This is a genomic window from Planococcus sp. TJ-201 (assembly GCF_058268495.1).
Window position 1 is genome coordinate 1 of the sequence record NZ_JBZDOG010000011.1, and the last position, 56,075, is coordinate 56,075.

A 56,075-nucleotide genomic window follows, 5' to 3' on the forward strand; every position below is an offset into this window, starting at 1 on the left:
TGCGTTTTGTTGACGTTTTGCTGTTCAGTTTTCAAGGTTCAATTGGTGTGCCGCCGTTTCGTTTATGTTGTTCGTTGTTGCTTGGCGACTTTTATTATATTAAAGCATGTTTATATCTCTGTCAACACTTTCATGAAAGTTTTTAATGAAAGTGAGTTTTTCCTTCTGTACTCACTGCGCATGCTGCCTGATTAACTCTTTTCTCCCTTACTCCCACCAGCATTCTCTTACTATTCAACTGTTTTTCCCAAGACATAAAAACCATTCCTCCGCCGGCCTGAAGCCTGCAGAGGAATGGTTTTATTTTTTGGAAACTGTCTGTGTTTGTGCTTTTCTTGCTGCGCGCCGCTCTTCCAGTTTCTGTCGGTCGACATCTGATTGGGCATTGTATTTCGGCAATACCAATAGCTGATACGCATTTACTGCCAAGAATGGAAACAGCAATAAAGTAACCCAGCTGTCGATATTCCCTTCTTCCACCATTAATGCTGGCAGCCATTCTACCGTCGTGATCACAATCATGAAAAATAATGCAGAAATAAATGTTTCTTTGTTGGTCCACTTCGCTTTCAAGTAAGCTGTCACCACTCCAGTAACGATAAGAATCGTCAACAAAGTCCCATACAGCCAAACCTGCTCAGTTGTTTCCGCATTTGGCGCGAAACGGAATAAAATCAAATCGGTAATAACCACGCCAATAATCAAAAGCTGAACCCAGTTCCACAAACGCAATGTCCGGAAAATATTCATCCCTATTTGATGTACCGTCAAGTAAGCAAAGAAACACAGCTGGCTAATAATGCTCATCGTTAGTCCGATAATGACCAACCAGATGAACCCTGCCAGAAACTCGCCCCACTCGCCCGCATGAAACGGTTGAGCAAATACATCATCCCAGCGAACAAATAACCCGAGCACTCCGGTGACGACTCCGCCTATTAAAAGAGCTTTTAAAAAAAACTTAACCCAATTTCGTATTGTCAATTGAATGCCTCCGTTATTTAAAGTCCTTCTAAGATTGTACCAACCGGCTATTGAAAAATCCATTCGCCATGCACGACAGATTGTGAACAAAACTTGAAAGTCGACATTTTGTTACGGATTCGCCATATCCTGTTGCGCTTTGCCCAAAATAAAAGCCCGAAAACCAGTTAAGGTTTCCGGACTGTTTTCGTTTTTATTTTTTATCGGCAAACTGCTTAAGCACTTGTTGCGCGATATCTTCGTAAATTTTGCCTGTCGGATGATCCTCAAGATAAACAGACGGTGCAAAGTCTTCTTCGTTCCAGTCTGGCTGGCCGAGTGGAATCTGTCCGAGCAGCGGCGTTTGCAATTCTTCTGCAAGTTTTGGTCCGCCGCCTTGTCCAAACAAGTATTCTCTCTTGCCGGTCTCTTTGCTTTCGAACCACGACATGTTTTCGATAACACCCAATACTTCGTGGTCGGTTTGAAGTGCCATCGCCCCTGCACGCGCTGCAACGAATGCCGCAGTCGGGTGAGGTGTCGTGATGACGATTTCTTTGGAGGCCGGAAGCATTTGGTGAATGTCGAGTGCGACGTCCCCGGTGCCAGGCGGCAGATCCAATAGAAGGTAATCCAAATCTCCCCACTCTACATCGCGGAAAAATTGGTCAAGCACTTTGCCGAGCATTGGACCACGCCAAACGACTGGCATATTGTCTTCCACGAAAAAGCCCATGGAAATGACTTTTACACCGAATCTCTCAACCGGAATGATCGTTTGTCCGCGGACAACCGGTGATTTGTCGATACCCATCATATCCGGCACGCTGAATCCGTAAATATCGGCATCAATCAAGCCAACTTTTTTACCGAGACGCGCTAAGGCAACTGCCAAGTTAACCGATACAGTCGATTTGCCGACGCCGCCTTTACCGCTGGCGATTGAAATGAACTCAACTTTGTTAAGTGGAGACAATAAATCCTGCGCTTCTGATTCGTTTGCGGTTCCGCGGAACTGTGCCAACGCCTCAGGTGGAAGCTCTTCAAAACGGATGCCAACAGATCCGGCCCCCGCTCCTTTCAAAACCTCAACAACTTTCATTTGCAGCTGCATTTGTTCAGGCGTGTTGGTTTTGGCAATCGCCAATTTAACGCTGACGTGATTCTTCTCTTCTTTGATCGTTACGGACGTGATGCCGTTTGTTTCAGTTAACGATCTATGTAAAAACGGATCTTCTAGCGTTCCGAGTAATTCGCGTACTTGTACTTCAGTTACCATATCGATACACTCCCTATCCATTTTGCTCACCATAAAGTATAGCACAGCAAATCTAATTTTTAATCTATTCGGGCTTACAGGAAAAATGAAAAACCACTCTGCTCCAGGGGTTATAAACGATTCGGCAAAGTGGCATTTTATATAGACGAGTGAGACAGCGCAAAATCCAGACTATGAATCCAGCTTCAACATATCGTTTTCATCATACGTAAAGTCAGGGCCCCATGCCACTTCCCAGTAGTAGCCGTCTGGATCTGTGAAATAACCGGAGTAGCCGCCCCAAAAAACTTCTTTTGGTTCTTTGACGATTTTTCCGCCAGCCGCTTTAGCCAGGGCCATTGTCTGATCCACCTCTTCTTTGGATTTCACGTTGTACGCCAAGGTAATGCCCGAAAATCCGGTGCCGCTCGGCGGGTTGTTGTCGTTAATATCTTTTGCCAAATGCTCCAGTGGGTACAACTCCAATTTTGTGCCCGATGAGTTAAAAAATACAATTTCAGGATTGCCCCCTTTTTCTGCTGTTTCAAATCCTAGCCCGTCTCTGTAAAACTTTACTGAGGTTCTCATGTCTTTGACTCCCAAGCAAATTAAGTTGATTCGATTCATTGCCAACTCACTCCTTTGACTTTCTTTCTATTTTACCTGTTCACACCTGCATTTGAATACAAAAAAACACTTTCCGAATTTCTTCGGAAAGTGCTTTGGAAACGAAAATCGAAATTAACGTTTTGAGAACTGAGGTGCGCGACGTGCTGATTTAAGACCTGGTTTCTTACGTTCTTTCATACGTGGGTCACGTGTTAACAACCCAGCAGATTTCAACGCAGGACGGTAAGCAGGGTCTACAGTAAGTAGAGCGCGTGCGATACCATGACGGATTGCTCCGGCTTGGCCTGTGAATCCACCGCCGTTTACGTTTACAAGGATGTCGTAGCTTCCTAGAGTATCCGTAGCAACTAGTGGCTGTTTGATGATTTGTTGTAATGTTTCGTAAGGAACGTAGTCCGCTACGTCACGTTTGTTGATTGTAATTGTGCCGTCACCCGGTACTAACCGTACGCGAGCTGTTGAGTTTTTACGACGACCTGTCCCAATATATTGAACTTGTGCCAAAGGTGTATCCTCCTCTAATTTACTAATGTATTATCCGCGAAGCTGGTAGTTTTCTGGTGTTTGTGCTTGGTGGTTATGTTCTGGGCCAGCATAGACATGCAGCTTTCTGAACATTTGGCGTCCTAGAGAGTTCTTTGGAAGCATCCCTTTGATAGCCAATTCAAGCATTTTAGTTGGGTATTTTGTGCGCATTTCAAGTGCAGTACGCTGTTTCAATCCACCGCTGTATTGTGTGTGGCGGTAGTAGATTTTGTCAGTAAGCTTTTTACCTGTAAGGTGAATCTTTTCAGCGTTGATGATGATCACGTGATCACCAGTGTCAACGTTTGGTGTGAATGTTGGTTTGTATTTCCCGCGTAAGATTGAAGCGACTTCAGAAGCTAAACGTCCAAGAGTTTGCCCTTCTGCATCGACAACTAACCATTTACGCTCTACTTCGTGACCCTTAGCCATGAATGTTGTACGCATGTATATTGTCCTCCTAATAAATCGTCTGTTTTTGAATTCTTTTACAGTGTTCCGCTGTTCCGTTTTTTCGTTATCCCTAAACACAAATAACCTTCCGGGGCATATCGTGGGGGTAATGAAAATACCATACATCATGTTATAACGCCAGCGCTAAAAAGTCAAGGGGTTTTCTAAAAACACCAGGAAAAGTTGCTTCAGCTCTTATACATCACTTTTTCCAGGTACAGTCCATGCGCTGCCGCTGTTTTTCCGGCAGCATCCCGCTCCGCTGCAGACACAATTCGTCCCAGCTCTTCGGCCTTTCTTTTGCCGATGCCAACTTCCGTCAATGTCCCTGCAATAATCCGCACCATGTTATACAAAAAGCCCGAACCTTCAATGACCATATGCAGCTCATTGCCGTGCTCCTCAAAATCCACACGCCATATCGTGCGCACTTTGTCGACTACAGCCGTATTTGCGGCACAGAAACTCGAAAAATCATGTGTGCCGATCAAAGACTGTGCAGCCGTCCTCATCGCCTCTACATCAAGCGCCTGCTTCGTGTGCACCATGTAATTGCGCGTGAATGGGCTGATAATCGCGCTGCGGTCCCATTTGTAGCGATAAGTCTTGCCGGTCGTGTGGTAGCGCGCGTGAAAAGACGAATCCACTTCTTCGATCGAATGGACCCGGATATCTTCCGGCAACAACACGTTCAAAGCTTTTAGCCAGCCGCTTGCAGGAATGGAAAACTCCGTATCAAAATGGATGACCTGTCCTGTAGCATGCACTTTGGCGTCAGTCCGCCCACTTGCTACAACCTGGGTCTCCCTGCCTTTGTGAATGGTTTTCAGCACTTTCATTAATTCAACTTGAACCGTACGCGACTCCGGCTGCACCTGGTAACCCGCAAATCCGGAACCGTCATAGGAAATGGTCGCTTTTAATCGTTTCATCACGTTCTCTCCTTATACCCGGAAATACCACATCATGCCCGCGAGTCCTGCCAGTACCAACAGACTCAGGCTATCCACAAAGCGCCAGTCCAACTGGCGATAACGCGTCCTGCCTTCGCCTCCCCGGTAGCCGCGGACTTCCATCGCTGTAGCCAAGTCTTCCGCCCGTTTAAAGGCGCTGACGAACAATGGGATCAAGAGGGGTACGACGGCCTTGATACGCTCTTTCATCGGCCCTGAGCCGATGTCTGAGCCTCTAGCCATCTGTGCTTTAAGAATCTTGCCCGTCTCGTCCATCAAAGTCGGGATAAACCGCAGGGAAATGGACATCATCAATGCCAATTCGTGCACTGGCAGCTTGACTCGTTTGAATGGACCAAGCAGCACTTCAATGCCATCAGTAATGGAAATTGGCGACGTCGTCAAGGTCAGAATGCTAGTGATGAACACCAACACCAAGAAACGGACCGAGATGAATATCCCCTGCCGCAGTCCTTCTTCGTAAATTTCAATAAACCCAATGTTCAACAATAAATCCCCTTCACGGGTGAAGAAAATATGAAGCAAAAAGGTGAAAATCAATAGAATAAAGACCGGCTTCAATCCATTTATCAAGAAATACAAACGGATTTTAGACAGAAACACAACCAATAACGTGAATCCCAGCAAAATGCCGTAAGTCACTGCACTATTGGCAATAAAGACAATGGCGATAAACAAAAAGACAAACGAAATTTTTGCTCGCGGATCCATTTGATGAATGATCGAATTGCCCGGAATAAAACGGCCAAAAATCATTTTCTCCATCATTCGGAATCACGCCCTTCCAATAAAGCCAAAGCGATGTTCTTGGCCAAAGCTTCTTCCGTCAATGAAATGGCACCAAGCTTGATGCCAGCCTTCGCCTCAAATTTCCGCTGCAGACGGATTGTCCGCGGCGGTTCCAAGCGATAATCACCCAATTGCTCTTCATTGGAAAAGATCTCCTCAGGCTCTCCAGTGACCACACAGTGGCCATTGTGCATAATGGCCACACGGTCTGCGTAACGCGCCGCATCTTCCATGCTATGGGTCACCAATACCGTTGTCAGGCCTTTTTGGATATGCAACCGGTGGAACAAGTCCATGATTTCACGGCGGCCGCGCGGATCGAGTCCAGCGGTTGGTTCATCCAGCACCAGCACATCCGGCTCCATTGCCAGAACGCCGGCAATGGCGACACGCCGCATTTGTCCGCCTGACAAATCAAACGGGGATTTCGTCAATACTTCTGGAGGCAATCCAAGCTGTTCGACCAGCTCGTGCGCACGGCGGCTTGCTTCTTCTTCCGGCACGCCGTAATTCAATGGACCGAACATAATATCCTTCAATACGGTCTCGTCAAATAGCTGCTGTTCGGGAAATTGAAAGACAATCCCGACTTGGCGGCGAACATCGCGCAAATTTTTCGCTTTTACGCCCGCTTCGATTTTGCGTTCGCCAATCATAACTGACCCTTCTGTCGGCTTTAGCAAAGCATTGAGATGTTGAAGTACCGTTGATTTGCCCGATCCCGTATGTCCGATAATTGCTGTATAGGAACCGGAAGGAATATGCAGAGACACATCTGTCAACGCTCGCTTTTCAAATGGCGTATCTTTTGCGTAACTATATCCTACTCCCTGGAGTAATATGTCCATAGGTCATCCACCAATTCGTCTTCTGTCATATGTTCTGCTTCGAGCCCGACGCCAGCTTCCCGCAGCAAATGCGTCATGCGCATCGCAAACGGCAAGTCTAAGCCTAAAGTCGTCAGTTCATTGCCGGAAAGAAACACAACTTCCGGTGTACCTTCCAACTGCTTGTATCCCGCATTCATGACCAGGATCCGATCAGCCATTGCGGCTTCTTCCAAGTCATGCGTGATCGAGATGACCGTCAGACCCGTCGCTCTTCGAAGTTCACGGATGGTTTCAATGACCTCCATGCGCCCTTGCGGATCGAGCATGGACGTCGCTTCATCCAGTATCAACAGGCGCGGCCGGAGTGCCAGAGCACCTGCTATCGCCACACGCTGCTTTTGGCCGCCAGACAAGTGATGGGGTTCGTGATCGAAATAAGCTTCCATTTTCACCTGGTGCAATGCTTCTTTGACACGCAGCACCATTTCTTCATGCGGCACACCATTGTTTTCCAACGCAAACGCCACATCATCTTGAACCGTCGCCCCAACAAACTGGTTGTCGGGGTTTTGAAACACCATGCCCATTTGCGAACGGATGTCCCACAGGCTGTCTTCAGCCATCAAGCGGCCCATCGCAGAAACTTTGCCGGCTTGTGGAAACAATAAACCGTTCATCAATTTGGCGATGGTTGATTTTCCTGACCCGTTATGACCCACTAAGGCAATCCATTCTCCGTCTTGAATGGCGAATGACAACTCCCTTACAGCCGGTTTCACCGTGTCGTCTTCTGGTGCATATGTAAATGTCACATTTTCAAATGACAATATGTTCGAATTCATCTCAGCTGACCTCCTCTAACACTTGCTCTGCTATTCTCTACTCTACTGGGTTTCAACAGCTTTTGTAAAACGGTAAATAAATAAAAAAAGCGCGCACCTCATTCAGAGAAATGCGCTTTTCTGTCTCTATGGCTTCCCCGGTTGCTTAAGCCAGGGTTGAATGAGGTGCGTAGAGCTAGACGAGACGCCGCCTTTCGGCTCGCTCATCATAACACTCAGCTTTTCATATTGTCGTATAAATCATAATGCTAAAAGAAGAGGGCTGTTGACCCCCTTCAAGTAAATCAATTATGCCTCGGCATAATTGCGTCCGGATTCTGAATTGCGCTAGCGCAATTAATTCCTTTCAAAATCCGTGACATCCGCCGGAGGCTTTAATTTGAATCTATTGATTCAAATTAAACCAATTCGATAATAACGATAGGTGCGCCATCTCCGCGACGAGGCCCCATTTTCATGATACGAGTGTAACCGCCTTGACGGTCAGCGTAACGTGGTGCAACATCATCAAACAATTTCTGCAATGCATACGTTGTTGTTTCGTTGCCTTCAGCGTCTGCAGTTGTTACCAACTCACGGCGCATCCATGCTGCTGCTTTACGGCGAGCGTGAAGATCTCCACGTTTACCAAGCGTAATCATTTTTTCTACAGTCGAACGCACTTCTTTCGCACGAGCTTCAGTCGTTTGAATGCGTTCATGTACGATTAAGTCTGTTGTAAGGTCACGTAATAGTGCTTTACGTTGAGAACTTGTACGTTGAAGCTTTCTCATTGAAGTTTCCCTCCTTTGTTGAATAGTTCGGATCCGATCTCAACACTCAGTCTTCTTTGCGAAGGCCGAGTCCTAAATCTTCCAATTTCACTTTAACTTCTTCAAGTGATTTGCGTCCGAGGTTGCGTACTTTCATCATGTCGTCTTCCGACTTGCTTGCCAGTTCGTGTACCGTATTGATACCCGCCCGTTTTAAGCAGTTGTAAGAACGAACCGAAAGATCAAGTTCTTCGATGGTCATCTCCAACACTTTTTCTTTTTGGTCTTCTTCTTTTTCAACCATGATTTCAGCCGTTTGTGCCTCATCTGTTAATCCCACGAAGATATTTAAATGCTCAGTAAAAATCTTTGCACCAAGTGCAATTGCCTCTTTAGGACCAATGCTGCCATCTGTCCAAACATCAAGAGATAATTTATCGAAATGAGCCAGTTGACCCACACGAGTGTTTTCCACTTGGAAATTAACGCGTGAAACTGGAGTGTAAATAGAGTCAATCGGGATAACGCCAATCGGAAGATCTTCACGTTTGTTCTGATCTGCACGGGCATATCCACGGCCTCTGTTTGCATACATGCGCATACGCAAGTGGCCGTTTTTAGCGATTGTTGCAATATATAGATCCGGATTCAGAATTTCCACGTCACTGTCGTGCGTGATATCTGCAGCCGTAACCGTTCCATCACCTTTTACATCAATTTCAATGACTTTTTCTTCGTCAGAGTAAATTTTCAAAGCCAGCTTCTTGATATTCAAAATAATCGTTGCTACATCTTCTTCTACACCTTCGACAGTGGAGAATTCATGCAGTACGCCATCAATTTGAATGGAAGTAACAGCTGCGCCAGGTAAAGATGAAAGTAAGATTCGACGTAAGGAGTTTCCTAAAGTGGTTCCATATCCACGCTCAAGAGGTTCAATAACAAATTTGCCGAATTTGGCATTGCTATCGATCTCAACCGTTTCAATCTTTGGTTTTTCTATTTCGAGCATTCAGTTTACCCTCCTTCAAAACGTCGGTTTTTTTTCGCTTCATCAAAGAATTCGATAGTCACAGACTTTCGCTACGATTCAGAACCCATCCAGTAAGTCGTGATGTTCAAAAATCCTATTCAGATTAACGATTATACGCGACGGCGTTTTGGCGGACGGCAACCGTTGTGAGGTACAGGAGTTACATCTTTGATAGCTGTAACTTCTAGTCCGGCAGCTTGAAGCGCACGGATTGCAGCTTCACGACCTGAACCAGGACCTTTAACTGTAACTTCTAGAGTTTTAAGACCGTGTTCGATTGATGTTTTTGCAGCAGTTTCAGCAGCCATTTGAGCAGCGAAAGGAGTAGATTTACGTGAACCTCTAAATCCTAGAGCCCCTGCACTTGACCATGAAACAGCGTTACCCTGCATATCAGTGATAGTAACGATTGTGTTATTGAATGTTGAGCGGATGTGAGCAATACCAGATTCGATATTCTTTTTCACACGACGCTTACGAGTTTGTTGTTTACGTGCCATGTTAAGAAGAAACCTCCTTTACTGATTATTTTTTCTTGTTAGCTACAGTTTTACGAGGACCTTTACGCGTACGCGCATTGTTCTTCGTATTTTGACCGCGAACAGGTAGTCCACGACGATGGCGGATCCCTCGGAAGCTAGCAATTTCCATCAAGCGTTTGATGTTCATTGAAACTTCACGGCGTAGGTCACCTTCGATTTTGTATTGATCTAATTGTTCACGGATATTGTTCAACTCATCTTCTGTAAGATCACGAACGCGTGTCTCTTCAGAGATACCAGCAGCAGAAAGAACTTTCTGTGCAGTTGTTTTACCAACACCGAAAATGTATGTTAATGAAATAACAACGCGTTTGTCGCGCGGAATGTCAACACCAGCAATACGTGCCATGTGTGCGATGCACCTCCTTCAAATTAGCCTTGTCTTTGTTTGTGTTTCGGATTTTCACAGATTACCATTACTTTACCGTTTCTGCGAATAACTTTACATTTTTCACAGATCGGTTTTACAGATGGTCTCACTTTCATCTAACCCAACCTCCTTAGTAGTCCGGAGTGCAAAAGATTATTTAAAACGGTATGTGATACGACCGCGTGTTAAATCATAAGGAGAAAGTTCCACTGTCACTTTATCTCCTGGCAGAATGCGGATGAAATGCATGCGAATCTTGCCTGATACGTGCGCAAGAATCGTATGGCCGTTTTCCAATTCCACTTTAAACATCGCGTTAGGCAAAGTCTCAACGACAGTTCCTTCGATTTCAATTACATCGTCTTTCGCCATCGACCCAGTCTCCCTTCTGTATACAAATCAGGTTCTCATCTTCAAACAGTATTTGCTGATTGAATAGTAATACTACATTCATTCACAAGAAATGCATGAGTGACATTCGAAAGACATTCTCCGAGTCCCGCAATACGCGGGCCGGGGTAAATCCGGCAAAGCCAGTCTGTCTCATGTATCCTCGACTGCCCGGACTGCTTTGGATGAGTTCCAAACCCGTTACACAGATGCTTCCACGAAACCCATTATACTAGGTTCGATGCGCAATTGCACTAAAGCGCATTTTGCATCAACTTTCATACCCTGAGTCTTGTTTGCTTTTGCAGCTCTCGAAAATTGAAAATTCATATCTCCGGTGCTCCTTAAAGCCACATGGAGGCAACTAACTGCGCCCGGCGCCGGGGATTAGCCTCGGTCGCCCTTTAGAAGAGCATCAATGTCAGCAAATACTTTTTGAATGTCCTGCTGTCCATCTATATTTTGCAGCACGTTTTTGCTTTCATAGAAATCAAGAAGCGGCTGCGTTTGTTGCATATTTACTTCTAAACGCTTAGTGACGGTTTCAGGCTTATCATCTTCACGCTGGTAGAGTTCTCCGCCATCTTTGTCGCACACGCCAGCTGTTGCCGGTGGGTTAAACACAGTATGGTAAGCAGTTCCACAAACTTTACAGATCCATCGGCCTGTTAAACGTGCAATTAATTCATCTTGTTCGACTTGGATATTTACGACATGCTCGATTCGCTTATCAAGATCGGCCAAAAGAGATTCCAACGCTTCTGCTTGAGGAACTGTTCGTGGAAAGCCATCTAATAAGAAGCCCTCTTCACAATCCTTTTCGCTTAGTCGTTCCCGGACAATGCCGATAGTCACTTCATCGGGCACTAGAGCACCTTGATCCATGAATGATTTAGCTTTCAAGCCCAGCTCCGTTCCACCTTTTATAGCAGCTCGGAACATGTCACCTGTAGAAATATGAGGGATGTCGTACTTCTTAACAATTTCGTCTGCTTGGGTACCTTTTCCGGCACCTGGCAAACCCATTAATACGATATTCATACGTTTTCCCCCTCAAACAATTGGACAAGAGACGCTTTCACGTCCCTCTAGATCCCACTGATTATTTCATAAAGCCTTTATAATGACGTTTTACAAGCTGAGATTCCAATTGTTTCATCGTTTCAAGTGCTACCCCAACAACAATCAATAAACTTGTTCCGCCGATTTGCGCCGATTGCGGTAAATTCGCAATGTTAATGAAGAAAATCGGTAGAATGGCAATGACTGCAAGGAAGATGGCACCGACGAATGTCAATCGGTATAACACACTTGTTAAATAATCCTGCGTATTTTTACCCGGACGGATTCCCGGAATATATGCGCCTTGCTTTTTCAAGTTATCCGACACGTTCTCAGGATTTACCTGAATAAATGCGTAGAAGTACGTGAATGCTACGATCAACGCGACATAAATGATCATGCCGACAGGGCGCGTATAATCAAACGTATTCGTAATCGCTTCTGTAAACGCGTTGGCACCAAAGAAAGAAGCAATGGTTTGCGGCGTAATGATAAACGCTACTGCAAAGATTACCGGGATAACTCCGGCCGCGTTCACTTTCAAAGGTAAATGCGTTTGCTGCCCACTTGTTGTCTGGCCACGGCCAGCAACGCGTTTTGCATACTGAATCGGTATTTTACGCAACGCTTGTTGAACGTAAATGACCAAAACCGTAATGGCAACAACAGCTAATGCAAGCAATGCCATGATGGCAATATTGATCGGAAGCTGATCTCCAGCTCCTTCGATCTGCTGTGCATATAATTGATTCACAGCGCCTGGTACTGCAGCGACAATCCCTGCGAAGATGATAATCGAAATACCGTTCCCCACACCTTTTGCCGTAATCTGCTCACCAAGCCACAGTAGAAACGCCGTACCAGCAGTCAATACAATGGCGATGACAACATACGTTGAAATCGAGTCGTTCTGGATTAAAGAACCGCCGTACATTTGGTTAAACCCATAAGACATACCGATTGCTTGAATAAAGGCAAGAACGATTGTGAAGTAGCGAGTGAATTGAGCAAGTTTCCGTCTTCCGACTTCACCTTGTTTCGCCCACTCTGCAAATTTCGGTACAACATCCATCTGCAATAATTGCACGATGATTGACGCTGTAATGTAAGGCATAATTCCCATCGCTAAAATCGAAAAGTTAGCAAGGGCACCTCCACCGAAAGTATTTAAGAATCCGACCAGACCCATCTGGTCAGTAGCTTGCAAAACCGAAGCGTCAACATTCGGTACTGGAACAAAAGTCCCAATACGGAAAATGATGAGCATCAGTAATGTAAAGAATATTTTATTTCGAATATCAGTCACGCGCATAAAATTAGAGATTGTCTGAAACATTAAACCACCTCGGTTTGTCCGCCAGCAGCTTCAATCGCTTCTTTAGCTGATCCAGAGAATTTGTGAGCTTTTACTGTCAATTTCTTTTCCAAGCTACCATTGCCGAGAATTTTAATTCCAGAACGTTCATTGCTCACAACACCTGTTTCAATCAACAATGCAGGTGTAACTTCTGTGCCTTCGTCGAAACGATTTAACACTTCGATGTTCACGACTGCATAGTCTTTACGGTTAATGTTGGTAAATCCACGTTTTGGCAAACGACGGAACAAAGGGTTTTGACCACCTTCAAATCCAGGGCGAACACCGCCGCCTGAACGTGCGTTTTGACCTTTATGACCTTTACCTGATGTTTTACCAGTACCTGAACCGATACCGCGTCCGATACGCTTTCTCGAGCTGCGTGAACCTTCTGCCGGTTTTAATTCATGAAGTTTCATTTGGTTGGCACCTCCTTCTATAGAAATCCGTAATTAAACTTCTTTGATAGTTACTAAGTGAGCGACTTTATCAAGCATTCCGCGAACGGCTGCATTGTCTTGGTGCTCAACAGTTTGGTGCATTTTGCGCAATCCCAATGATTGAACAGTTTTACGTTGTGGCGGTTTAGCACCGATCACAGATTTTGTGAGGGTAATTTCCAATTTAGTTGCCATGTGATTTTCCCTCCTATCCTAACAGTTCTTCTATTGATTTGCCGCGAAGTTTTGCAACTTCATCAGCACTTTTCAATTGAGTTAAACCGTTAATAGTTGCACGTACCATGTTGATTGGTGTGCTTGAACCTAGAGATTTAGATAAAATATCTTGTACCCCAGCTAATTCAAGTACCGCACGAACAGGTCCGCCAGCAATTACACCAGTACCCGGAGAAGCAGGTTTGATTAGGATTTGGCCTGCGCCAAAACGACCAATTACTAAGTGTGGAGTAGTACCTTTAACCATTGGTACTTCAATAAGGTTTTTCTTCGCATCTTCGATGGCTTTGCGGATAGCATCTGGAACTTCTTGAGCTTTACCAGTACCAAAACCAACATTGCCATTTCTGTCGCCTACAACAACTAAAGCGGAGAAACGGAAACGACGTCCACCTTTTACAACTTTAGCTACGCGATTGATTGTAACTACGCGTTCTTCAAGTTCAAGTTTGTTTGGATCAATACGACTCATGAAATGTGTCCCTCCTTCTTTTTAAAATTGTAAACCATTTTCGCGTGCAGCTTCTGCTAATGCTTTTACGCGTCCATGATATAAATAACCACCGCGGTCGAAAACAACCGATTTCAAGCCGTTTTCAGTAGCGCGTTTTGCGATTGTTTCGCCGACTTTAGCTGCCGCTTCCACGTTGCCAGTTGATTCTACTGAGAAATCTTTCTCCATAGATGATGCACTTGCAAGTGTAACGCCATTCGCGTCGTCGATCAATTGAGCATAAATATATTTATTTGAACGGAATACGTTCAAACGCGGGCGTTGTGCTGTACCCGTAATTTTAGAACGTACGCGTGCATGACGTTTTTTACGAGATGCGTTTTTATCGAGTTTCGTAATCACTGAGGTCACTCCTTTCAGCCTGCCTAAGCAGCATTATTTACCTGTCTTACCTTCTTTGCGGCGAACTGCTTCTCCTTCGTAACGAATACCTTTGCCTTTATACGGCTCTGGTGGACGCGTTGCGCGGATGTTAGAAGCAAGAGCTCCAACTCGTTCTTTATCAATGCCTTTAACAATGACTTTTGTGTTAGCTGGAACTTCAACTGTGATTCCTTCTTCCGGTGTGAATTCTACCGGGTGAGAGTAACCAACGTTAAGAACCAATTTTTGTCCTTGCAATTGAGCACGGTAACCGACACCAACTAGTTCAAGTGAACGTTGGAATCCTTCTGAAACTCCAGTGACCATGTTCGCTAGCAAAGCACGAGTTGTACCGTGGTTTGTGCGGTGATCTTTAGAATCTGAAGGACGTGTCAATGTTAGCACGTTATCTTCTTGTGCGATTGTAATATCTTGGTTAAATGTGCGAGTCAACTCGCCTTTAGGGCCTTTAACAGTTACGGTATTCTTGTCTCCAAGAGTTACGGTAACGTTAGCAGGCACCTCGATTGGTTTTTTACCTACACGTGACATTCTGTTGCACCTCCATTCGCTTGTTGCTTATTACCAAACGTATGCTATGATTTCTCCGCCGATTTGTTTCGCGCGGGCTTCTTTATCAGTTACCAAACCTTGTGATGTTGAGACTAAAGCGATTCCAAGACCGTTTAGTACACGTGGCACCTCATTAGTTTTAGCGTAAACACGTAATCCTGGTTTTGAAATGCGTTTCAATCCAGTAATAACGCGTTCGTTGTTTGCTCCGTATTTAAGGAAAATCCGGATCATGCCTTGTTTATCATCTTCAACATATTCTACGTCACGAACGAAACCTTCACGCTTAAGGATTTCAGCGATGTCTTTTTTCACATTAGAAGCCGGAAGCTCTAATTTCTCGTGACGAACCATGTTTGCGTTACGAATGCGTGTCAGCATATCTGCAATCGGATCTGTCATTGTCATTACTTTTACCTCCTTCCCAAATTAGGGGATTACCAGCTGGCTTTTTTGACGCCAGGAATTTGTCCCACATATGCAAGTTCACGGAAACAAATACGGCAAAGTTTAAATTTGCGTAATACTGAATGCGGACGTCCGCATCGTTCACAGCGTGTGTACTCTTGTACTTTAAACTTTGGCGTGCGTTTTTGTTTTGCGATCATAGATTTTTTAGCCACGTTTACGCCTCCCTCACGTTTACTTTTGGAACGGCATTCCGAATTGTGTTAATAACTCACGAGCTTCTTCATCAGAGTTCGCAGTTGTTACAATTACGATGTCCATACCGCGTACTTTGTTCACTTTATCATAATCGATTTCAGGGAAGATTAACTGTTCTTTCACGCCAAGTGTGTAGTTACCGCGTCCGTCGAACGATTTGTTCGATACGCCACGGAAGTCACGTACACGTGGAAGTGAGATAGCAATCAATTTATCCAGGAAGTCGTACATACGCTCTCCGCGTAGTGTAACTTTACATCCGATAGGCATACCTTCACGAAGACGGAAGCCAGCGATCGATTTCTTAGCTTTAGTAATAACTGGTTTTTGACCAGTGATCGTTTGTAATTCTTCAACAGCAGAGTCAAGTGACTTCGTGTTTTGAACAGCTTCGCCTACACCCATGTTGATGACGATTTTGTTTACTTGGGGTGCCTGCATTACCGATTTATATTCAAACTTGCTCACTAGAGCAGGAGTGATTTCATTCACATATTTTTCTTTTAGGCGGTTCATGTGTGTACCTCCCTTCATTCAGGAATTTTATTTATCTAATTTTTCGCCGGATTTTTTTGCAACACGAACTTTTTTACCATCTTCAACCTTATATCCTACACGAGTCGGCTCGCCGGATTTAGGGTCAAGTAACATTACGTTAGAAACGTGAATTGCTGCTTCTTGGCTGACAATTCCACCTTGTGGGCTTGCCTGGTTCGGTTTTGTATGCTTTTTGATGATGTTTACACCTTCAACAAGCACACGGTCTTTCTTAGGTAAAGCAGTCAAAACAACACCTGTTTTGCCTTTGTCTTTGCCTGAGATTACCTTAACTGTATCGCCTTTTTTAACATGCATTCTGTCGCACCTCCTTGGTATGGCACATTGATTTATTAAAGAACTTCAGGAGCAAGTGATACGATTTTCATGAAGCTGTTATCGCGAAGTTCGCGGGCAACAGGTCCGAAAATACGAGTTCCGCGTGGACCTTTGTCGTCACGGATGATGACACATGCATTTTCATCAAATTTGATATAAGTACCGTCTTTACGGCGAGCTCCGCTTTTCGTGCGAACGATGACAGCCTTAACGACTTCACCCTTCTTAACAACGCCACCTGGTGTTGCTTTTTTCACGGTACAAACGATTACGTCTCCGATGTTTGCAGTCTTGCGACCAGAACCACCAAGTACTTTAATCGTTAGTACTTCACGAGCACCCGAGTTGTCTGCAACTTTTAAACGACTTTCCTGTTGGATCACTTAGGTAACCTCCCTCCGGAATTTCTTAGGTTCCGAAATTATTTAAATTAAATGATAACCGCTTTTTCTACAATTTCCAATACGCGGAAACGTTTTGTAGCTGATAACGGACGAGTTTCCATGATGCGAACTACGTCGCCCATTTTCGCTTCGTTTAGCTCATCATGAGCTTTATATTTCTTAGAGTATTTTACACGTTTGCCATAGAATGCGTGCTTCTTTTGAGTTTCAACCATTACTGTAACGGTTTTGTCCATTTTGTCAGACACAACACGGCCTGTGTATACTTTGCGTTGGTTACGCTCAGTCATACTTGCAAACCTCCTCTCGATTTATCAGTTATTGCCACTGAGTACTCTTTCGTGAATCACAGTTTTCATACGGGCAATCGCTTTACGTACTTCGCGGATGCGAGCAGTGTTTTCTAATTGACCAGTAGCCAATTGGAAGCGAAGGTTGAAAAGCTCTTCTTTCAGTGATTTCACTTTTTGTTCAATCTCAGCAGTGGTTAGGTCACGGATTTCATTAGCTTTCATTCGATTCACCACCAATTTCTTCGCGTTTGATGAACTTCGTTTTGATCGGAAGTTTGTGAGATGCTAGGCGCAATGCTTCGCGTGCCACTTCTTCAGATACTCCACCAAGTTCGAACATGATTTTACCAGTTTTGACAACGGCTACCCAGCCTTCAGGTGAACCTTTACCAGATCCCATACGAACCTCAAGAGGCTTTTTCGTATATGGTTTATGAGGGAAAATTTTGATCCAGACTTTACCGCCACGTTTCATGTAACGAGTCATGGAAATACGTGCTGCTTCGATTTGACGGTTAGTGATCCAAGATGATTCTAAAGCTTGGAGACCAAATTCGCCGAATGCGATTTCTTTACCGCCTTTAGCTTCCCCGCGCATCTTGCCTCGGTGCTCTCTACGATATTTAACGCGTTTAGGCATTAACATATTATTTGCCTCCTTCCTCAGATTTCTTCTTAGTTGGAAGGACTTCACCGCGGTAGATCCATACTTTTACGCCAAGCTTACCATAAGTTGTGTCTGCTTCAGCATGCGCATAATCAATGTCAGCGCGAAGTGTATGGAGCGGAACAGTACCTTCACTGTAGTGTTCAGCACGCGCAATGTCAGCGCCGCCTAGACGTCCAGATACTTGAGTTTTGATTCCTTTAGCGCCAGAACGCATAGTGCGTTGGATTGCTTGTTTTTGTGCACGACGGAAAGATACTCGGTTTTCCAATTGACGTGCAACACTTTCAGCAACCAATCTTGCATCAAGGTCAGCTCTTTTGATTTCGATAATATTGATGTGTACACGCTTGCCAGTCATAGAATTCAGTTGGTTGCGAAGTACTTCTACTTCAGATCCACCTTTACCAATTACCATACCTGGTTTCGCAGTGTGAATTGTTACGTTAACACGGTTTGCAGCGCGTTCAATTTCAATTTTAGAAACTGAAGCTTCTTTCAAACGTGCTTCAACATATTCACGGATTTTAATATCTTCGTGAAGAAGTGTCGCATAATCTTTCTCAGCGTACCATTTGGATTCCCAATCACGAATGATTCCGATACGCATCCCAATTGGATGTATTTTTTGTCCCACGAATTATCCCTCCTTCTTGTCAGATACCACTAGTGTGATGTGGCTTGTGCGTTTATTAATCGCGCTTGCGCGTCCCATTGCACGTGGACGGAAACGTTTAAGTGTTGGTCCTTCGTCAACGAATACTTCACTGATGACCAAGTCATTCAGATCCATTTCGTAGTTGTGTTCAGCGTTAGCAGCTGCAGATTTCAATAACTTCTCAACAACAATAGATGCTGCTTTCGGAGTGTGGTTTAAAATCGCAACAGCTTCGCCAATTTGCTTGCCTCGGATTAAATCTACTACTAAACGGACTTTACGAGGAGCAATACGTACTGTTCTAGCGACAGCTTTTGCTTGCATAGGGAAATCCTCCTCTCAATTAACGTCTTGTTTTCTTATCGTCTGCACCATGACTAGCGTATTTGCGTGTTGGTGCGAATTCGCCTAGTTTATGGCCCACCATGTCTTCAGTCACGTATACAGGGATGTGCTTACGACCATCGTATACTGCGATTGTTTGTCCGATGAATGTCGGGAAAATTGTAGAACGGCGAGACCAAGTTTTGATCACTTGTTTTTTCTCAGAGTCCTTTTGTGCTTCAACTTTTTTCATAAGATGATCATCAACAAAAGGTCCTTTTTTCAAGCTGCGGCCCATGTGGGATCCTCCCTTCGTGATCGCACCACGGTTCTTTCAACGAACCGTAGCGGAATCAAATTATTTTTTACGACGACGCACGATAAATTTATCTGATTTGTTCGTTTTCTTGCGTGTTTTGTAACCAAGAGTTGGTTTACCCCAAGGAGACATTGGTGATTTACGTCCGATTGGCGAGCGTCCTTCACCACCACCGTGTGGGTGATCGTTCGGGTTCATTACAGATCCGCGGACTGTTGGGCGATTGCCCTTCCAGCGGTTACGTCCTGCTTTACCAATGTTGATCAATTCGTGTTGCTCATTTCCTACTGCACCGATAGTTGCGCGGCAAGTAGCAAGAATCATGCGAACTTCGCCTGATTGCAAACGAACTGTTACGTATTTTCCTTCTTTACCCAATACTTGAGCTGAAGTTCCTGCAGAACGAACTAGTTGTCCGCCGCCGCCTGGCTTCAATTCGATGTTATGGATTGTAGAACCCATTGGGATGTTAGACAACGGCAAAGAGTTACCCGCTTTGATGTCTGCTTCAATACCTGACATAAGTTGAGTTCCAACTTCGACTCCTTTAGGAGCGAGGATGTAACGTTTCTCACCATCAGCGTAATGAATCAATGCGATGTTCGCAGAACGGTTAGGATCGTACTCGATTGTAGCAACGCGTCCTGGAATGCCATCTTTGTTACGTTTGAAATCGATAACACGGTATTGACGTTTATGTCCACCACCGTGATGGCGTACAGTTATTTTACCTTGGTTATTACGGCCGCCCTTGCGCTTTACAGGTCGTAAAAGCGATTTTTCAGGTTTGTTCGTAGTGATTTCAGCGAAATCTGAACTCGTCATGTTACGACGACCGTTAGTGGTAGGTTTATATTTTCTTATCCCCACGTTGTTTCCCTCCTTCTTTAATAGTTCTTTAAGAACTTATAGAAATTAAATTTCGAATAGCTCGATGTCTTTAGATTCAGCAGTCAATTTAACAATCGCTTTACGGCGTTTGTTTGTGTATCCTGCGTGTTTGCCCATGCGCTTGAATTTCCCTTTGTAGTTCATGATGTTGACTTTCTCAACTTTCACGCCAAAGATCTCCTGCACTGCTTGTTTAACTTGTGTTTTGTTTGCGCGAGTGTCCACTTCAAAAGTGTACTTTTTCTCTGCCATTACCTCAGATGATTGCTCAGTAATGACTGGACGTTTAATTACATCACGTGCTTCCATTAACTAAGCACCTCCTCAATTTTCTCAATCGCTGCTTTTGTCATAACAATTTTGTCATGTCCAAGCAAGTCTAGTACGTTAATGCCATCTGCTGCTACAACTGTCATTCCGTGAAGGTTACGTGCAGATTTTGCAACGTTCTCATCAAGGTCAGCAGTTACGAACAAAGCTTTTTTGCCAATTGAAAGATCTTGGATCAACTGGTTGAAAGATTTTGTTTTCGGTGCATCAAATGTCAATCCTTCAAGTACCATCAGGTTTTCTCCGATTACTGCAGATGAAAGTGCAGAACGTAGAGCTAAACGACGGACTTTCTTAGGAAGCTTGTAGCTATAGCTACGTGGAGTTGGTCCGAATACGATACCGCCTCCGCGCCATTGTGGTGAACGGATCGACCCTTGACGAGCACGTCCAGTTCCTTTTTGACGCCATGGCTTTTTACCACCACCAGCTACTTCAGAACGGTTTTTTACTTTATGGTTACCTTGACGAAGTGAAGCGCGTTGAGACACTACTGCGTCAAATAACACTGATTCATTTGGTTCGATACCGAATACATAGTCGTTCAATTCGATGTCGCCCACTTGTGAACCTGTTTGATTTAATAAAGCTACTTTAGGCATTCTTGTTTCCTCCTTTCTCTAAAAAATTATTATTTCGCTTTAATTGCCGTTTTAACACGGATCAATGCTTTGCGAGAACCAGGAACATTACCTTTAATAAGAAGCAGGTTACGTTCAAGATCTACTTTCACGATCGAAAGGTTTTGAATCGTAATTGTTGTGCCACCCATTTGACCAGGTAATTTCTTCTGTTTGAATACGCGGTTAGGAGCAACCGGACCCATTGAACCAGGACGACGGTGGTAACGTGAACCGTGACTCATTGGTCCGCGAGATTGTCCGTGGCGTTTAATAACACCTTGGAAACCTTTACCTTTTGTTGTTCCTGTGACATCTACTACATCGCCTTCTGCGAATACATCTACTTTGACTTCTTGACCAATCTCGTAATCAGCTAAGTTTACATTGCGAAGTTCGCGAATGAAGCGCTTAGGAGCAGTGTTTGCTTTTGCTACGTGTCCTTTAGAAGGTTTGTTTGAAAGCTTTTCGCGCTTATCTTCAAAACCTAATTGGATTGCTTCGTAGCCGTCTACCTCAACTGTCTTCTTTTGAAGTACTACGTTTGGAGCAGCTTCAATAACAGTTACAGGGATTAAATCACCGTTCTCAGCAAAAACTTGCGTCATACCGATTTTTCTACCTAAGATTCCTTTGGTCATGTTGTCACACCTCCTGTGGTTATTTTATGTTTTTTCTATTTCGTTTACCGATTAAAGTTTAATTTCAATGTCAACGCCTGACGGTAAATCAAGTTTCATTAACGCATCAACAGTTTGTGGTGTCGGGTTAACGATATCGATTAGACGTTTGTGTGTGCGCATTTCAAATTGCTCACGAGCATCTTTGTACTTATGGACAGCACGTAAGATGGTGTAGACCGATCTTTCAGTCGGCAACGGTATCGGACCCGATACGCTTGCACCTGAACGTTTTGCGGTTTCTACAATTTTCTCGGCAGACTGATCAAGAATTCTGTGATCATATGCTTTTAAACGGATACGAATTTTTTGTTTTGCCATTATTTTCCCTCCTTTTCGCCTATTTTTGATAGACATTCTCCACGAAAATTTTCCAATCACTCGCCATGGCAAAGCGGCCGGGTGTATCGGTAACCTCTCGCTTCATCGCAGTCAAAGACCAACATTCACCATTATACAAAAGAAAAAAGAATTCCGCAAGGCTTTCCACGAAATTCTTTTCAATTCGCTTTTATTAGTATAACAGGATATTTTAGAACTTCAAGTCCGACGAGAATAGTCCGAACATTTCGAGCTTATCCCAATAACATCACAGCAACCCAACCGAAAATTACCAAGGGAATATTGTAATGGAGGAAGGTCGGAACACAAGTGTCCCAGATGTGATTGTGCTGTCCATCGACGTTCAGTCCGGCAGTCGGCCCAAGCGTTGAGTCAGAAGCAGGAGATCCCGCATCACCCAATGCGCCTGCGGTACCAATCAAGGCGATGATCGCCATGGTCGAAAATTCGAACTCCAGGCTCAACGGAACAAAGATAGCAGCAATGATTGGAATCGTCGCAAACGATGAGCCGATGCCCATCGTTACGAACAAACCGACGACAAGCATCGCCAGTGCTGCGAGACCCTTATTGCCAGCAAACAGATCCGAGACGCTTTCAACGAGCGGCTCGACGGCTCCAGTCGCTTGTATGACCGATGCAAAGCCATTGGCGGTAATCATGACAAAGCCGATAAATGCCATCATGCGCATGCCTTCTGTAAGAACGTCGTCGGCTTCACGCCATTTCATTGCACCGAAGACATACAGCACAAGAATTCCGGCCAGTGCACCGATGATCATCGAGTCTGTCTGGACCTGGGCGTACAAGGCCGCAATCAAGGCCACAATCGTGACGATCACATCTTTTAATGATGCTGTCTTTTTCAGAGTTCCTTCTATAGTAGAAGTTGTTTTATGGTAGTCTCTCGGCTTGCGGTACGAAACAAACACCGCAATGATCAAGCCGACCAACAAGCCAGCTACCGGAATGGCCATTGCTTTCGGGATATCCGCCATATCGATGGTTAACCCTGCAAGCTGCATCTGCTCGAAAACAATTCGATGGAAAATTAAGCCGAAACCATATGGCAACAGAATATATGGTGCTGTCAGACCAAATGTCAGGACAGCCGCAATCAGCCGGCGGTCAATCCGCAATTCATTTAAAATGTGCAAAATCGGGGGAACCAATAAAGGAATAAAAGCAATGTGAATTGGAATCAAGTTTTGTGAGAAGATGGCCATTGCTAAAAGCGCAATAATGATGAGAGCTTTTGCTAAATTTTCCCGCGTCGCCTCTCCATTTTTATTGACCAGCTTCAAAACGCCTGACACAAGCAGCTCCGGTATGCCCGTCCGCGAAATCGCTACGGCAAATCCACCGAGCATGGCATAACTGAGCGCAATGGTCGCACCTGCTCCTAGACCATCGGTAAATGATGTTAATGTATCGGTAAATGATAATCCACCGCTTAATCCGCCTGCAAGCGCGCCAATCAGTAAGGCAAAGACAACATTCACACGCAATAAGCTCAATACGAGCATGACTAAGACAGCGATAACAACTGCATTCATAAATAAACTCTCCTTTAGTTTGCTAAAGCGTTAAAGTACACACTTTAAATTAACAAATGCTGAAATGCTTGTCAACAACCTGCAAGTGATTGGCTTATAGACAAAAAAGTCCAAAAATAAAGACCCTTCACAACTTGCGTAAAGGGCCGTCTAGTTAAGGATTATCCTATTGTCTTGCTGCACTCTATCAAGTCCGGCTCTGTCTTTCTTCATAAGCCGCAATATAGGCGTCGTATTGGAATGTTAATGCAATCTCATCCCAGCCTTTTAACAGCATTTCTTTCCAGTAAGGATCTATCTCAAATTCATAGCGTGTGCCGTCCTGGGCCGTGACAGTCTGATCTTCCAAACTGATTTCCAACTTGAATTCCTGACGCTGCCCTTTGTCGATTAACTCATTGACTTCCTGATCTTTTAAGCGGATCGGCAAGATGCCATTTTTCACGCAGTTGTTGTAGAAGATGTCTGCATAGCTGGGAGCGATGACTACGCGGAATCCGTAATCCAAAATCGCCCACGGAGCATGTTCACGAGAAGAACCGCAGCCGAAATTTTCTTGTGCGACCAAAATTTCGGAGTCGTTAAATCGGGGATCATTCAAAACAAAGTCTTCTATCGGTGTCCCATCAGCATGAAAGCGCCAATGATAAAACAAATACTTGCCGAATCCCGTTCGTTCAATGCGCTTTAAAAATTCTTTTGAGATGATTTGGTCGGTATCTACATTTTTGCGTTCAAGCGGTGTTAGGACGCTTGAGATGTTATTGATCGGCTTCATCGTTTGGCCTCCTCATTTCTGCCTGTCATGCGGATGGTACGGGCTCTTTCATGTAATTGCGAACATCCGTCAGATGGCCTTCGATCGCAGCGGCTGCCGCCATTACAGGGCTTACCAGATGCGTCATCGATCCCGCTCCTTGGCGTCCTTCAAAATTCCGGTTAGACGTGGAGGCACAGCGTTCGCCAGCAGGCACCGAATCTTCATTCATCGCCAGGCACATGCTGCATCCCGTTTCGCGCCACTCGAATCCAGCTTCAAGAAACACTTGATCCAGCCCTTCCTGTTCTGCAGCACGTTTGACCGTTTCAGATCCAGGAACGACAATCGCCGTAACAGACGGATGCACTTTTTTGCCTTTAATGATTTCACTGGCTGCACGCAAGTCGCCAAGACGGGCATTTGTACAGGAGCCAATAAAGACATGCTGAATATCAATCGACGAAAGCGGAGTGCCTTCTTCCAAATGCATATAAGCCAAAGCTTGCTTCAACGCATCTTTATCTGACTGCTTGTTGTAATCCGCGGCGAATGGAACCCGTTCCGCGATGCCTGAACCCATTGAAGGATTCGTACCCCATGTGACGAATGGGGAAATTTCATCTGCATGAATCGTTACTGACGTGTCGTACTGCGCACCTTCGTCTGTCGCAAGAGCCAGCCAACGAGCCGCTTCTTTTTCAAACGCATCGCCTTCAGGCACATGTCTGCGCCCTCTTAAGTATTCAACTGTCGTTTTATCCGGACTGATCAGCCCTGCGCGCGCGCCAGCTTCAATCGACATATTGCAAATGGTCATCCGCTCTTCCATCGACAACCCGCGAATGGCTTCACCTGTGTATTCCATAATATGACCCGTTCCCATATCGATGCCAAATTTCGAAATAATGGCTAGGATGACGTCTTTGGAAGACACACCAAAGCCCAGCTTGCCGTCAATCCGCACTTCCATCGTTTTCGGCTTTGATTGCCAGAGAGTTTGAGTGGAAAGGACGTGCTCGACTTCACTCGTACCAATACCGAATGCCAAAGCGCCAAAGGCTCCATGCGTCGAAGTATGGCTGTCTCCACAGACAATGGTTTTGCCGGGTTGCGTCAAACCCAATTCCGGTCCGATAACGTGGACAATCCCCTGGTCTGGATGATTAATGCCTGCAAGCGGAACACCAAATTCATCGCAATTGTCCTGCAAAGTCTTAATTTGTTTCCGTGAAATCGGATCGGTGATGGTTTCCCGGTTGCGTGTTGGCACGTTGTGATCCATGGTCGCAAAACAAAGGTCCGGCCGGCGGACTTTACGTCCATTCAACCGAAGCCCTTCAAACGCTTGCGGGGATGTCACCTCATGCAATAAATGAAGATCGATATATAGCAGGTCCGGCTTTCCTTGCTCTTCAAAGACGATATGTTGTTCCCAAATTTTTTCGATAATTGTTTTTGCCATGCGAACCGCTCCTTTCACTTACACATAAGAATACATGATGTGTTCTGATACAAATTCTCTTTCCAGCTCTTCCACAACTTTTGTGACAAATCGATCGGTTGAAACTACGCGTTTTCCTTCTCCAGCCAGATCTCCTGTGCAATAGCCATCTTCCAAAACGTCCATGACAGCTTTTTCAATGGCTGCCGCTTCTGTGTGAAGACCGAATGAATGCTTAAGCATCATAGCAGCAGACAAAATCGCGGCCGATGGATTCGCTTTGTTTTGCCCTGCAATATCCGGTGCTGAACCGTGTACGGGTTCGTAAAGGCCGAAGCCGTCTGAACGGATGCTGGCAGACGGCAGCATCCCAAGCGAGCCGGTGATGACCGAAGCTTCATCACTCAAGATGTCACCGAACATGTTCTCGGTTACCACCACATCAAAAGCACGTGGATCGGTAATGAGCTTCATTGCTGCTGAATCGACCAGCATATGCTCTACTTCGATATCCGGATACGCTTTTCTCCGCTCTTCCACAACTTCGCGCCATAGTTTGCTGGTTTCCAATACATTGGCTTTATCAACCGACGTTACTTTGCCTCTTCGTGTACGGGCAATTTCAAACGCCTGATTGACGATCCGCTCGATTTCTTCTCTCGTATAAACCAAGGTGTCCACTGCTGATTTTTCAGATCGGCGTTTCGGTTCCCCGAAATACAAGCCGCTGGTCAATTCACGGACAATAACCATGTCCACTTCTTTCGCTACCTCTTCTTTTAACGGAGAAGAAGCAAGCAATGCCGGCACCGCTTTAACCGGACGGATGTTGGCAAACAAGTCGAAATGCTTCCGGATGTTCAAAAGCCCTTTTTCCGGACGCAGGTGAGCCGGATTGTCGTCCCATTTCGGTCCGCCGACTGCACCGAGGAGAATTGCATCGCTGGCATCACAAACATCAATGGTTTGCTGAGGCAGCGGGTTATCGAATTGATCAACCGCCGTTCCTCCGATCGCTGCATGCTTTAAATGAAAAGTATGTCCATAACGCATTGCAATGGATTGCAGCACTTTTACCGCTGCATCTGTTACTTCTGGTCCGATTCCGTCTCCTGGCAATACCGCTATTGTTTTTTTCATTTTAAATTCCTCCTCTTTCGATCTGTTCGTTCTTACACTGCAGACATTCGGACTTTCTTTCCGACTTGGACAATTTGGCGATTAACTGCATTCAAATATGCTTTTGCTGTTGCTTCCAGGACATCCTGTGCAACGTCTCGGCCGGTAACCGTCTCTCCGTTATAGCTCATATTGATAACCGCTTCGCCTAAGGCATCGCGCCCTTTGCCGATAGATGTTACCCGGTAATCTAGAATATGGACTTTGCCTTCGACAATTCGTTCCAATGTGTTGAAGATTGCTTCAACCGATCCAGCTCCAGTTGCAGCTTCGCTAATCAATTCACCATTCGGGTGATAAGCAGAAGCGGTAGCCGTTGGAATATTTGCCGTGCCATATTGCACTTGCACACTTTCCAACTTGTAAACCGGTGTTTCGGTATCGTGGATCTGCTGGTCCGTTAGCAATACGTATAGATCGTCTTCTATAATTTCTTTCTTGCGGTCTGCTAATTTCTTAAACTCGATAAATGCGTTGTTCAACTTTTCGTCCGTTAAATCAAAGCCCATTTTGACGGCGCGGTCTTTAAAGGCATGGCGCCCGGAATGTTTGCCAAGTACCAATTCGGTTGCTGCATCGCCAATCAATTCCGGTGTAATGATTTCATAAGTCAACGGATTCTTTAGCATGCCGTCCTGATGGATGCCGGATTCATGGGCAAATGCATTTTTCCCGACAACAGCTTTGTTCGGCTGGATCAAGCTTCCTGTCAACTGGCTGACCAATTGGCTTGTACGCTTGATTTCATGAAGGTTGATGCCCGTCTCGATATTGAAGATCTGTTTGCGGATATGCAAAGCGACTGCAATTTCTTCCAGTGCCACGTTGCCGGCGCGCTCTCCAATGCCGTTGATGGTTCCTTCAATTTGAGTGGCGCCATTTTCAATCGCAGCCAAAGTGTTGGCTGTTGCCATTCCCAAATCATTATGGCAATGCGCGGACAGCTTCACTTTTTCGATTCCTGCTACGTTTTCAGTCATGTATTTGAACATCGCTCCGTATTCTTTCGGTGTAGCATAGCCGACTGTATCCGGCAGGTTAATGGTCGTGGCCCCTGCTTCAATGACTTTACGAATAATGTGAGCGAGGAATTCCGGGTCTGAACGGGAAGCATCTTCCGCTGACCACTGGACCAACGGGAAGAACTTGCGCGCGTATTTGACAGATTCCACAGCCAGTTCAACTACCTGTTCGGGTGTTTTAAATAGTTTCGTTTCCATATGGATTGGCGAAGTAGCCAAAAAGATATGAATATGCGGCTGTTCCGCTCCTTTCAGCGCTTCCCATGTTCGGTCAATATCACCTTGCATCGAACGGGCCAGCCCCGTTACGATGGAATTCTTCACCGTGCCTGCGATTCGCTGCACAGCGTCAAAGTCTCCTGGAGATGAAGCAGGAAACCCTGATTCGATAATTGTCACTCCCAGACGTTCAAGCTGGCGGGCGATTTCGATTTTCTCTGCTGTATTCAAGTTGATCCCGGCCGACTGTTCTCCGTCTCGCAATGTCGTATCGAAAATATCAATTTGTGACATTGGCAGCCACCTCTTTTTGTTTGGTTTTTTTGCCTTCGTTAACGAATGGCATCATCGCACGCAATTCACGTCCAACTTGTTCGATTTGATGAGCCTCTTCCGCTTTTTCGATCGCCGTGAATTCCGGGCGGTTCAACTGGTTTTCAAGTAACCAGCCTTTTGCAAACTTTCCTGTTTGGATATCCGTCAACACATCTTTCATGCGGGCTTTTGTATCTGCATCGACAATGCGCGGTCCTGAAACAAAATCTCCCCATTGAGCCGTATCGGAAATGGAATAGCGCATTCCAGACAATCCACCTTCATACATCAAATCAACGATCAGCTTTAATTCGTGCATACATTCGAAATACGCAAGTTCCGGTTGGTATCCAGCTTCAACCAGTGTTTCAAAACCTGCTTTCACAAGCGAAGTTACGCCGCCGCAAAGAACGGCCTGTTCTCCAAATAGATCTGTTTCGGTTTCTTCTTTGAATGTTGTTTCCAAAACGCCCGCGCGTGTAGCTCCGATTCCTTTCGCGTAAGCAAGAGCCACTTCCTGAGCTTGTCCTGAAACATCTTGATGGATCGCAATCAATCCTGGAACGCCAGCGCCCGCTTCGTACGTACGACGGACAAGGTGGCCAGGGCCTTTTGGAGCTACCAAGAAGACATCTACGTCTTCAGGCGCAACAATTTGGTTAAAGTGAATATTAAAGCCGTGTGCGAAAACCAATGATTTTCCGGCTGTTAAGGACGGCTTGATTTCGGCGTTGTAAATTTGCGTTTGTTTTTCATCCGGTACTAAGATCATGATGACATCTGCTGCTTCTGCCGCTTCTTTGACAGTAGCCACTTTCATGCCATCATTTTTAGCCTGGTCAAATGATTTGCCCGGACGCACACCAACGATTACGTCAAAACCAGATTCTTTCAAGTTTTGAGCATGTGCGTGGCCTTGAGAACCATAACCGATCACTGCAATTGTCTTTCCTTTAAGTACCTCTTCGTTTACATCTTGGTTATAATACATTTTCGCCATTTTTAATTTCCCCCTTGAGTTTTGTTTTTATAGGATGTTCAATTGCGGTGCTTGTGCTTTTTGTGTTTCTCTGACAAAGGCGGATACCCCGGTTCGGGTCAGCTCTTTCACACCATAAGGCCGCATCAAATCAATAAATGCTTCAATTTTTTCAGGATTACCTGTCACTTGGAACGTGGTGACATTTTTGCTCATATCCACCACTGTCGCCCGAAACGGTTCAACAATGCTGAGAATTTCGTTTCTCAGTGCCGGAGGGACGACTACTTTAACCAGTGCCAGCTCTCTCATTACGATTGCCTTATCAGTAATATCATTTACTTTGATGACATCAATTTGCTTTTGCAGCTGTTTCAACAACTGCTCCAGTTTGCCCTTATCTTCCACATTGACCACAAATGTCATTTTCGACATGCCAGGCTGCTCGGTGTGGCCAACCGAAATGCTTTCGATGTTGAACTGCCGTTTCATCAGCAATCCAGTCACTCGGTTCAGCACTCCGCTTTGGTTGATCACAGTAGTTGTAATGACTCGTTTCATTCGCCTTTCACTCCGATCATCTCATTCAAGCCTTTGCCTGGTGCAACCATCGGATAAACAGACTCCAGCTGCACCACTCGGCAATCAATCAAGACTGGCTCGTTTGAATTAAATGCTTCTGCGAAAACCGCTTCTGCTTCTTCCATCGTCTCCACTTTATAGCCTTTAATGTCGTACGCTCCAGCCAGTTTCACAAAATCAGGCTGAACCGGAATTAACGACTGAGAATAACGCCCTTCGTAGAATGTTTCTTGCCACTGTCTTACCATTCCCAAGCTTTGATTGTTTAGGATGACAATCTTGACCGGAAGCCGCAATTCCTGAAGCAAAGACAGTTCCTGCAGCGTCATTTGGAAACCAGCGTCTCCCACAATGGAAATAACCAGTTCTTCGGGTTTTGCCAATTGCGCACCGATCGCTGCCGGGAAGCCAAAGCCCATAGTGCCAAGTCCGCCTGATGTTACCCAGCTATGCGGATTGTTAAAGCGGTAATATTGAGCCGCCCACATCTGGTGCTGGCCCACATCAGTAGTTACCACTGCATTTCCTTGCGTCAACCGGTGAATCAATTCAACCGCCTGCTGCGGAAGGATTCCTTCACGGCCTTTCAAATGGTATTGAAGTGGGTACTCCGTCTTGTTGCCCGATAGCTCCATTAACCAATTAGCAGTTTCTGGACTTCTAAATGGTTGGTCGAGCAGCTGAAGCAATGCTTCTTTGGCATCCGCTACAATCGGGATGGCCGTCGGTACGTTTTTGCCGATTTCTGCTGGATCGATGTCAATATGGATCACTTGGGCATTTGGAGCAAAGTGGGCAAGATTCCCGGTCAGCCGATCATCAAAGCGAGCCCCGATATTTAAAAGTACATCGCAATCACAAATTGCAGTATTGGCGGTATAGGTTCCGTGCATTCCCGCCATTCCCAGGAATAGCTCGTGCTCGCCTGCTATACTTCCCAACCCCAGCAATGTGTTTGTGATTGGAATTTGATGTTTTTCAGCGAACGCCTTCAGCTCTTCTGTCGCCTGCGCTGCGAGTATCCCAGCTCCAGCTAATATCAATGGCTTTTTCGCCTGTGACAGGACTTGTGCTGCCTTTTGGATTTGCAGGAAATTCGGACTCGTTGTTGGCTGATACCCTGGCAGGTGAAGCGCCTCTTCTTCTGTATTGGATAAGAATAGTTCAGTTGCAATATTTTTCGGTACATCGATCAGAACCGGTCCTGGACGTCCAGTGGAGGCGATGTAAAAAGCCTCTTTGATAATTCTTGGCAAATCCGCAACTTTCTTCACTTGATAATTGTGCTTCGTAATCGGTTGGGTGATGCCGATAATATCCGCTTCCTGAAAAGCATCGGTGCCAATTACTGAAGTTGCAACTTGCCCTGTAAAGATGACCAATGGCAAGGAATCCAACATGGCATCTGCTATTCCCGTGACTAAGTTCGTTGCACCAGGACCCGATGTGGCAAGTACAACGCCAGGTTTTCCAGATACTCTTGCATATCCCTCGGCTGCATGGATGGCACCTTGTTCATGTCTGGCCAATATATGGCGTATCGGATTCTTGTGCAGGGCATCGTAAATTGGCAGCACCGCGCCCCCTGGATATCCAAAAATCATTTCTACACCTTGGCCTTTTAACGATTGAATCAGTACATCTGCACCACTGCCTGTTAGCTGCTGTTTCACTTCTTCTCTAACCTGTACGTTTACTCCCAATCCTTCCGCCTCCTTTTCTTAGTCTCCGGTGGAATAAAACAAAAAAGCTTTTCCATCCCTACACAAAGAAACATGTTCTTCGCATAGGGATGAAAAAGCTTCATGGTACCACCCTAGTTCACTGCGCAACCGCAGCCTCATGGATAAGCAACGCTTATCCGTTGTTAACGATGCCTCTATCTTGCAAGTCACCGGGACTACCTAAACAGCCGAAGCTTTTCAGTGATCCACTCAGAGGGGATGTCGCAAATGGTTGTATTGCCGGCTTCCACCTGTGCCGGCTCTCTGTGAATACAGCTTCCATTTACTTTAACCTCGTCATTGAGTTGAACTTCTATTTGATTGGTATGGTTATTGTTTTAGACTACATTTAGCTGATCGCCGTATACTTTTACACCATCATTTTGAACAAGTTCTCTAAACGATTCAAGCAAATCATTTGTGACCGGACCCGGCTTGCCTTCACCGATTACGCGGCCATCTACTTTCACAACTGCAATAACTTCCGCAGCAGTTCCTGTCAGGAACACTTCATCTGCTACATAAACATCATGCCTTGTAAAAACAGCTTCCTGCATGTCGTAACCTTTTTCAGCGGCAACATCCATAATGGCATTTCGCGTAATTCCTTCAAGCGCCCCAACGTAGCCTGGAGGCGTCAGCAACTTATTCTTACGGACAATGAAAATATTGTCCGCTGAACCTTCAGCAACATATCCTTGATCATTCAGCATAAGTGCTTCAGAAACACCCGCTAAATGCGCCTCAAGCTTAACTAAAATATTGTTCATATAATTTAACGATTTAACTTTCGGACTTAACACATCGGCACGGCTTCTGCGTGTTGCGACCGAGACAATTTCGATTCCCGTTTCATACATCGCTTTCGGAAACAGCGATAACGGTTCGGCAATGACAATTACACTTGGATTAGAGCAACTGTAAGGATCCAGCCCTAAGTTCCCAACTCCTCGTGAAACGATGAGGCGAATGTAGGCATCCTTAAACTTATTTTCTCTTAGCGTCTGTACAACAATTTGAGTCATTTCCTCAAAAGTGTGGGGAATCTCGAGCATCACAGATTTTGCTGAATCGTAAAGGCGCTCTAAATGCTCTTCCAGCCGAAAGACATTTCCGTTATAAGAACGGATTCCTTCGAATACACCATCACCGTATAAAAAACCGTGATCATAAACTGAAATTTTAGCGTCTTCTTTTTTAACGAATTCACCATTTAAATAAATTACTTGTTCGCTCATGATGTCCACTTCTTTCTCGAAAGTTTTATAATATGCAATATATCGAATTCTGTTTAGATCTTGTAAATTGTTGCTATCATATCGCCTATTCCGAAGTGTGTCAATCAACTTCTTGCTACTTTTTCGTAAATTTTGAATATTCATAAATTATGTATCCGTTTTCATTGTTGCTGCTATTGGGGTTTGAAGATATTTTAAAAAGTTAGAATATTTTATGAACAACAATCCTTTTGTGGTGTTTTTCTTGTGTATTTTGATGTTTACGCAAAAAAAGACCCTGTCTCATTAAATGAGACAGGGTCTTAAATCAACACTCAGCTGTTATTACTTAGTGATTGTAGCAACAACGCCAGCGCCTACAGTACGTCCACCCTCACGGATAGAGAACTTAGTTCCTTCTTCAAGTGCGATAGGAGAGATTAGAGAAACGATCATTTCGATGTTATCTCCAGGCATAACCATTTCTACACCTTCAGGAAGGTTACAAACGCCAGTTACATCAGTTGTACGGAAGTAGAACTGTGGACGGTAGTTTGTGAAGAATGGAGTGTGACGTCCACCCTCTTCTTTTGAAAGAACATAAACTTCAGCTTTGAACTCAGTGTGTGGAGTAATTGTGCCTGGTTTAGCCAATACTTGTCCACGTTGTACGTCGTCACGAGAAACTCCGCGAAGAAGTGCACCAATGTTGTCGCCAGCTTCAGCATAGTCAAGCAATTTACGGAACATTTCTACACCTGTTACAGTAGTAGATTTTGGCTCTTCAGTAAGACCAATGATATCAACGTTATCACCGATTTTGATCTGTCCGCGTTCAACGCGTCCAGTAGCAACCGTACCACGGCCAGTGATTGAGAATACATCCTCAACAGGCATCATGAATGGCTTGTCAGTATCACGTGGTGGAGTTGGGATATAGCTATCAACTGCATCCATCAATTCAACAATTTTGTCTTCCCATTCTGCTTCGCCTTCAAGAGCTTTAAGAGCAGATCCTTTGATGACAGGAATGTCATCGCCAGGGAAGTCATATTCAGATAGAAGATCGCGGACTTCCATTTCAACTAGTTCAAGAAGTTCTTCGTCATCTACCATGTCGCATTTGTTCATGAATACTACTAGGTAAGGAACACCAACTTGACGTGAAAGAAGAATGTGCTCACGAGTTTGTGGCATTGGGCCATCAGCAGCAGATACTACTAAGATCCCGCCGTCCATTTGAGCAGCACCAGTGATCATGTTTTTAACATAATCGGCGTGTCCAGGGCAATCTACGTGTGCATAGTGGCGTGATTCAGTTTCATACTCAACGTGTGAAGTATTAATTGTGATACCGCGCTCTTTTTCTTCAGGTGCGTTGTCGATTTGAGCGTAAGAACGAGCTTCCCCGCCTGATTTTTTAGCAAGAACTGTAGCGATTGCTGCAGTCAAAGTTGTTTTACCATGGTCAACGTGACCAATTGTACCAATATTCGCGTGCGTTTTAGAACGATCAAATTTAGCTTTTCCCATTAGAAAAATCCTCCTCAAAATGTAAGTGAATGTTCGTTTGAAGTGCCGGAACAATAGGGCCCTATTGTTCCGTGCATACAAACTATTTATACGTTATTAAAGATCAAAATTCAATTATTGACCTTTATTTTTTTTGATAATTTCTTCAGAAATTGATTTCGGTACTTCTTCATAGTGATCGAAGTGCATTGAGAACACACCACGGCCTTGCGTATTTGAACGCAATGAAGTCGCATAACCGAACATTTCAGCAAGAGGTACCATAGCACGAACAACTTGCGCGTTTCCGCGAGCGTCCATACCTTCTACACGGCCTCGGCGTGACGTAATGTCACCCATGATATCTCCAAGGTATTCCTCAGGGATAACAACCTCAACACGCATAATTGGCTCAAGAAGAACCGGACGTACTTTTGAAATTGCATTTTTAAGTGCCATAGAAGCAGCAACTTTAAATGCCATCTCATTCGAGTCAACATCATGGTAAGATCCGTCGAACAAGCGAGCTTTGATATCGATCAAAGGATATCCGGCGATAACACCGTTGTCTAGAGAGTCACGAAGACCCGCTTCAACTGCTGGGATGTATTCACGTGGAACAACACCACCAACGATACCATTTTCAAATTCAAAACCTGCTCCTTCTTCGTTTGGAGAGAACTCAATCCAAACGTGTCCGAATTGTCCGCGTCCACCAGATTGGCGTACGAATTTACCTTCAACTTTAGCAGACTCACGGAATGTCTCACGGTAAGATACCTGAGGTGCACCCACGTTAGCTTCTACGTTGAATTCGCGGCGCATACGGTCAACTAGGATATCAAGGTGAAGTTCACCCATACCCGCGATGATTGTTTGGCCAGTTTCCTGGTCAGTGTGCGCACGGAATGTTGGATCTTCTTCTTGCAATTTCGCAAGGGCTTGACCCATTTTGTCTTGATCCGCTTTTGACTTAGGTTCCACAGAAAGTGAAATAACAGGTTCTGGGAAGACCATGCGTTCAAGGATAACCTGATGTTTCTCGTCGCTTAAAGTATCACCAGTCGATGTATCTTTAAGGCCGATAGCAGCAGCGATGTCTCCGCAATATACTTCAGCGATTTCTTCACGGGAGTTTGCGTGCATTTGCAGAATACGTCCTACGCGCTCACGCTTGCCTTTAGAAGAGTTCTGAACATATGAACCGGATTTAAGAGTTCCAGAATACACACGGAAGAAAGTTAACTTCCCTACATATGGATCTGTCATTACTTTAAACGCAAGCGCAGAGAATGGCTCGTCTTCGCTAGGTTTACGCAATACTTCTTCATCCGAATCAGGAAGAACACCAGTCATTGGTGGTACATCAAGTGGAGATGGCAGGTAATCAATTACTGCATCAAGCATTAATTGAACCCCTTTGTTTTTAAATGCAGTTCCGCAAACCACTGGGTAAAACTCAACGTCTAGTGTTCCTTTACGGATACCAGCTTTAAGTTCTTCTGTCGTGATTTCTTCCCCACCAAGGTATTTTTCCATCAAGTCTTCGTCAAGCTCAGCAACAGCTTCCACTAATTTAGTGTGCCATTCTTCAGCAAGCTCTTTGTACTCTTCAGGAATATCACCTTCAGTAATTTCAGTTCCCAAATCGTTTGCGTAGAAGCGTGCGTTCATTTCAACAAGGTCAATAATTGCTGAGAACTCGTCTTCTGCACCGATTGGCAATTGGATCGGGTGAGCATTAGCTTGCAGGCGATCGTGCAACGTGCCTACAGAGTAAAGGAAATCAGCACCGATTTTATCCATTTTGTTAATGAACACGATACGTGGAACGCCGTATGTTGTAGCTTGACGCCAAACTGTTTCAGTCTGTGGCTCAACACCTGATTGAGCATCAAGAACTGTAACAGCGCCATCAAGTACGCGCAACGAACGCTCAACTTCAACTGTGAAGTCTACGTGTCCTGGAGTATCAATAATGTTAACACGGTGGTTTTTCCATGAAGCAGTTGTTGCAGCAGACGTGATGGTAATTCCACGTTCCTGCTCTTGCTCCATCCAGTCCATTTGAGAAGCACCTTCATGCGTTTCCCCAATTTTGTGGATTCTACCAGTGTAATATAAAATACGCTCCGTAGTAGTCGTTTTACCAGCATCAATGTGTGCCATGATCCCGATATTACGTGTTTTGTCTAAGGAGAACTCTCTAGCCATGTTGTTTTTCTCCTTCCGTTTCGGATTAAGATGTTAAAAACATCTCGAAAGAAATTACCAGCGATAGTGAGCAAACGCTTTGTTTGCTTCCGCCATTTTATGAATATCTTCACGTTTTTTAACAGCTGCACCAGTGTTGTTAGCAGCATCTAAAATTTCATTAGCCAAACGCTCTTCCATTGTTTTCTCTCCACGAAGACGTGAATAGTTTACAAGGTAGCGAAGACCTAGAGTTGTACGGCGTTCAGGACGAACTTCAACCGGTACCTGGTAGTTTGCACCACCAACACGGCGAGCGCGTACTTCAAGAACTGGCATAACGTTAGTCAATGCTTGTTCGTATACTTCAATTGGATCTTTACCGCTGCGTTCTTTAACTAACTCAAACGCTCCGTATAGGATCTTTTGTGAAGTACCTCTTTTTCCGTCAACCATCATTTTATTAATTAAGCGTGTCACCAATTTCGAATTATAAATTGGATCTGGCAACACGTCACGTTTAGCTACAGGACCTTTACGAGGCATGTATGTTCCTCCTTTCAACGAAATCTCTTCGTTAAATTAACTTATTATTTTTTTACTTTAGGACGTTTAGTTCCGTATTTAGAACGGCTTTGCATACGGCCGTTTACGCCAGCTGTATCAAGTGCTCCACGTACGATATGGTAACGCACACCCGGTAAATCTTTTACGCGTCCGCCGCGAAGAAGAACTACACTGTGCTCTTGAAGGTTGTGGCCTTCTCCAGGGATGTAAGCATTAACCTCGATTTGGTTAGTCAACCGCACACGAGCATATTTACGCAATGCCGAGTTTGGTTTTTTTGGTGTCATCGTACCAACACGAGTACATACTCCACGTTTCTGTGGTGATGTCACGTTAGTTTGAGACTTTTTAAAGCTGTTGTACCCTTTGTTTAGCGCTGGTGAACCTGATTTCGTGCTTTTTGGTTTACGAGGCTTGTTAACTAATTGGTTAATTGTAGGCATCGATTTTTCCTCCTCTCAAAAGGTGTTCTAATACCACATATCCAGGTGGTTCATTTTTGGGTAAAAAACAAAGTCTTTGTGTTTTACACAAAAACTGTTATCCAGTAATCGCCACAGCAGCTGCACCGACATTAATGCCATATGCTTTGCCAAGCTTCAATCGTGAATCTGCAAATTCGATCCGAATACCTTTTTCTAAGGCTAGTTGGATAATCTGTTCGGTCATTCGATCGTCCGCGTCTTTTGCCACTATTACTTCTTGGACAATGCCGCTTTTTAATGCTTTTACTGTCTGCTTTGTACCGATGATTATTATACTTGCCTGTTTTACTTTTTCATTAGACATTTGCATATCCTCCAAAGTGTCAGACCGTTAACCATCAACCCTCAACATATTATCATTCAATGACAATACTGTCAACTGAATTCTTAAAAAATCCCGGGGAGACTGTTGCAAGTTCCCCCGGAATCCAACTATCTATTTTATGACTCGGTACCGACAATTTCCTGCTTCGCTGCTTTTTCGCTTTGAGCAATCTTAATTTGGCGGTAACGCTGCATTCCTGTTCCAGCTGGAACAAGTTTACCGATAATAACGTTCTCTTTCAATCCTAACAGTTCATCACGTTTTCCTTTGATCGCTGCATCCGTTAAGACGCGAGTCGTTTCCTGGAATGATGCGGCTGATAGGAATGATTCTGTTTCAAGTGAAGCTTTTGTAATCCCTAGAATTACAGGACGGCTTGTTGCTGGCAAGTTGCCTTCCAGCACCGCTTTAACATTGGCTTCAGTAAATTGGTGAATATCCAAAAGTGAACCTGGCAGCAATTCAGTATCGCCGGCTTCAATAACGCGAACTTTACGGAACATTTGACGAACCATAACTTCTACGTGCTTATCGCCGATTTCTACCCCTTGCATGCGGTATACTTTTTGAACTTCTTTCAATAGGTACACTTGAACAGCTTGAACATCTTTTACTTGAAGCAATTGTTTCGGATCAATTGAACCATCCGTCAATACTTCGCCGCGAACGATGGCATCATCAACTTGTACCTTGATACGCGCATTGTAAGGAGCTAGGTATTTGCGTGTTTCAACTTCACCTTGAATCGTTACTTCCTTCTGGCCTTCGCGAATTTCATCAATTTCAGTAACGGTACCTGTAATTTCTGAGATAACTGCTTGGCCTTTCGGGTTACGTGATTCAAAGATTTCCTGGATACGCGGAAGACCTTGAGTAATATCGTCTCCTGCAACCCCGCCTGTATGGAATGTACGCATCGTAAGCTGAGTTCCTGGTTCACCGATTGATTGAGCGGCAATAATACCTACTGCTTCGCCTACTTCAACTTCGTCTCCAGTTGCCAAGTTCGTGCCGTAACATTTCTTACAAACGCCGTGTTTCGTATTGCATGTAAACGCAGAACGAATGGTCACTTCTTTAATGCCCGCTTCAAGAATAAGACGGGTCAAATCTTGTGTAATCAATTCGTCTTTCGCTACAATGATTTCTTTTGTTTCCGGATGGCGGATTGTTTTCTTCGCATGACGGCCAACGATACGCTCATCAAGCTCTTCAATCACTTCAGTGCCTTCCATCAACGCCCCTACCAGCAAGCCTCTGTCAGTGCCGCAGTCGTTTTCGCGGACAATTGCATCTTGTGCAACATCTACGAGACGACGCGTCAAGTAACCAGAATCGGCTGTTTTCAGAGCTGTATCGGCAAGACCTTTACGAGCACCGTGAGTAGAGATGAAGTATTCTAGTACGGTCAATCCTTCACGGAAGGACGATTTAATCGGAAGTTCGATGATGCGCCCAGCCGGGTTGGCCATGAGTCCGCGCATACCCGCAAGCTGGGTAAAGTTGGATGCATTACCACGCGCTCCGGAATCACTCATCATAAAGATTGGATTCAAGTTATCAAGAGATGCCATCAGTTTGCTCTGAATGATATCTTTTGCACTGCTCCAATATGAAATGACGCGTGCATATCGCTCTTCTTCTGTAATCAATCCGCGACGGAATTGCTGCATAACTTTATCTACATTTGCTTGTGCATCGACCAGAATTTCTCCCTTGTCCGGAAGAACTACGATATCCGCCACACCAACAGTGATGCCGGCTTGTGTCGAATACTTGAATCCAAGGCTCTTCATGCGGTCAAGCATTTTAGATGTTTCCGTAATGTGGAAACGTTTAAACACTTCTGCAATGATTTCCCCAAGAATTTTCTTCTTGAATGGTGTCACAAGCTCCGCTTCTTCAATGTGCTTGCGAATATCAGTCGTTGTTGCAACGAAGTATTTCGCTGGTGTTTCCACCTGCAGATTGTAGTCGGTTGGTTCATTGATATACGGGAATGACTTCGGCAGAATTTCATTGAAAATAATTTTACCGACAGTTGTCAATAAAAGCATTTTGTTTTGTTCTTCTGTGAACGTCGGGTTGTTGACGGCTCCAGCTTGAATTGCAATGCGTGTATGCAAATGCACATGGCCTGTTTGATAAGCGATCATGACTTCTTCAGGTCCTGAGAAAGTCGCGCCTTCTCCTGTAGCACCTTTGCGCTCAAGCGTTAAGTAATAGTTTCCTAAAACCATATCCTGAGATGGTGTTACAACAGGTTTTCCGTCTTTTGGATTCAAAATGTTTTGAGCTGCAAGCATCAATAATCTTGCTTCTGCTTGTGCTTCGGATGACAAAGGTACGTGAACAGCCATTTGGTCACCATCGAAATCGGCATTGTATGCAGTACATACAAGCGGATGAAGACGGATCGCTTTACCTTCAACTAGTGTCGGTTCAAATGCCTGGATACCCAGTCTGTGAAGTGTCGGTGCTCGGTTCAATAGAACCGGATGCTCCTTGATGACATCTTCCAATACATCCCAAACTTCAGAATGAAGACGTTCGATTTTGCGTTTTGCGCTCTTGATGTTGTGGGCCAATCCACGTTCAACCAATTCTTTCATAACGAACGGCTTGAACAATTCGATAGCCATCCCTTTCGGCAAACCACATTGATACATTTTCAGGTTAGGTCCAACTACGATAACTGAACGGCCTGAGTAATCAACTCGTTTACCAAGAAGGTTTTGACGGAAACGCCCTTGTTTCCCTTTCAGCATATGAGAAAGAGATTTCAATGGACGGTTACCTGGTCCTGTGACCGGACGACCGCGACGGCCGTTATCGATCAACGCATCAACAGCTTCTTGAAGCATGCGTTTTTCGTTCTGTACGATGATGCTTGGTGCACCAAGGTCCAACAAACGTTTCAGACGGTTGTTCCGGTTGATTACGCGGCGATAAAGGTCATTTAAATCGGAAGTCGCAAAGCGGCCGCCATCTAATTGAACCATCGGGCGAAGTTCAGGTGGAATAACAGGAAGAACGTCAAGGATCATCCAATCAGGATTGTTTCCTGAATTACGGAATGACTCAACCACTTCAAGGCGTTTGATCGCACGCGTGCGGCGTTGGCCTTGAGCCGTTTTCAACTCTTCTTTTAGGGAATCCGTTTCGCGCTCAAGATCAATTTCCTGCAACAGGCGTTTGATTGCTTCAGCACCCATGGCAGCTTGGAATTTCTTGCCAAACTTATCACGGTACGCACGGTATTCTTTTTCAGAAAGAAGCTGTTTTTTTTCAAGCGGTGTATCCGCAGGATCGATTACTACATAAGAAGCAAAGTAAATAACTTCTTCAAGTGAGCGTGGAGACATATCCAAGATAAGTCCCATACGGCTCGGAATTCCTTTGAAATACCAAATGTGCGAAACAGGAGCTGCTAATTCGATATGCCCCATGCGTTCGCGGCGAACTTTAGAACGTGTGACTTCAACGCCACAGCGATCGCAGACAACGCCTTTATAACGGACACGCTTGTATTTACCACAATGGCATTCCCAGTCTTTTGTAGGACCGAAAATACGTTCACAGAACAAACCATCTTTTTCAGGTTTCAGTGTACGGTAATTGATTGTTTCTGGCTTTTTGACTTCTCCATAAGACCATGAGCGAATTTTATCGGGTGACGCTAATCCGATTTTCATATACTCAAAATTATTAACATCTATCAAGGAGCCTACCTCCCTTTTGTCTCGAGTTTCTGTACGGCTCTTCCTCGGTAATGGCTAAGTGAATAAATGGAGAACGGCCGGTTAAAGCCGTTCGAATCCAATAGTTATCAATCAATTGTTCCGACCGGTGCTTCTGCATCTGCAATCGGCAGGATATTCAATGAATCCGCAGGCTGAAGATCTTCTTCTTCATCCAAATCGCGCAACTCAATTTCTTCATCGTCAATCGTTAACATCTTAACGTCCATACCTAAACTTTGAAGCTCTTTGATCAAAACTTTAAATGATTCCGGTACACTTGGCTCCGGTACACTTTCACCTTTGACAATTGCTTCATAGGTTTTCACGCGTCCGACTACATCATCCGACTTCACCGTCAGGATCTCTTGCAATGTATGTGCAGCACCATATGCTTCAAGTGCCCATACTTCCATTTCACCAAAACGCTGTCCGCCGAATTGTGCTTTACCACCCAATGGCTGTTGTGTAACCAATGAGTAAGGTCCAGTTGAACGGGCATGCAATTTATCATCAACCATGTGGGCAAGTTTGATCATGTACATGATCCCTACAGACACACGGTTATCGAATGCTTCACCAGAACGGCCGTCATAAAGAATCGTTTTGCCATCGCGTGGCATACCCGACTCTTCCATTGTTTCCAGAACATCTTCTTCATTTGCTCCATCAAATACTGATGAAGCCATATGAATTCCGAGTGAACGGGAAGCCATTCCGAGATGCAGCTCAAGTACCTGACCGATGTTCATACGAGATGGTACACCAAGCGGGTTCAACATGATGTCGACCGGTGTGCCGTCTGGCATGAATGGCATATCTTCTTCAGGCAGAATTCTTGAGATAACACCTTTGTTTCCGTGGCGTCCAGCCATTTTATCGCCGACAGAGATTTTACGTTTTTGAACGATATATGCACGTACCAGCTGGTTTACACCCGGTGGCAGTTCGTCGCCGTCTTCACGGTTGAAGATTTTAACGTCCAATACAATGCCACCAGCGCCGTGAGGCACCCGCAGTGAAGTATCGCGCACTTCACGTGCTTTTTCACCGAAAATGGCATGAAGCAGACGTTCTTCGGCAGTCAATTCCGTAACACCTTTAGGAGTTACTTTACCAACTAGAATATCTCCATCTTTTACTTCAGCACCCACGCGGATAATTCCTCGGTCGTCCAAGTTGCGCAATGCATCTTCCCCAACGTTCGGGATATCACGCGTAATTTCTTCCGGCCCAAGTTTTGTATCGCGTGAATCGGATTCGTACTCTTCGATATGAACAGAAGTGTAGACATCGTCTTTCACTAAGCGTTCACTCATGATGATCGCATCTTCGTAGTTAAAGCCGTCCCAAGTCATGAAGGCAACCAGTACGTTTCTTCCTAATGCCATCTCTCCGCGTTCCATTGAAGGTCCGTCAGCTAAGATATCACGTCTGGAAACACGGTCTCCAACTTTAACAATAGGACGCTGGTTGTAACTTGTTCCTTGGTTGGAACGGACGAATTTCTGCAATCTGTATGTGTCAAGGTCGCCTTTGACTTCATTGCCATCCACAACTTCAATGCGGCGGACTGAAATTTCTTTAGCTTCCACATATTCCACAATGCCATCATTTTTTGATACTACAGCTGCACCAGAATCGCGTGCTGCCAAGTGTTCCATACCAGTTCCTACAAAGGGAGCTTCCGGGTTTAATAATGGAACTGCTTGACGCTGCATGTTCGCTCCCATCAATGCTCGGTTGGAGTCATCGTTTTCAAGGAACGGGATACAGGCTGTTGCAACAGAAACTACTTGCTTCGGAGAAACATCCATGTAATCGATGCTGCCGCGCTTATAAACAGTGTTTTCACCGCGGAAACGTGCAACGACGCCTTCTTCGACAAATGAACCATCGTCATTTAACTTCGAATTGGCCTGAGCCACTACATAGTTATCTTCTTCATCAGCAGTTAAGTAATCAATATGTTCTGTAACTACGCCAGATTCAGCATCTACACGGCGATAAGGAGTTTCAATGAAACCGAACTTATTCACTTTCGCAAATGTGGAAAGCGTATTGATCAAGCCAATGTTCGGGCCCTCAGGTGTTTCAATTGGACACATGCGGCCGTAGTGGGAATAATGAACGTCACGAACTTCAAAGCCTGCGCGCTCACGCGTTAAACCACCGGGCCCAAGCGCCGATAGACGGCGTTTGTGCGTCAATTCAGCTAGTGGATTGGTTTGATCCATAAACTGTGAAAGCTGAGAGCTGCCGAAGAACTCTTTAATCGATGCAATAACCGGACGGATATTGATCAATTGCTGAGGAACGATTGCCTGTGTGTCGTTGATGGACATACGTTCACGAACTACACGCTCCATACGGGACAAACCGATACGGAACTGGTTTTGCAGCAATTCGCCTACTGAACGCAGACGACGGTTACCAAGATGATCGATATCATCCGTGTTTCCGACACCGTAAAGAAGGTTAAAGAAGTAACTAATAGAAGAAATAATATCAGCCGGTGTTACGTGCTTGATTTTATCTTCTATATAGGCATTGCTGATAACCGTAATTTCTTTTTGGTCTTCATTGTTTGGCGCGTAGATTTTGATCGACTGCAAGGTAACTTCACCTTCCAAGACACCACCTACTTGGGAAACAGTATGGAAACCAACTCCATTTTCCAAGTTTGGAATCAAGCGATCAAGTACACGGCGGTCAATCAATGTGCCTGCTTCAACTAGAATTTCGCCCGTTTCAGGATCTGCCAATGTTTCAGCGATCGTTTGATTGAAAAGACGGTTCTTGATGTGAAGCTTTTTGTTCATTTTGTAACGGCCGACATTAGCTAGATCATAGCGTTTTGGGTCGAAGAAACGTGAATACAATAAGCTCTTCGCGCTTTCAACTGTTGGCGGCTCACCAGGGCGCAGGCGTTCGTAAATTTCAAGAAGCGCTTTTTCTGTGCTCTCTGTGTTGTCTTTTTCAAGCGTGTTTTGAAGGAATTCGTTATCTCCAAGCAAATCAATGATTTCTTGGTCAGATCCGAAGCCAAGCGCTCTCAAAAGAACCGTTACTGGCAATTTACGTGTGCGGTCAATTCTGACATACACGACATCTTTCGCATCCGTTTCATATTCCAACCATGCGCCACGGTTTGGAATAACAGTTGCTCCAAAGCCTTTTTTACCATTTTTATCTGTCTTGTCATGGAAATAAACACTTGGCGAACGAACTAACTGAGAAACGATGACGCGTTCTGCGCCGTTAATGACGAAAGTACCAGTTTCTGTCATTAATGGGAAGTCACCCATGAAGACATCCTGCTCTTTCACTTCATCTGTTTCTTTGTTGTGCAGACGTACTTTAACGCGCAAAGGTGCCGCATAAGTTACGTCACGCTCTTTCGATTCATCGACTGGATACTTCGGTTCCGCGAGACTGTAATCAACAAACTCGAGTGAAAGATTTCCTGTGAAATCTTCAATCGGCGAGATATCCCGGAACATTTCACGTAGCCCTTCTTCAAGGAACCACTCGTAAGATGACGATTGAATTTCAATCAAGTTCGGAAGATCCAGCACTTCACTGATTCTCGAAAAACTTCTGCGTTGACGATGTTGACCGTACTGAACTAGTTGACCTACCAACTTATTCACCCCTCAATAAAACGATTATAGGTCTTTGCGATTTCCACAATATAGTGTATGATATCGAAAAGACAAAAAGAAAACGAGACTAGAGTTCAGCCCATTTTCGGTTTACACGTGATTAGCTCTGTCGCCATGCCAAGCCCGAAAAAGGGCAAACGACCTCAAAATAATAAATTTTGCATTTCATTATAATAACACAGGCGTTTTGTCAAGTCAAACTTTTCTGGCCTCAAAAATAAAGTAACCTTTCTTCTTATCGACCACTCTGACTTCTCCGAAAAGCTCTTCCAGCTTCACTTGCGTAGAAGGGGCACCTTGCTTTTTCTGGATAACCACCCACAACGATCCGCCATCCGCTAACTTTTCAGCTGCCTCTTCATAAAAACGAAAAATAGTTTCTTTGCCTGCCCGAATCGGCGGGTTTGTTAAAATCGCCGAAAAATCCGCCCTTTCAACAGCACCCAATCCATCACTTTCGTAAATCAGGGCATTGGAAACGTCATTTTTTTCAACATTTGTCTTTGCCAATTCGATGGCTCGTGTATTGACGTCGACCATATGCACTTGTTTTTGAGGAAATGCTTTTGCAATCGCCATTCCGATTGGGCCGTAACCACAGCCAACGTCCAGCACCGGTCCATCGATCTCCGTTTGTTCGAATGTCTCGATCAATAAACGAGAGCCAAAATCAACTTCGCTTTTGCTAAAAACGCCTGTGTCGGTCTGGAAGCGGAATTTTTCGCCGCGCAACATGTCTGTCCACTCTCGAGGATTGCTTTTTGTTTGAGGATTTTTGGAATAATAATGTTGAGACATATAAAGTCCTCCTTGCGTTTGCCTTATTATGAGCAGATGCCCGTATGAAAATGAATTAAAAAAGAAGAAAAGCCCGTCGGTATACACTGACGAGCTTTCCTTTCATTTTGATAAAGTCATTAAATTACTTAACTTCTACTGATGCGCCAACTTCTTCAAGTTTGCCTTTGATTTCTTCAGCTTCTTCTTTAGTAGCGCCTTCTTTGATTGCTTTAGGAGCTTCATCTACAAGAGCTTTCGCTTCTTTAAGACCAAGACCAGTTACTTCACGTACTGCTTTGATTACTTTGATTTTTGAATCGCCAGCAGAAGTAAGAACTACGTCGAATTCTGTTTGCTCTTCTTCAACAGCAGCGCCGCCGCCAGCAGCAGCAACAGGAGCAGCAGCAGTTACGCCGAACTCTTCTTCGATTGCTTTTACTAGGTCGTTAAGTTGAAGAACTGTCATTTCTTTGATTGCGTCTAAGATTTGTTCTTGTGTCATTATAATTTCCTCCTATTGATAGGTAATTTTTTTGTCGTACTAGCCGGCTAACTTATTAAGCGCCTTGTTCTTCTTTTTGATCTGCAACTGCTTTTGTTGTAGCTGCAAAGTTGCGGATTGGAGCTTGTAGTACGCTGAGTAGCATAGATAGCAAACCTTCGCGTGATGGAAGTTCTGCCAATGCTTTTACATCTTCAGCAGATGCAACAGCACCTTCGATGACACCCGCTTTGATTTCAAGCGCGTCGTTTGTTTTAGCGAAAGTATTGATGATTCTCGCTGGTGCGACTACATCTTCGTTAGAAAATGCAATTGCGTTTGGTCCTGTAAAGTGTTCGTTGATTGCTTCAAGTCCGTGCATTTCTGTCGCACGGCGAGTCATTGAGTTTTTGTAAACTTTAAACTCAACACCTGCTTCACGAAGCTGTTTACGAAGTTCTGTTAATTGTGCAACGTTCAATCCACGGTAATCAACAACAACAACCGAAGCTGCAGCGCCGAACTTATCAGCGATTGTTTGCACGACAACTTTTTTCGTTTCAACTGCTTTGCTCATTTTGGCACCTCCTATAGATTTTTCATTTATACCGTCCATAAGAAAAGCCTCTGGTCCATTACAGACACAGAGGCATAAAATCAGCATCAAAAAGATGTTTACTGAATTCATCATGTCCTCGGCAGGGATAAATTAAGCGGCTTGCGCCCCTGCTGTCTGCGGTACAAATGGGTATTTCACAACTCCGCTAGTATAGCAGAGCGGAAATACGATGTCAATATCTTATTTAGCAACTACTTTAGATGGATCTACTTTAACAGCAGGCCCCATTGTAGTAGTAACGTTTAACGATTTGATGTACGTACCTTTAGCAGAAGCTGGCTTCGCTTTTTGTACTACGTCATAGATTGCTTCCAAGTTTTCAGCAAGTTTGCTGTCATCAAAAGAAACTTTCCCGATTGGCGCGTGGATGATACCTGTTTTGTCTGCACGGTATTCCACTTTACCAGCTTTGATTTCCTGAACAGCTTTTGTTACATCAAATGTAACTGTGCCTGTTTTCGGGTTAGGCATTAAGCCTTTTGGCCCTAAAACGCGTCCAAGTTTACCAACTTCACCCATCATGTCAGGAGTTGCAACGATCACGTCGAAGTCAAACCATCCTTGTTGGATTTTTTGGATGTATTCAGCGTCGCCTACGAAATCTGCGCCAGCTGCTTCAGCTTCTTTTAGTTTTTCGCCTTTAGCGAAAACCAAAACGCTTTGAGTTTTACCAGTTCCGTTTGGAAGTACTACTGCCCCACGGATTTGCTGGTCGTTCTTACGCGTGTCAATTCCTAGACGGAAAGCCACTTCTACTGTAGCGTCAAAGTTCACTGTGCTTGCTTTTTTCGCAAGTTCGATGGCTTCTTTCGCTTCGTATTGTTTTGAACGGTCGATCAATTTTGCTGCATCTTGCAACTTTTTGCCTGTTTTAGCCATTTTAAACGTCCTCCTTGTTGTGGTATAACGGAATGAACCTCCCACGATTAAAGGCTGCGCGGCTCATGATGAACTGCGCAACCCATCCAAAAACAACTGCTAGAATTAGTCTTCGATTGTAATGCCCATACTGCGAGCAGTACCTTCAACCATCAACATTGCAGCTTCTACTGAAGCAGCATTTAGATCTGGCATTTTAGTTTCTGCGATTTCGCGAACTTTGTCGCGTTTCACAGTCGCTACTTTATTGCGGTTCGGTTCGCCTGAACCTGATTCAATACCGGCTGCTACTTTTAATAGAACAGCTGCGGGTGGAGTTTTCGTAATGAATGTAAATGAACGATCTTCAAATACTGAAATCTCAACTGGAATGATCAGTCCTGCTTGATCCGCCGTACGCGCGTTGAACTCTTTACAGAAGCCCATAATGTTAACACCTGCTTGACCCAATGCTGGACCAACTGGTGGCGCTGGATTAGCTTTTGCTGCAGGTATCTGCAATTTTACGACTTTAACAACTTTTTTAGCCACGAAACACACCTCCTTAAGTCCGTGATGTGGTAATAGGGTTTCCCCTCCCACTCAATATCTGTCTGTCAACGATGTTGATAGAATTAGCTAAATTGTACAGATTGTCCTATGACAGTCTGACCTATGAAATAATACCATTAATAAATCAGAATAGCAAGGGGCTTTTATACTTTTTGAACTTGCTCGAAATCAAGTTCCATTTTGGTTTCACGGCCGAAGATATCAATCGACACTTTCACTTTGCCTTTTGTATCATCAATCTCTTCCACTTTCCCTTGGAAGTTGGCGAATGGCCCTTCCATCACTTCAACTGTATCGGCAACCGCAAAGTCAATATCCACTTTGCGTTCTGTCATGCCCATCTGTTTCAGGATGAAATCGACTTCTTCATCGAGCAATGGCGTCGGTTTCGCTCCTCCGCCTGATGAACCGATAAACCCTGTAACACCTGGTGTGTTTCTCACCACGTACCAAGATTCATCTGTCATAATTAACTCAACCAACACGTAACCCGGGAAGGTTTTGCGCATGACGGTGCGTTTCTTGCCATCTTTGAAATCTGTTTCCTGCTCTTCTGGAATTATCACGCGGAAGATCAAATCTTCCATACCCATTGTTTCTACACGCTTTTCCAGGTTTGCTTTAACTTTGTTTTCATAACCGGAATAGGTGTGGACTACATACCAATTTTTTTCCATATTCGTGCGGACTAGACGTCCATCCCTCCTTTTTTACCAAATGAAAAAACCCGTTCTCATAGAATCACGGGCTATTTTTATGCATTATTCTTGTTGAATGACTTATAGCGCTAAGAACCAGCGGAATACTTCCGAGATGCCTGCGTCGATCACTGCGAAAAAGAGAGCCATGAAAATACAAGTAGAAAGAACAACGATCGTGTACCGAGTCAGTTCTTTTCGTTTCGGCCAGCTGACTTTACGCATTTCCGAAACGACATTTTTAAAGAAATCACCAATGTTACCCATTGTTTAAAAAACCTCCGAATTTCAAAATCACTCTATATCGTCCGGCATTCAGTTAAAATTCATATCGTTTGTTTATGCACGGTATGCCCATTGCAATGAGCACAGAATTTTTTGAGTTCCAAACGTGTGCTGGATTCCGCTTGCGCAGGAACCGTATAATTGCGGGATGCACATTTCGAGCAGCTTAAAACAATTTTTTTAGCCATGTTATCACCTTATTCAAGTTTACAGCTTTTTCAAGGTTATCACCTTAAAACAGACCTGTCAACCGCGCGTCAAGAGCTCGGCATCTCATTGATCTGTAAGTGGCGCTCCAGTTTTCGCTTGACCCGCTGCAAAGCGTTGTCAATTGATTTCACATGCCGCTCCAGCTTTTCCGAAATCTCCTGGTAGGATTGGCCGTCCAGATAAAGGGCTAGCACTTCGCGCTCCAGCTCACTTAACACTTCCCCCATCTTCTCTTCCATATACTGAAACTCTTCATTATGGATGATCAAATCCTCTGGGTCGTCCACGCCGTTTCCAGTCAATACATCCATCAATGTCCGGTCAGACTCTTCATCATAAATCGGCTTGTCCAAGGACACATAAGAATTCAACGGAATATGCTTTTGGCGTGTTGCTGTTTTGATGGCAGTGATAATCTGCCGGATAATACAGAGTTCTGCAAACGCGCGGAATGAAGACAATTTATCACTTCGAAAATCCCGAATCGCCTTGTATAAGCCGATCATGCCTTCCTGGATAATGTCTTCCTTATCCGCACCGATCAAGAAATACGACCGGGCTTTCATTCGAACAAAAGGCCTGAATTTGGTAATCAAAAAATCCAATGCTTCCGTGTTGCCACTGTGGACTAAACTGACAAGTTCCTCATCTGTCATGTCGGTGAATCGTTGGGGCTGAACTTGCTCATGATTTTCCACGGGTGATCCCTCCGATTGCGTGAGCCTCGATATGTTCAGTATACAGGAAGAAAAAAATGAGCGTCAACCGTTCATTTCAAGCCTCTTCGCCATTTTTCGAAAATTTCGGCTACTTCACCGGACAGCGGTATTTTTGAAATGCCGCGCTGCTCCTGGATTTCTTTTACTTTTTTAGTGATGTTCGCCTGTATCTCAATCATTTCAATTTCCAGTTCACGCGCCGAAATTCGCAAGGCGCCTTTGCCGAAAATAACCCATTGCTCTGTTAAATCCGAAGTTGCTACATATATTTGATCGCGGCGATTGTTTAAACTCGCCACCAGTTTTTCAATCCGTTCATCTGCTGTTTCGCTTTCTTTTGTGAAAATGACTTCAACATCGTGGTGCAGATTTTTAGCTTCGATGCCCGGAACAAGATGGGCATCAAACACAATAATGACGCGCCACCCTTTGTAGCTCCGGTATTCAGCCAGCCGCTCAATGAGGCGGTCCCTGGCGTTTGCCAATTTATCTTTTTTCAATTGCTGCAGTTCAACCCAGTCACCAATGATATTGTATCCATCAACCAGCAGAATATTCATGGCATTAAACCAGTGGATTGCGCTTTCTGTAAACTTCGTACATCAACAAACTTGCAGCCACAGAAGCGTTCAATGAAGTGACGTGGCCAACCATTGGCAATTGGTAAAGAAAATCGCATTTGTCACGCAAAATCCGGCTCATGCCTTTGCCTTCGCTGCCGATAATGACTGCAAGCGGAAGTGCAGCATCCATTCTCCGGTAATCGACCGACTCTTTGGCGTCTGTTCCGGCGATCCAAAGACCCCGCTTTTTCAGCTCATCGACGGTCTGCGACAAATTATTGATGCGCACAACCGGTACGTGTTCAATGGCGCCTGTCGAAGCTTTTGCTACCACACCTGTCAGCCCAACAGCCCGGCGCTTCGGAATAATCAATCCATGAACACCAATTGCATCGGCAGTTCGCATAATAGAACCCAAATTATGCGGGTCTTCCAATTCGTCCAAGATCAGGAAAAACGGATCTTCATTTTTTGCTGCAGCTGCCTCAAACAAATCATCCAAGCTTGCGTAATTATAAGCGGCCACTGCTGCTGCAATGCCTTGGTGATTGGTATCCGTCAGTCCGTCAATTTTCTTTTTCGGTACCGACTGGACGATGACGCCTTTGTCTTTTGCCAATTGCAAGAGTTCCGTAATGCCCTTTTTCTGGACGCCTTCTGCAATCCAGATTTTATTGATGTCCCGGTCTGCACGCAACGCTTCCAAAACCGGGTTCTTGCCGCCGATTATTTCCGGTGCCAACTCTTCTTCAGTCATCTCAATACGCCTCCCTGCTCTTCAACAATTCCAATCGCATAGGAAATGATTTCGTCCACACGCGCTTGTTCTTCTTTCAAATACAGCCAGCCCAACACCGCTTCAAAAGCGGTGCTGAAATTATAGGTCTGCACATCGGTATTTTTCGGGACAGATCCGGACTTGGCATTACGCCCACGTCTCATGATCGCCAGTTCTGCTTCGGTTAGGAAGTTTTCTTCTGTCAGCCGCTTTAAGACCATCGCCTGTGCTTTGGCAGAAACGAAGGTAGTCGATTGGCGGTGCAGGATGTTTGGTTTGGCACGGCCTGAACGCAACAAATGCTCACGGATAGACTGCTCATAAACGGCATCGCCCATATAGGCAAGAGCCAATGCATTTAGTTGATCGACATCGTTTTTTCGTAAAACGTTCACTGCATTACCCTCGCTTCCAGCGTGTACCTTGTGCTGTATCTTCCAAAATGATCTTTTTCTCTTTGAATAAATCACGAATTTCATCCGCGCGTGCAAAATCGCGGTTTTTGCGCGCTTCAATTCGCTCTGCCATCAAAGCTTCGACTTCTTCGTCCAATAATTCTTCTTGCTGGTTGAATGGTACGCCTAAAACGCCGGCCAACTCATCGAATACGGCAATAAACGTTTCCAATACGGTTGTTGCTGTTTGTTTTTCCAATAAATACGTATTCGACAGACGCGATAAATCGAAAAGGCTGGAAATCGCATTTGCGGTATTAAAGTCATCATCCATCGTTTCAATAAATGCTGTTTTGATGGCTTCGATCTTATGAATCCAAATATCGGAGTGATCGCCAAGGTCGGCCGACGTGCCTAACCGGTGCTTCAAGTTGCCATAAGCCGTGCGCAGGCGCTCCAGTCCAGCAACGGCATCTTCCACCAGCTGCTGCGAATAATTGATTGGGTGGCGGTAATGAACCGACAGCATAAAGAAGCGCAGTACTTGTGGATCCATTTCTTTCAAGATGTCATTGACCAAGACAAAATTATTCAGTGACTTCGACATTTTTTCGTTATCAATATTAATATACCCATTATGCATCCAATAACGCGCAAACGGTTTGCCAGTAAATGCTTCAGATTGAGCAATTTCATTTTCGTGATGCGGGAAAGTCAAATCCTGTCCGCCTGCATGAATATCAATGGTATCGCCTAAATGCTCGCGTGCCATGACCGAGCATTCAATGTGCCAACCCGGACGCCCTTTGCCCCATGGGCTATCCCATGAAATTTCTTTCGGCTTGGCTGTTTTCCACAGAACGAAATCCAGTTCATCTTCTTTTTTATCGCCCGTTTCAATGCGTGCGCCAATTTTCAGTTCATCAACCGACTGATGCGACAATTTGCCATAGCCTTCGAATTTACGGGTCCGATAGTAAACATCTCCTTGTGACTCATAAGCATAGCCTTTTTCAATCAATGCCTCGATAAAGTCGATGATTTGCACCATATGATCGGTTACGCGCGGATGAACATCTGCTTCTGCACAGCCAAGCGCTGTCGTATCTTCAAAATAAGCCGCAATAAACCGCTCCGCAATTTCCGGAACTTCCTGGCCGAGTTCATTCGCGGCTTTGATCAATTTGTCGTCGACATCCGTAAAGTTTGAAACATATTTCACATCATAGCCACGGTATTCCAAGTGGCGGCGTACTGTATCGTAGACGATAACAGGGCGCGCATTGCCGATGTGAATGTAATTGTAAACCGTTGGTCCGCAGACATACATTTTTACTTTTCCTTCTTCTAAAGGAATAAAATTTTCTTTTTGCCGTGATAAAGTATTAAAAATTTGGATGCTCATAAACGTTGCCCTTCTTCCTGTCTAACTTTTTTTAATTCGTCAATTTCATATTGCAACCTGGCAATTTTCGCCTCCATGCTTTCGCATTTGTCCATAACAGGATCCGGCATATTTTGATGGTTCAAATCGCGTTTTACTTTAACGCCGTTTTGAATCACCACTTTGCCCGGAATTCCGACTACCGTTGAATTCATCGGTACGTTCTTCAAAACCACCGATCCCGCTCCAACTTTCGAGTTGGCTCCGATGACAATCGATCCCAACACTTTGGCGCCGGTTGCAACCAGAACATTGTCTTCCAATGTCGGATGGCGTTTCCCGCGTTCTTTTCCAGTACCGCCTAACGTGACCCCTTGGTACAATGTCACGTTGTCGCCAATCTCACAGGTTTCCCCGATGACCACACCCATTCCGTGGTCAATAAAGAAACGGCGGCCAATGACAGCCCCTGGATGAATTTCAATGCCTGTGAAAAAGCGGCTCAACTGCGAAATGACACGGGCAATGAAAAATAATTTGTTCTTAAAGAAGAAATGCGCCAAACGATGTGCCCAGATGGCATGCAGACCCGAATAGGTTAAGATGACTTCCAAATAGTTACGGGCTGCTGGATCTTGTTCGAAAATGACATCAACATCATCTTTCAATAACTTAAACATGTCTCTCGCTCCCTTTCTGCTCCAAAATAAAAAGCGTCTCTGTCATCTAAATGACAGAGACGCATAGTTGCGCGGTTCCACTCTGATTAAAAGAACAATGAGTTCTTTTCTCTCGAAGGCCCGTAACGCAGGCAAAACGTCTGGTCTACTTGATTCGACTCAGCACTCGGAGAGGCATTTCGATGCAGCAGCGGCCCAGATCCCTTTCAGCCGGTGGGGATCTTCTCTAAAGAGCATGCTGCATGTACTTCTTCCCGTCAACGTTTTTATTAATGGTAAATTCATTTTACACCGTTAGCGCAATAAGTCAATGTTACGCACTCGCATATTGGGAAACGCGGGCAATGGCTTTGTCTTTCCCTAATAGAGAAATAGAATCCGGCAATTCCGGTCCGTGCATTTGTCCGGTGATCACCACGCGAATTGGCATGAACAAGTTTTTGCCTTTATGGCCCGTTGACTTCTGGACGGCTTTGATTGCTGCTTTGATTTCCGGAGGCTCAAAGTTTTCCAATGAAGCCAATTGCTCTTTGAATGCCGTCATCACTTCAGGAACTTGCTCAGCAGACAAGATTTCTTTTTCGGCTTCTCCATACGTTAATTCCTCAGTGAAAAACTGCTCGGAAAGTTCGGTGATTTCTGCACCGTAGCTCATTTGGTCATGATACAACGCAACCAGCTTGTTTGCCCATTCGGCTTGCTCCGGCGTCATTTCTTCCGGCAGTTTGCCTGCTTTTTGCAAATGCGGAAGAGACAGCTTCACTACTTCTTCGAGCGGCAATTGCTTAATGTACTGGTTGTTCATCCACATTAGTTTCTGCTTATCGAACATTGACGGCGATTTAGATAAGCGTTCGACATCAAAAATACGAATCAGTTCTTCTTTCGAGAAGATTTCTTCTTCGCCTTCTGGAGACCAGCCAAGAAGCGCAAAGAAATTAAACAAAGCTTCTGGAATATAGCCCAAATCCTTATATTGTGAGATAAACTGAAGGATTGACTCGTCACGCTTTGATAATTTCTTGCGGTCCTCGTTGATGATCAAAGTCATATGGCCGTAGCCTGGATAATCCCAGCCAAATGCGTCGTAGATCATCATCTGTCTCGGAGTGTTTGATAAATGCTCTTCTCCACGGAACACGTGAGAAATTTTCATCAAATGATCATCGATAACAACAGCAAAATTATACGTCGGGATGCCATTGGTCTTAACCATTACCCAATCGCCAACATCTTTGGACTCGAATGAAATCGGGCCGCGCACTAAATCGTTGAATTCATACGTAACTCCAGTCGGAACTTTCGCACGAAGCGTAAACGGTTTGCCTGCTGCTTCTTTTTCAGAAACTTCTTCAGCTGTTAAATTGCGGCAAGTTCCGCTGTATTGTGGAGCGGCGATGCCGGATGCTTTTTGGGCATCTCGTTCTGCTTCCAGCTCTTCCGCTGTACAGAAACATTTATAAGCCAATCCTTTTTCAAGCATTTTTGCTGAGTGTTCTTTATACGTATCCAAGCGCTCCATTTGGCGGTAAGGACCGTAATCTCCGCCGATATCCACAGATTCGTCGTGCTCGATGCCCAACCATTTCAAGTTGTCCAACTGA

Annotated in this window: 69 protein-coding genes and 2 other annotated features (1 of these 71 running past the window's edge); all 69 genes read right to left on the minus strand. The window is 44.7% G+C overall.

What is annotated here, in order from left to right; all coding sequences use genetic code 11:
* Positions 1-300 precede the first annotated feature (300 nt).
* Positions 301-984, minus strand: coding sequence for a KinB-signaling pathway activation protein (locus AC4EG4_RS17810; RefSeq protein WP_490980052.1), 684 nt, complete (start codon positions 982-984; stop codon positions 301-303).
* 193 nt (positions 985-1,177) lie between these two features.
* Positions 1,178-2,242, minus strand: coding sequence for an Mrp/NBP35 family ATP-binding protein (locus tag AC4EG4_RS17815; RefSeq protein ID WP_490980053.1), 1,065 nt, complete (start codon positions 2,240-2,242; stop codon positions 1,178-1,180).
* A gap of 171 nt (positions 2,243-2,413) precedes the next feature.
* Positions 2,414-2,848: a VOC family protein gene (locus tag AC4EG4_RS17820; protein ID WP_490988576.1), complete on the minus strand. Its 435-nt coding sequence runs from the start codon at positions 2,846-2,848 to the stop codon at positions 2,414-2,416.
* A 114-nt stretch (positions 2,849-2,962) separates the two neighbouring features.
* Positions 2,963-3,355, minus strand: coding sequence for a 30S ribosomal protein S9 (gene rpsI / locus AC4EG4_RS17825; RefSeq protein WP_490980055.1), 393 nt, complete (start codon positions 3,353-3,355; stop codon positions 2,963-2,965).
* Positions 3,356-3,385: 30 nt separating this feature from the next.
* On the minus strand, positions 3,386-3,823 hold the full coding sequence (gene rplM, locus AC4EG4_RS17830) for a 50S ribosomal protein L13 (protein ID WP_142830577.1): 438 nt from the start codon (positions 3,821-3,823) through the stop codon (positions 3,386-3,388).
* A gap of 194 nt (positions 3,824-4,017) precedes the next feature.
* The gene (truA, locus tag AC4EG4_RS17835) at positions 4,018-4,761 is read right to left on the minus strand and encodes a tRNA pseudouridine(38-40) synthase TruA (RefSeq protein WP_490988577.1); all 744 of its coding nucleotides are present in this window, start codon (positions 4,759-4,761) and stop codon (positions 4,018-4,020) included.
* Positions 4,762-4,773: 12 nt separating this feature from the next.
* Positions 4,774-5,571, minus strand: a complete 798-nt coding sequence (locus AC4EG4_RS17840) for an energy-coupling factor transporter transmembrane component T family protein (protein WP_490988578.1) — start codon at positions 5,569-5,571, stop codon at positions 4,774-4,776.
* A complete protein-coding gene (locus tag AC4EG4_RS17845) occupies positions 5,568-6,440 on the minus strand; it encodes an energy-coupling factor ABC transporter ATP-binding protein (protein WP_490980058.1) in 873 nt (290 codons plus the stop codon). Before AC4EG4_RS17845 ends, AC4EG4_RS17840 begins: the two co-directional genes overlap by 4 nt.
* The gene (locus tag AC4EG4_RS17850) at positions 6,416-7,264 is read right to left on the minus strand and encodes an energy-coupling factor ABC transporter ATP-binding protein (protein WP_490988579.1); all 849 of its coding nucleotides are present in this window, start codon (positions 7,262-7,264) and stop codon (positions 6,416-6,418) included. Before AC4EG4_RS17850 ends, AC4EG4_RS17845 begins: the two co-directional genes overlap by 25 nt.
* Positions 7,265-7,662: 398 nt before the next feature.
* A complete protein-coding gene (gene rplQ / locus AC4EG4_RS17855; protein WP_008432531.1) occupies positions 7,663-8,037 on the minus strand; it encodes a 50S ribosomal protein L17 in 375 nt (124 codons plus the stop codon).
* 46 nt (positions 8,038-8,083) lie between these two features.
* Complete coding sequence (locus tag AC4EG4_RS17860) at positions 8,084-9,028, minus strand: DNA-directed RNA polymerase subunit alpha (protein ID WP_490980060.1); 945 nt, start codon at positions 9,026-9,028, stop codon at positions 8,084-8,086.
* Positions 9,029-9,159: 131 nt separating this feature from the next.
* Entirely contained in the window at positions 9,160-9,549 is a 390-nt protein-coding gene (gene rpsK / locus AC4EG4_RS17865; RefSeq protein WP_006828953.1) for a 30S ribosomal protein S11, read from the minus strand.
* Positions 9,550-9,574: 25 nt separating this feature from the next.
* Positions 9,575-9,940, minus strand: a complete 366-nt coding sequence (gene rpsM, locus AC4EG4_RS17870; protein ID WP_006828952.1) for a 30S ribosomal protein S13 — start codon at positions 9,938-9,940, stop codon at positions 9,575-9,577.
* Positions 9,941-9,963: 23 nt separating this feature from the next.
* Positions 9,964-10,077 (minus strand): 50S ribosomal protein L36, encoded by a 114-nt coding sequence (gene rpmJ / locus AC4EG4_RS17875; protein WP_006828951.1) that lies wholly within the window; start codon positions 10,075-10,077, stop codon positions 9,964-9,966.
* Positions 10,078-10,114: 37 nt separating this feature from the next.
* Entirely contained in the window at positions 10,115-10,333 is a 219-nt protein-coding gene (infA, locus tag AC4EG4_RS17880) for a translation initiation factor IF-1 (protein WP_006828950.1), read from the minus strand.
* Positions 10,334-10,738: 405 nt separating this feature from the next.
* On the minus strand, positions 10,739-11,392 hold the full coding sequence (locus AC4EG4_RS17885) for an adenylate kinase (RefSeq protein ID WP_142830565.1): 654 nt from the start codon (positions 11,390-11,392) through the stop codon (positions 10,739-10,741).
* Between the two features lie 61 nt (positions 11,393-11,453).
* On the minus strand, positions 11,454-12,749 hold the full coding sequence (secY, locus tag AC4EG4_RS17890; protein ID WP_490980061.1) for a preprotein translocase subunit SecY: 1,296 nt from the start codon (positions 12,747-12,749) through the stop codon (positions 11,454-11,456).
* Complete coding sequence (gene rplO / locus AC4EG4_RS17895) at positions 12,749-13,189, minus strand: 50S ribosomal protein L15 (protein WP_490980062.1); 441 nt, start codon at positions 13,187-13,189, stop codon at positions 12,749-12,751. The genes secY and rplO overlap by 1 nt, the downstream gene beginning before the upstream one ends.
* Positions 13,190-13,222: 33 nt before the next feature.
* Positions 13,223-13,405 (minus strand): 50S ribosomal protein L30, encoded by a 183-nt coding sequence (gene rpmD, locus AC4EG4_RS17900; RefSeq protein ID WP_006828946.1) that lies wholly within the window; start codon positions 13,403-13,405, stop codon positions 13,223-13,225.
* 13 nt (positions 13,406-13,418) lie between these two features.
* On the minus strand, positions 13,419-13,919 hold the full coding sequence (gene rpsE / locus AC4EG4_RS17905) for a 30S ribosomal protein S5 (RefSeq protein WP_142830560.1): 501 nt from the start codon (positions 13,917-13,919) through the stop codon (positions 13,419-13,421).
* Positions 13,920-13,940: 21 nt separating this feature from the next.
* Positions 13,941-14,303 (minus strand): 50S ribosomal protein L18, encoded by a 363-nt coding sequence (gene rplR / locus AC4EG4_RS17910; protein WP_490980063.1) that lies wholly within the window; start codon positions 14,301-14,303, stop codon positions 13,941-13,943.
* Between the two features lie 33 nt (positions 14,304-14,336).
* Entirely contained in the window at positions 14,337-14,876 is a 540-nt protein-coding gene (rplF, locus tag AC4EG4_RS17915) for a 50S ribosomal protein L6 (RefSeq protein WP_490980064.1), read from the minus strand.
* Between the two features lie 30 nt (positions 14,877-14,906).
* Positions 14,907-15,305, minus strand: coding sequence for a 30S ribosomal protein S8 (rpsH, locus tag AC4EG4_RS17920; protein WP_006828942.1), 399 nt, complete (start codon positions 15,303-15,305; stop codon positions 14,907-14,909).
* A gap of 29 nt (positions 15,306-15,334) precedes the next feature.
* Positions 15,335-15,520 (minus strand): 30S ribosomal protein S14, encoded by a 186-nt coding sequence (gene rpsN / locus AC4EG4_RS17925; protein ID WP_006828941.1) that lies wholly within the window; start codon positions 15,518-15,520, stop codon positions 15,335-15,337.
* 19 nt (positions 15,521-15,539) lie between these two features.
* Complete coding sequence (gene rplE, locus AC4EG4_RS17930; protein ID WP_191716881.1) at positions 15,540-16,079, minus strand: 50S ribosomal protein L5; 540 nt, start codon at positions 16,077-16,079, stop codon at positions 15,540-15,542.
* Between the two features lie 27 nt (positions 16,080-16,106).
* Complete coding sequence (rplX, locus tag AC4EG4_RS17935) at positions 16,107-16,418, minus strand: 50S ribosomal protein L24 (RefSeq protein ID WP_142830551.1); 312 nt, start codon at positions 16,416-16,418, stop codon at positions 16,107-16,109.
* Positions 16,419-16,453: 35 nt separating this feature from the next.
* Complete coding sequence (rplN, locus tag AC4EG4_RS17940; protein WP_006828938.1) at positions 16,454-16,822, minus strand: 50S ribosomal protein L14; 369 nt, start codon at positions 16,820-16,822, stop codon at positions 16,454-16,456.
* Between the two features lie 47 nt (positions 16,823-16,869).
* Positions 16,870-17,133: a 30S ribosomal protein S17 gene (gene rpsQ / locus AC4EG4_RS17945; RefSeq protein ID WP_008432511.1), complete on the minus strand. Its 264-nt coding sequence runs from the start codon at positions 17,131-17,133 to the stop codon at positions 16,870-16,872.
* Between the two features lie 24 nt (positions 17,134-17,157).
* Complete coding sequence (gene rpmC / locus AC4EG4_RS17950; RefSeq protein WP_006828936.1) at positions 17,158-17,358, minus strand: 50S ribosomal protein L29; 201 nt, start codon at positions 17,356-17,358, stop codon at positions 17,158-17,160.
* Positions 17,348-17,782, minus strand: coding sequence for a 50S ribosomal protein L16 (rplP, locus tag AC4EG4_RS17955; protein WP_142830549.1), 435 nt, complete (start codon positions 17,780-17,782; stop codon positions 17,348-17,350). The genes rpmC and rplP overlap by 11 nt, the downstream gene beginning before the upstream one ends.
* A 1-nt stretch (position 17,783) precedes the next feature.
* Positions 17,784-18,440, minus strand: coding sequence for a 30S ribosomal protein S3 (rpsC, locus tag AC4EG4_RS17960; RefSeq protein ID WP_049694551.1), 657 nt, complete (start codon positions 18,438-18,440; stop codon positions 17,784-17,786).
* 3 nt (positions 18,441-18,443) lie between these two features.
* On the minus strand, positions 18,444-18,785 hold the full coding sequence (gene rplV / locus AC4EG4_RS17965) for a 50S ribosomal protein L22 (RefSeq protein ID WP_006828933.1): 342 nt from the start codon (positions 18,783-18,785) through the stop codon (positions 18,444-18,446).
* Between the two features lie 19 nt (positions 18,786-18,804).
* Positions 18,805-19,083 carry a 30S ribosomal protein S19 gene (gene rpsS / locus AC4EG4_RS17970; protein ID WP_006828932.1) on the minus strand — a complete coding sequence of 93 codons (279 nt, stop codon included), beginning with the start codon at positions 19,081-19,083 and terminating at the stop codon, positions 18,805-18,807.
* A gap of 60 nt (positions 19,084-19,143) precedes the next feature.
* Positions 19,144-19,974 (minus strand): 50S ribosomal protein L2, encoded by an 831-nt coding sequence (gene rplB, locus AC4EG4_RS17975; protein WP_490980065.1) that lies wholly within the window; start codon positions 19,972-19,974, stop codon positions 19,144-19,146.
* 45 nt (positions 19,975-20,019) lie between these two features.
* Positions 20,020-20,304, minus strand: a complete 285-nt coding sequence (gene rplW / locus AC4EG4_RS17980; protein WP_006828930.1) for a 50S ribosomal protein L23 — start codon at positions 20,302-20,304, stop codon at positions 20,020-20,022.
* Positions 20,304-20,927 (minus strand): 50S ribosomal protein L4, encoded by a 624-nt coding sequence (rplD, locus tag AC4EG4_RS17985; protein ID WP_146559454.1) that lies wholly within the window; start codon positions 20,925-20,927, stop codon positions 20,304-20,306. The genes rplW and rplD overlap by 1 nt, the downstream gene beginning before the upstream one ends.
* Positions 20,928-20,956: 29 nt before the next feature.
* Positions 20,957-21,586: a 50S ribosomal protein L3 gene (gene rplC, locus AC4EG4_RS17990; protein WP_142830543.1), complete on the minus strand. Its 630-nt coding sequence runs from the start codon at positions 21,584-21,586 to the stop codon at positions 20,957-20,959.
* 51 nt (positions 21,587-21,637) lie between these two features.
* Positions 21,638-21,946, minus strand: coding sequence for a 30S ribosomal protein S10 (rpsJ, locus tag AC4EG4_RS17995; RefSeq protein WP_006828927.1), 309 nt, complete (start codon positions 21,944-21,946; stop codon positions 21,638-21,640).
* A 254-nt stretch (positions 21,947-22,200) separates the two neighbouring features.
* Complete coding sequence (locus AC4EG4_RS18000; RefSeq protein ID WP_490988580.1) at positions 22,201-23,523, minus strand: Na+/H+ antiporter family protein; 1,323 nt, start codon at positions 23,521-23,523, stop codon at positions 22,201-22,203.
* Positions 23,524-23,710: 187 nt separating this feature from the next.
* Positions 23,711-24,301: a 3-isopropylmalate dehydratase small subunit gene (gene leuD / locus AC4EG4_RS18005; protein ID WP_490988581.1), complete on the minus strand. Its 591-nt coding sequence runs from the start codon at positions 24,299-24,301 to the stop codon at positions 23,711-23,713.
* 25 nt (positions 24,302-24,326) lie between these two features.
* Positions 24,327-25,745: a 3-isopropylmalate dehydratase large subunit gene (gene leuC / locus AC4EG4_RS18010; protein WP_490988582.1), complete on the minus strand. Its 1,419-nt coding sequence runs from the start codon at positions 25,743-25,745 to the stop codon at positions 24,327-24,329.
* Positions 25,746-25,763: 18 nt separating this feature from the next.
* On the minus strand, positions 25,764-26,864 hold the full coding sequence (gene leuB / locus AC4EG4_RS18015) for a 3-isopropylmalate dehydrogenase (RefSeq protein WP_490980069.1): 1,101 nt from the start codon (positions 26,862-26,864) through the stop codon (positions 25,764-25,766).
* 32 nt (positions 26,865-26,896) lie between these two features.
* On the minus strand, positions 26,897-28,438 hold the full coding sequence (locus tag AC4EG4_RS18020) for a 2-isopropylmalate synthase (protein WP_308788700.1): 1,542 nt from the start codon (positions 28,436-28,438) through the stop codon (positions 26,897-26,899).
* Complete coding sequence (ilvC, locus tag AC4EG4_RS18025; RefSeq protein WP_490980070.1) at positions 28,425-29,459, minus strand: ketol-acid reductoisomerase; 1,035 nt, start codon at positions 29,457-29,459, stop codon at positions 28,425-28,427. Before ilvC ends, AC4EG4_RS18020 begins: the two co-directional genes overlap by 14 nt.
* Positions 29,460-29,486: 27 nt before the next feature.
* Positions 29,487-29,999: an acetolactate synthase small subunit gene (gene ilvN, locus AC4EG4_RS18030; protein ID WP_490988583.1), complete on the minus strand. Its 513-nt coding sequence runs from the start codon at positions 29,997-29,999 to the stop codon at positions 29,487-29,489.
* Positions 29,996-31,723: a biosynthetic-type acetolactate synthase large subunit gene (ilvB, locus tag AC4EG4_RS18035; protein WP_490988584.1), complete on the minus strand. Its 1,728-nt coding sequence runs from the start codon at positions 31,721-31,723 to the stop codon at positions 29,996-29,998. Before ilvB ends, ilvN begins: the two co-directional genes overlap by 4 nt.
* Positions 31,724-32,082: 359 nt before the next feature.
* On the minus strand, positions 32,083-32,982 hold the full coding sequence (gene ilvE / locus AC4EG4_RS18040) for a branched-chain-amino-acid transaminase (protein WP_490980073.1): 900 nt from the start codon (positions 32,980-32,982) through the stop codon (positions 32,083-32,085).
* A gap of 324 nt (positions 32,983-33,306) precedes the next feature.
* Positions 33,307-34,494 (minus strand): elongation factor Tu, encoded by a 1,188-nt coding sequence (gene tuf / locus AC4EG4_RS18045; RefSeq protein WP_490980074.1) that lies wholly within the window; start codon positions 34,492-34,494, stop codon positions 33,307-33,309.
* A 114-nt stretch (positions 34,495-34,608) separates the two neighbouring features.
* A complete protein-coding gene (fusA, locus tag AC4EG4_RS18050; protein ID WP_490980075.1) occupies positions 34,609-36,687 on the minus strand; it encodes an elongation factor G in 2,079 nt (692 codons plus the stop codon).
* 54 nt (positions 36,688-36,741) lie between these two features.
* Positions 36,742-37,212 carry a 30S ribosomal protein S7 gene (rpsG, locus tag AC4EG4_RS18055; RefSeq protein ID WP_008432480.1) on the minus strand — a complete coding sequence of 157 codons (471 nt, stop codon included), beginning with the start codon at positions 37,210-37,212 and terminating at the stop codon, positions 36,742-36,744.
* A 44-nt stretch (positions 37,213-37,256) separates the two neighbouring features.
* Positions 37,257-37,676 (minus strand): 30S ribosomal protein S12, encoded by a 420-nt coding sequence (rpsL, locus tag AC4EG4_RS18060; protein ID WP_142830518.1) that lies wholly within the window; start codon positions 37,674-37,676, stop codon positions 37,257-37,259.
* Between the two features lie 97 nt (positions 37,677-37,773).
* Positions 37,774-38,022: a ribosomal L7Ae/L30e/S12e/Gadd45 family protein gene (locus AC4EG4_RS18065; protein ID WP_490980076.1), complete on the minus strand. Its 249-nt coding sequence runs from the start codon at positions 38,020-38,022 to the stop codon at positions 37,774-37,776.
* Positions 38,023-38,159: 137 nt separating this feature from the next.
* Positions 38,160-41,765 (minus strand): DNA-directed RNA polymerase subunit beta', encoded by a 3,606-nt coding sequence (gene rpoC / locus AC4EG4_RS18070; RefSeq protein ID WP_308788695.1) that lies wholly within the window; start codon positions 41,763-41,765, stop codon positions 38,160-38,162.
* Positions 41,766-41,872: 107 nt separating this feature from the next.
* Complete coding sequence (gene rpoB, locus AC4EG4_RS18075; protein WP_490980077.1) at positions 41,873-45,427, minus strand: DNA-directed RNA polymerase subunit beta; 3,555 nt, start codon at positions 45,425-45,427, stop codon at positions 41,873-41,875.
* Between the two features lie 216 nt (positions 45,428-45,643).
* A complete protein-coding gene (locus AC4EG4_RS18080; protein ID WP_490988585.1) occupies positions 45,644-46,246 on the minus strand; it encodes a class I SAM-dependent methyltransferase in 603 nt (200 codons plus the stop codon).
* Positions 46,247-46,370: 124 nt separating this feature from the next.
* Positions 46,371-46,730, minus strand: a complete 360-nt coding sequence (gene rplL, locus AC4EG4_RS18085; RefSeq protein ID WP_490980079.1) for a 50S ribosomal protein L7/L12 — start codon at positions 46,728-46,730, stop codon at positions 46,371-46,373.
* A 55-nt stretch (positions 46,731-46,785) separates the two neighbouring features.
* Entirely contained in the window at positions 46,786-47,286 is a 501-nt protein-coding gene (gene rplJ, locus AC4EG4_RS18090) for a 50S ribosomal protein L10 (RefSeq protein ID WP_490980080.1), read from the minus strand.
* Between the two features lie 31 nt (positions 47,287-47,317).
* Positions 47,318-47,466: a sequence feature (ribosomal protein L10 leader region), on the minus strand.
* Between the two features lie 42 nt (positions 47,467-47,508).
* Positions 47,509-48,207 carry a 50S ribosomal protein L1 gene (gene rplA, locus AC4EG4_RS18095; RefSeq protein WP_490980081.1) on the minus strand — a complete coding sequence of 233 codons (699 nt, stop codon included), beginning with the start codon at positions 48,205-48,207 and terminating at the stop codon, positions 47,509-47,511.
* Between the two features lie 105 nt (positions 48,208-48,312).
* The gene (gene rplK, locus AC4EG4_RS18100) at positions 48,313-48,738 is read right to left on the minus strand and encodes a 50S ribosomal protein L11 (protein ID WP_006828906.1); all 426 of its coding nucleotides are present in this window, start codon (positions 48,736-48,738) and stop codon (positions 48,313-48,315) included.
* Positions 48,739-48,902: 164 nt separating this feature from the next.
* The gene (gene nusG / locus AC4EG4_RS18105; protein WP_142830501.1) at positions 48,903-49,436 is read right to left on the minus strand and encodes a transcription termination/antitermination protein NusG; all 534 of its coding nucleotides are present in this window, start codon (positions 49,434-49,436) and stop codon (positions 48,903-48,905) included.
* A 102-nt stretch (positions 49,437-49,538) separates the two neighbouring features.
* Complete coding sequence (gene secE / locus AC4EG4_RS18110) at positions 49,539-49,724, minus strand: preprotein translocase subunit SecE (RefSeq protein ID WP_146559415.1); 186 nt, start codon at positions 49,722-49,724, stop codon at positions 49,539-49,541.
* Between the two features lie 59 nt (positions 49,725-49,783).
* Entirely contained in the window at positions 49,784-49,930 is a 147-nt protein-coding gene (rpmG, locus tag AC4EG4_RS18115) for a 50S ribosomal protein L33 (protein WP_490980082.1), read from the minus strand.
* Between the two features lie 69 nt (positions 49,931-49,999).
* Positions 50,000-50,650, minus strand: coding sequence for an RNA polymerase sporulation sigma factor SigH (gene sigH, locus AC4EG4_RS18120; protein WP_490980083.1), 651 nt, complete (start codon positions 50,648-50,650; stop codon positions 50,000-50,002).
* Positions 50,651-50,721: 71 nt separating this feature from the next.
* Positions 50,722-51,231, minus strand: coding sequence for an NYN domain-containing protein (locus AC4EG4_RS18125; protein ID WP_490980084.1), 510 nt, complete (start codon positions 51,229-51,231; stop codon positions 50,722-50,724).
* Between the two features lie 4 nt (positions 51,232-51,235).
* Positions 51,236-51,991, minus strand: a complete 756-nt coding sequence (gene rlmB, locus AC4EG4_RS18130) for a 23S rRNA (guanosine(2251)-2'-O)-methyltransferase RlmB (protein WP_490980085.1) — start codon at positions 51,989-51,991, stop codon at positions 51,236-51,238.
* Positions 51,988-52,407 carry a Mini-ribonuclease 3 gene (locus AC4EG4_RS18135; protein WP_490980086.1) on the minus strand — a complete coding sequence of 140 codons (420 nt, stop codon included), beginning with the start codon at positions 52,405-52,407 and terminating at the stop codon, positions 51,988-51,990. The genes rlmB and AC4EG4_RS18135 overlap by 4 nt, the downstream gene beginning before the upstream one ends.
* A gap of 4 nt (positions 52,408-52,411) precedes the next feature.
* Positions 52,412-53,812 (minus strand): cysteine--tRNA ligase, encoded by a 1,401-nt coding sequence (gene cysS, locus AC4EG4_RS18140; RefSeq protein ID WP_490988586.1) that lies wholly within the window; start codon positions 53,810-53,812, stop codon positions 52,412-52,414.
* Complete coding sequence (gene epsC, locus AC4EG4_RS18145; protein ID WP_490980088.1) at positions 53,809-54,471, minus strand: serine O-acetyltransferase EpsC; 663 nt, start codon at positions 54,469-54,471, stop codon at positions 53,809-53,811. The genes cysS and epsC overlap by 4 nt, the downstream gene beginning before the upstream one ends.
* A gap of 52 nt (positions 54,472-54,523) precedes the next feature.
* Positions 54,524-54,741 (minus strand) — a binding site (T-box leader).
* Between the two features lie 43 nt (positions 54,742-54,784).
* Positions 54,785-56,075, minus strand: partial view of a glutamate--tRNA ligase gene (gltX, locus tag AC4EG4_RS18150; protein WP_490988587.1) — the 3' portion only. It continues 173 nt past the right edge of the window; 1,291 of the gene's 1,464 nt are visible here — the last part of the coding sequence; the start codon falls outside the window, past its right edge; its stop codon occupies positions 54,785-54,787.

What these genes read in the sequence shown, in the direction of transcription:
- AC4EG4_RS17815 (WP_490980053.1), bottom strand. Translation starts at nt 2,242, where the DNA reads ATGGTAACTGAAGTACAAGTACGCGAATTACTCGGAACGCTAGAAGAT.
- AC4EG4_RS17820 (WP_490988576.1), bottom strand. Translation starts at nt 2,848, where the DNA reads ATGAATCGAATCAACTTAATTTGCTTGGGAGTCAAAGACATGAGAACC.
- rplM (WP_142830577.1), bottom strand. Translation starts at nt 3,823, where the DNA reads ATGCGTACAACATTCATGGCTAAGGGTCACGAAGTAGAGCGTAAATGG.
- truA (WP_490988577.1), bottom strand. Translation starts at nt 4,761, where the DNA reads ATGAAACGATTAAAAGCGACCATTTCCTATGACGGTTCCGGATTTGCG.
- AC4EG4_RS17840 (WP_490988578.1), bottom strand. Translation starts at nt 5,571, where the DNA reads ATGATGGAGAAAATGATTTTTGGCCGTTTTATTCCGGGCAATTCGATC.
- AC4EG4_RS17845 (WP_490980058.1), bottom strand. Translation starts at nt 6,440, where the DNA reads ATGGACATATTACTCCAGGGAGTAGGATATAGTTACGCAAAAGATACG.
- AC4EG4_RS17850 (WP_490988579.1), bottom strand. Translation starts at nt 7,264, where the DNA reads ATGAATTCGAACATATTGTCATTTGAAAATGTGACATTTACATATGCA.
- rplQ (WP_008432531.1), bottom strand. Translation starts at nt 8,037, where the DNA reads ATGAGAAAGCTTCAACGTACAAGTTCTCAACGTAAAGCACTATTACGT.
- AC4EG4_RS17860 (WP_490980060.1), bottom strand. Translation starts at nt 9,028, where the DNA reads ATGCTCGAAATAGAAAAACCAAAGATTGAAACGGTTGAGATCGATAGC.
- rpsK (WP_006828953.1), bottom strand. Translation starts at nt 9,549, where the DNA reads ATGGCACGTAAACAACAAACTCGTAAGCGTCGTGTGAAAAAGAATATC.
- rpsM (WP_006828952.1), bottom strand. Translation starts at nt 9,940, where the DNA reads ATGGCACGTATTGCTGGTGTTGACATTCCGCGCGACAAACGCGTTGTT.
- rpmJ (WP_006828951.1), bottom strand. Translation starts at nt 10,077, where the DNA reads ATGAAAGTGAGACCATCTGTAAAACCGATCTGTGAAAAATGTAAAGTT.
- infA (WP_006828950.1), bottom strand. Translation starts at nt 10,333, where the DNA reads ATGGCGAAAGACGATGTAATTGAAATCGAAGGAACTGTCGTTGAGACT.
- AC4EG4_RS17885 (WP_142830565.1), bottom strand. Translation starts at nt 11,392, where the DNA reads ATGAATATCGTATTAATGGGTTTGCCAGGTGCCGGAAAAGGTACCCAA.
- secY (WP_490980061.1), bottom strand. Translation starts at nt 12,749, where the DNA reads ATGTTTCAGACAATCTCTAATTTTATGCGCGTGACTGATATTCGAAAT.
- rplO (WP_490980062.1), bottom strand. Translation starts at nt 13,189, where the DNA reads ATGAAACTTCATGAATTAAAACCGGCAGAAGGTTCACGCAGCTCGAGA.
- rpmD (WP_006828946.1), bottom strand. Translation starts at nt 13,405, where the DNA reads ATGGCAACTAAATTGGAAATTACCCTCACAAAATCTGTGATCGGTGCT.
- rpsE (WP_142830560.1), bottom strand. Translation starts at nt 13,919, where the DNA reads ATGAGTCGTATTGATCCAAACAAACTTGAACTTGAAGAACGCGTAGTT.
- rplF (WP_490980064.1), bottom strand. Translation starts at nt 14,876, where the DNA reads ATGTCACGTGTAGGTAAAAAACCAATCGAGGTGCCTGCTAACGTTACC.
- rpsH (WP_006828942.1), bottom strand. Translation starts at nt 15,305, where the DNA reads ATGACAATGACAGATCCGATTGCAGATATGCTGACACGCATTCGTAAC.
- rplE (WP_191716881.1), bottom strand. Translation starts at nt 16,079, where the DNA reads ATGAACCGCCTAAAAGAAAAATATGTGAATGAAATCACTCCTGCTCTA.
- rplX (WP_142830551.1), bottom strand. Translation starts at nt 16,418, where the DNA reads ATGCATGTTAAAAAAGGCGATACAGTTAAGGTAATCTCAGGCAAAGAC.
- rpsQ (WP_008432511.1), bottom strand. Translation starts at nt 17,133, where the DNA reads ATGACTGAGCGTAACCAACGCAAAGTATACACAGGCCGTGTTGTGTCT.
- rpmC (WP_006828936.1), bottom strand. Translation starts at nt 17,358, where the DNA reads ATGAAAGCTAATGAAATCCGTGACCTAACCACTGCTGAGATTGAACAA.
- rplP (WP_142830549.1), bottom strand. Translation starts at nt 17,782, where the DNA reads ATGTTAATGCCTAAACGCGTTAAATATCGTAGAGAGCACCGAGGCAAG.
- rplV (WP_006828933.1), bottom strand. Translation starts at nt 18,785, where the DNA reads ATGCAAGCAAAAGCTGTCGCTAGAACAGTACGTATTGCTCCTCGTAAA.
- rpsS (WP_006828932.1), bottom strand. Translation starts at nt 19,083, where the DNA reads ATGGGCCGCAGCTTGAAAAAAGGACCTTTTGTTGATGATCATCTTATG.
- rplW (WP_006828930.1), bottom strand. Translation starts at nt 20,304, where the DNA reads ATGGAAGCACGTGATGTAATTAAACGTCCAGTCATTACTGAGCAATCA.
- rplD (WP_146559454.1), bottom strand. Translation starts at nt 20,927, where the DNA reads ATGCCTAAAGTAGCTTTATTAAATCAAACAGGTTCACAAGTGGGCGAC.
- rplC (WP_142830543.1), bottom strand. Translation starts at nt 21,586, where the DNA reads ATGACCAAAGGAATCTTAGGTAGAAAAATCGGTATGACGCAAGTTTTT.
- rpsJ (WP_006828927.1), bottom strand. Translation starts at nt 21,946, where the DNA reads ATGGCAAAACAAAAAATTCGTATCCGTTTAAAAGCATATGATCACAGA.
- AC4EG4_RS18000 (WP_490988580.1), bottom strand. Translation starts at nt 23,523, where the DNA reads ATGAATGCAGTTGTTATCGCTGTCTTAGTCATGCTCGTATTGAGCTTA.
- leuD (WP_490988581.1), bottom strand. Translation starts at nt 24,301, where the DNA reads ATGAAGCCGATCAATAACATCTCAAGCGTCCTAACACCGCTTGAACGC.
- leuC (WP_490988582.1), bottom strand. Translation starts at nt 25,745, where the DNA reads ATGGCAAAAACAATTATCGAAAAAATTTGGGAACAACATATCGTCTTT.
- leuB (WP_490980069.1), bottom strand. Translation starts at nt 26,864, where the DNA reads ATGAAAAAAACAATAGCGGTATTGCCAGGAGACGGAATCGGACCAGAA.
- AC4EG4_RS18020 (WP_308788700.1), bottom strand. Translation starts at nt 28,438, where the DNA reads ATGTCACAAATTGATATTTTCGATACGACATTGCGAGACGGAGAACAG.
- ilvC (WP_490980070.1), bottom strand. Translation starts at nt 29,459, where the DNA reads ATGGCGAAAATGTATTATAACCAAGATGTAAACGAAGAGGTACTTAAA.
- ilvN (WP_490988583.1), bottom strand. Translation starts at nt 29,999, where the DNA reads ATGAAACGAGTCATTACAACTACTGTGATCAACCAAAGCGGAGTGCTG.
- ilvE (WP_490980073.1), bottom strand. Translation starts at nt 32,982, where the DNA reads ATGAGCGAACAAGTAATTTATTTAAATGGTGAATTCGTTAAAAAAGAA.
- tuf (WP_490980074.1), bottom strand. Translation starts at nt 34,494, where the DNA reads ATGGGAAAAGCTAAATTTGATCGTTCTAAAACGCACGCGAATATTGGT.
- fusA (WP_490980075.1), bottom strand. Translation starts at nt 36,687, where the DNA reads ATGGCTAGAGAGTTCTCCTTAGACAAAACACGTAATATCGGGATCATG.
- rpsG (WP_008432480.1), bottom strand. Translation starts at nt 37,212, where the DNA reads ATGCCTCGTAAAGGTCCTGTAGCTAAACGTGACGTGTTGCCAGATCCA.
- rpsL (WP_142830518.1), bottom strand. Translation starts at nt 37,676, where the DNA reads ATGCCTACAATTAACCAATTAGTTAACAAGCCTCGTAAACCAAAAAGC.
- AC4EG4_RS18065 (WP_490980076.1), bottom strand. Translation starts at nt 38,022, where the DNA reads ATGTCTAATGAAAAAGTAAAACAGGCAAGTATAATAATCATCGGTACA.
- AC4EG4_RS18080 (WP_490988585.1), bottom strand. Translation starts at nt 46,246, where the DNA reads ATGTCTCAACATTATTATTCCAAAAATCCTCAAACAAAAAGCAATCCT.
- rplL (WP_490980079.1), bottom strand. Translation starts at nt 46,730, where the DNA reads ATGACACAAGAACAAATCTTAGACGCAATCAAAGAAATGACAGTTCTT.
- rplJ (WP_490980080.1), bottom strand. Translation starts at nt 47,286, where the DNA reads ATGAGCAAAGCAGTTGAAACGAAAAAAGTTGTCGTGCAAACAATCGCT.
- rplA (WP_490980081.1), bottom strand. Translation starts at nt 48,207, where the DNA reads ATGGCTAAAACAGGCAAAAAGTTGCAAGATGCAGCAAAATTGATCGAC.
- nusG (WP_142830501.1), bottom strand. Translation starts at nt 49,436, where the DNA reads ATGGAAAAAAATTGGTATGTAGTCCACACCTATTCCGGTTATGAAAAC.
- secE (WP_146559415.1), bottom strand. Translation starts at nt 49,724, where the DNA reads ATGGGTAACATTGGTGATTTCTTTAAAAATGTCGTTTCGGAAATGCGT.
- rpmG (WP_490980082.1), bottom strand. Translation starts at nt 49,930, where the DNA reads ATGGCTAAAAAAATTGTTTTAAGCTGCTCGAAATGTGCATCCCGCAAT.
- AC4EG4_RS18125 (WP_490980084.1), bottom strand. Translation starts at nt 51,231, where the DNA reads ATGAATATTCTGCTGGTTGATGGATACAATATCATTGGTGACTGGGTT.
- rlmB (WP_490980085.1), bottom strand. Translation starts at nt 51,991, where the DNA reads ATGACTGAAGAAGAGTTGGCACCGGAAATAATCGGCGGCAAGAACCCG.
- cysS (WP_490988586.1), bottom strand. Translation starts at nt 53,812, where the DNA reads ATGAGCATCCAAATTTTTAATACTTTATCACGGCAAAAAGAAAATTTT.
- epsC (WP_490980088.1), bottom strand. Translation starts at nt 54,471, where the DNA reads ATGTTTAAGTTATTGAAAGATGATGTTGATGTCATTTTCGAACAAGAT.